The organism is Acidobacteriaceae bacterium (assembly GCA_035944135.1).
Lineage (GTDB): Bacteria > Acidobacteriota > Terriglobia > Terriglobales > Acidobacteriaceae > Granulicella.
Genome location: DASZBM010000004.1, coordinates 57672 through 115342 on the forward strand (window position 1 = coordinate 57672; position 57671 = coordinate 115342).

The 57671-nt window shown below is 60.6% G+C and carries 43 protein-coding genes (2 of these 43 cut by a window edge); 19 read left to right on the forward strand and 24 right to left on the reverse strand.

All coding sequences use genetic code 11. The features are described 5' to 3' along the window. From VGU25_10380 to VGU25_10405, 6 genes are all read right to left on the reverse strand, one after another. Window positions 1-226: the 5' portion of a DUF1003 domain-containing protein gene (locus VGU25_10380; GenBank protein ID HEV2577605.1), read on the reverse strand. The gene continues 611 nt to the left of window position 1, outside the view; the window shows 226 of its 837 coding nt (coding positions 1-226); its start codon is at window positions 224-226; its stop codon lies beyond the left edge, outside the window. A gap of 71 nt (window positions 227-297) precedes the next feature. Further along, window positions 298-2097: a hypothetical protein gene (locus tag VGU25_10385; protein ID HEV2577606.1), complete on the reverse strand. Its 1800-nt coding sequence runs from the start codon at window positions 2095-2097 to the stop codon at window positions 298-300. Window positions 2098-2279: 182 nt separating this feature from the next. Then, complete coding sequence (locus tag VGU25_10390) at window positions 2280-3218, reverse strand: ParB/RepB/Spo0J family partition protein (GenBank protein ID HEV2577607.1); 939 nt, start codon at window positions 3216-3218, stop codon at window positions 2280-2282. A 260-nt stretch (window positions 3219-3478) separates the two neighbouring features. Next, the gene (locus VGU25_10395; GenBank protein HEV2577608.1) at window positions 3479-4393 is read right to left on the reverse strand and encodes a ParA family protein; all 915 of its coding nucleotides are present in this window, start codon (window positions 4391-4393) and stop codon (window positions 3479-3481) included. Window positions 4394-4900: 507 nt separating this feature from the next. After that, complete coding sequence (gene rsmG, locus VGU25_10400) at window positions 4901-5527, reverse strand: 16S rRNA (guanine(527)-N(7))-methyltransferase RsmG (protein ID HEV2577609.1); 627 nt, start codon at window positions 5525-5527, stop codon at window positions 4901-4903. Next, window positions 5527-6291 carry a gamma-glutamyl-gamma-aminobutyrate hydrolase family protein gene (locus VGU25_10405; GenBank protein ID HEV2577610.1) on the reverse strand — a complete coding sequence of 255 codons (765 nt, stop codon included), beginning with the start codon at window positions 6289-6291 and terminating at the stop codon, window positions 5527-5529. The genes rsmG and VGU25_10405 overlap by 1 nt, the downstream gene beginning before the upstream one ends. A 350-nt stretch (window positions 6292-6641) precedes the next feature. Between VGU25_10405 and VGU25_10410 the strand changes: the two genes are divergently transcribed. Next, the gene (locus VGU25_10410) at window positions 6642-6815 is read left to right on the forward strand and encodes a ribbon-helix-helix protein, CopG family (protein ID HEV2577611.1); all 174 of its coding nucleotides are present in this window, start codon (window positions 6642-6644) and stop codon (window positions 6813-6815) included. A gap of 126 nt (window positions 6816-6941) precedes the next feature. Here VGU25_10410 and VGU25_10415 read toward each other — a convergent pair whose 3' ends face one another. The 3 genes from VGU25_10415 to VGU25_10425 form a co-directional block, all read right to left on the reverse strand. Beyond that, window positions 6942-7793 (reverse strand): TIR domain-containing protein, encoded by an 852-nt coding sequence (locus tag VGU25_10415; GenBank protein HEV2577612.1) that lies wholly within the window; start codon window positions 7791-7793, stop codon window positions 6942-6944. 1436 nt (window positions 7794-9229) lie between these two features. After that, window positions 9230-9748 carry a lipocalin-like domain-containing protein gene (locus tag VGU25_10420; protein ID HEV2577613.1) on the reverse strand — a complete coding sequence of 173 codons (519 nt, stop codon included), beginning with the start codon at window positions 9746-9748 and terminating at the stop codon, window positions 9230-9232. A 68-nt stretch (window positions 9749-9816) separates the two neighbouring features. Continuing rightward, the gene (locus tag VGU25_10425) at window positions 9817-10386 is read right to left on the reverse strand and encodes a type 1 glutamine amidotransferase domain-containing protein (protein HEV2577614.1); all 570 of its coding nucleotides are present in this window, start codon (window positions 10384-10386) and stop codon (window positions 9817-9819) included. 54 nt (window positions 10387-10440) lie between these two features. Here VGU25_10425 and VGU25_10430 point away from each other — a divergent pair, with 54 nt between their 5' ends. From VGU25_10430 to VGU25_10440, 3 genes are all read left to right on the forward strand, one after another. Then, window positions 10441-11208, forward strand: a complete 768-nt coding sequence (locus tag VGU25_10430; GenBank protein ID HEV2577615.1) for a DUF72 domain-containing protein — start codon at window positions 10441-10443, stop codon at window positions 11206-11208. 31 nt (window positions 11209-11239) lie between these two features. Then, entirely contained in the window at window positions 11240-11383 is a 144-nt protein-coding gene (locus VGU25_10435) for a hypothetical protein (protein ID HEV2577616.1), read from the forward strand. Between the two features lie 68 nt (window positions 11384-11451). Continuing rightward, the gene (locus tag VGU25_10440; GenBank protein HEV2577617.1) at window positions 11452-11922 is read left to right on the forward strand and encodes a hypothetical protein; all 471 of its coding nucleotides are present in this window, start codon (window positions 11452-11454) and stop codon (window positions 11920-11922) included. 91 nt (window positions 11923-12013) lie between these two features. Here the strand turns inward: VGU25_10440 and VGU25_10445 are convergent, their stop codons facing one another. The 3 genes from VGU25_10445 to VGU25_10455 are packed head-to-tail and all read right to left on the reverse strand — an operon-like array spanning window position 12014 to window position 16241. After that, window positions 12014-12757 carry an isoprenylcysteine carboxylmethyltransferase family protein gene (locus VGU25_10445; protein ID HEV2577618.1) on the reverse strand — a complete coding sequence of 248 codons (744 nt, stop codon included), beginning with the start codon at window positions 12755-12757 and terminating at the stop codon, window positions 12014-12016. Continuing rightward, window positions 12757-14142 carry an amidohydrolase family protein gene (locus VGU25_10450; protein ID HEV2577619.1) on the reverse strand — a complete coding sequence of 462 codons (1386 nt, stop codon included), beginning with the start codon at window positions 14140-14142 and terminating at the stop codon, window positions 12757-12759. The genes VGU25_10445 and VGU25_10450 overlap by 1 nt, the downstream gene beginning before the upstream one ends. A 32-nt stretch (window positions 14143-14174) precedes the next feature. Further along, window positions 14175-16241 (reverse strand): phospholipid carrier-dependent glycosyltransferase, encoded by a 2067-nt coding sequence (locus tag VGU25_10455; GenBank protein ID HEV2577620.1) that lies wholly within the window; start codon window positions 16239-16241, stop codon window positions 14175-14177. A 153-nt stretch (window positions 16242-16394) separates the two neighbouring features. On the opposite strand from VGU25_10455, the gene VGU25_10460 reads away from it, so the two are divergent. The 5 genes from VGU25_10460 (at window position 16395) to rsfS (ending at window position 22698) form a co-directional block, all read left to right on the forward strand. Then, window positions 16395-17537 (forward strand): Rieske 2Fe-2S domain-containing protein, encoded by a 1143-nt coding sequence (locus VGU25_10460; GenBank protein ID HEV2577621.1) that lies wholly within the window; start codon window positions 16395-16397, stop codon window positions 17535-17537. A gap of 122 nt (window positions 17538-17659) precedes the next feature. After that, window positions 17660-20251: a choice-of-anchor D domain-containing protein gene (locus VGU25_10465; GenBank protein ID HEV2577622.1), complete on the forward strand. Its 2592-nt coding sequence runs from the start codon at window positions 17660-17662 to the stop codon at window positions 20249-20251. A 233-nt stretch (window positions 20252-20484) separates the two neighbouring features. After that, window positions 20485-21387, forward strand: coding sequence for a CHAD domain-containing protein (locus tag VGU25_10470; protein HEV2577623.1), 903 nt, complete (start codon window positions 20485-20487; stop codon window positions 21385-21387). A 27-nt stretch (window positions 21388-21414) separates the two neighbouring features. Continuing rightward, entirely contained in the window at window positions 21415-22029 is a 615-nt protein-coding gene (gene nadD, locus VGU25_10475; protein HEV2577624.1) for a nicotinate (nicotinamide) nucleotide adenylyltransferase, read from the forward strand. A 108-nt stretch (window positions 22030-22137) separates the two neighbouring features. Continuing rightward, complete coding sequence (rsfS, locus tag VGU25_10480) at window positions 22138-22698, forward strand: ribosome silencing factor (protein HEV2577625.1); 561 nt, start codon at window positions 22138-22140, stop codon at window positions 22696-22698. Window positions 22699-22725: 27 nt separating this feature from the next. Here the strand turns inward: rsfS and VGU25_10485 are convergent, their stop codons facing one another. Continuing rightward, on the reverse strand, window positions 22726-24465 hold the full coding sequence (locus VGU25_10485; GenBank protein HEV2577626.1) for a GWxTD domain-containing protein: 1740 nt from the start codon (window positions 24463-24465) through the stop codon (window positions 22726-22728). A gap of 77 nt (window positions 24466-24542) precedes the next feature. After that, window positions 24543-27950 carry a carboxypeptidase regulatory-like domain-containing protein gene (locus VGU25_10490; protein HEV2577627.1) on the reverse strand — a complete coding sequence of 1136 codons (3408 nt, stop codon included), beginning with the start codon at window positions 27948-27950 and terminating at the stop codon, window positions 24543-24545. A 202-nt stretch (window positions 27951-28152) separates the two neighbouring features. Here VGU25_10490 and mnmE point away from each other — a divergent pair, with 202 nt between their 5' ends. After that, a complete protein-coding gene (gene mnmE / locus VGU25_10495; GenBank protein ID HEV2577628.1) occupies window positions 28153-29556 on the forward strand; it encodes a tRNA uridine-5-carboxymethylaminomethyl(34) synthesis GTPase MnmE in 1404 nt (467 codons plus the stop codon). 49 nt (window positions 29557-29605) lie between these two features. Here the strand turns inward: mnmE and VGU25_10500 are convergent, their stop codons facing one another. Together VGU25_10500 and VGU25_10505 are read right to left on the reverse strand one after the other, a co-directional pair. Further along, on the reverse strand, window positions 29606-32104 hold the full coding sequence (locus tag VGU25_10500) for a serine/threonine-protein kinase (protein ID HEV2577629.1): 2499 nt from the start codon (window positions 32102-32104) through the stop codon (window positions 29606-29608). Between the two features lie 141 nt (window positions 32105-32245). Continuing rightward, window positions 32246-32821 carry a sigma-70 family RNA polymerase sigma factor gene (locus tag VGU25_10505; protein ID HEV2577630.1) on the reverse strand — a complete coding sequence of 192 codons (576 nt, stop codon included), beginning with the start codon at window positions 32819-32821 and terminating at the stop codon, window positions 32246-32248. Between the two features lie 227 nt (window positions 32822-33048). On the opposite strand from VGU25_10505, the gene VGU25_10510 reads away from it, so the two are divergent. After that, the gene (locus VGU25_10510) at window positions 33049-34023 is read left to right on the forward strand and encodes a hypothetical protein (GenBank protein ID HEV2577631.1); all 975 of its coding nucleotides are present in this window, start codon (window positions 33049-33051) and stop codon (window positions 34021-34023) included. Window positions 34024-34226: 203 nt separating this feature from the next. Beyond that, window positions 34227-36953 carry a TonB-dependent receptor gene (locus VGU25_10515; GenBank protein HEV2577632.1) on the forward strand — a complete coding sequence of 909 codons (2727 nt, stop codon included), beginning with the start codon at window positions 34227-34229 and terminating at the stop codon, window positions 36951-36953. A gap of 76 nt (window positions 36954-37029) precedes the next feature. Here VGU25_10515 and VGU25_10520 read toward each other — a convergent pair whose 3' ends face one another. The 4 genes from VGU25_10520 to VGU25_10535 all read right to left on the reverse strand — a co-directional run bounded on the left by VGU25_10520 (window position 37030) and on the right by VGU25_10535 (window position 43605). Then, a complete protein-coding gene (locus tag VGU25_10520; protein ID HEV2577633.1) occupies window positions 37030-38379 on the reverse strand; it encodes an alpha-L-fucosidase in 1350 nt (449 codons plus the stop codon). 129 nt (window positions 38380-38508) lie between these two features. Further along, window positions 38509-39297 (reverse strand): DeoR/GlpR family DNA-binding transcription regulator, encoded by a 789-nt coding sequence (locus tag VGU25_10525; protein HEV2577634.1) that lies wholly within the window; start codon window positions 39295-39297, stop codon window positions 38509-38511. 55 nt (window positions 39298-39352) lie between these two features. Next, window positions 39353-40117, reverse strand: a complete 765-nt coding sequence (locus VGU25_10530) for a copper homeostasis protein CutC (GenBank protein ID HEV2577635.1) — start codon at window positions 40115-40117, stop codon at window positions 39353-39355. Window positions 40118-40149: 32 nt separating this feature from the next. Beyond that, on the reverse strand, window positions 40150-43605 hold the full coding sequence (locus tag VGU25_10535) for a carboxypeptidase-like regulatory domain-containing protein (GenBank protein ID HEV2577636.1): 3456 nt from the start codon (window positions 43603-43605) through the stop codon (window positions 40150-40152). A gap of 370 nt (window positions 43606-43975) precedes the next feature. Between VGU25_10535 and VGU25_10540 the strand changes: the two genes are divergently transcribed. From VGU25_10540 to VGU25_10570, 7 genes are all read left to right on the forward strand, one after another. Then, a complete protein-coding gene (locus VGU25_10540) occupies window positions 43976-44905 on the forward strand; it encodes a BadF/BadG/BcrA/BcrD ATPase family protein (protein HEV2577637.1) in 930 nt (309 codons plus the stop codon). A 205-nt stretch (window positions 44906-45110) separates the two neighbouring features. After that, window positions 45111-46847, forward strand: a complete 1737-nt coding sequence (locus VGU25_10545; protein HEV2577638.1) for a peptide-N4-asparagine amidase — start codon at window positions 45111-45113, stop codon at window positions 46845-46847. 170 nt (window positions 46848-47017) lie between these two features. After that, window positions 47018-48004, forward strand: coding sequence for an ABC transporter ATP-binding protein (locus tag VGU25_10550; protein ID HEV2577639.1), 987 nt, complete (start codon window positions 47018-47020; stop codon window positions 48002-48004). Between the two features lie 40 nt (window positions 48005-48044). Next, window positions 48045-48860 carry an ABC transporter permease gene (locus VGU25_10555; protein ID HEV2577640.1) on the forward strand — a complete coding sequence of 272 codons (816 nt, stop codon included), beginning with the start codon at window positions 48045-48047 and terminating at the stop codon, window positions 48858-48860. A 56-nt stretch (window positions 48861-48916) separates the two neighbouring features. Next, a complete protein-coding gene (locus VGU25_10560; protein ID HEV2577641.1) occupies window positions 48917-50035 on the forward strand; it encodes a sensor histidine kinase in 1119 nt (372 codons plus the stop codon). After that, on the forward strand, window positions 50032-50670 hold the full coding sequence (locus tag VGU25_10565) for a response regulator transcription factor (protein HEV2577642.1): 639 nt from the start codon (window positions 50032-50034) through the stop codon (window positions 50668-50670). The genes VGU25_10560 and VGU25_10565 overlap by 4 nt, the downstream gene beginning before the upstream one ends. Window positions 50671-50794: 124 nt before the next feature. Further along, window positions 50795-52357, forward strand: coding sequence for a hypothetical protein (locus VGU25_10570; protein ID HEV2577643.1), 1563 nt, complete (start codon window positions 50795-50797; stop codon window positions 52355-52357). Window positions 52358-52360: 3 nt separating this feature from the next. On the opposite strand, the gene VGU25_10575 is transcribed toward VGU25_10570, so the two are convergent. The 4 genes from VGU25_10575 to VGU25_10590 all read right to left on the reverse strand — a co-directional run. Next, complete coding sequence (locus VGU25_10575) at window positions 52361-53209, reverse strand: formylglycine-generating enzyme family protein (protein ID HEV2577644.1); 849 nt, start codon at window positions 53207-53209, stop codon at window positions 52361-52363. Between the two features lie 145 nt (window positions 53210-53354). Beyond that, the gene (locus VGU25_10580) at window positions 53355-54923 is read right to left on the reverse strand and encodes a sulfatase (protein HEV2577645.1); all 1569 of its coding nucleotides are present in this window, start codon (window positions 54921-54923) and stop codon (window positions 53355-53357) included. Next, window positions 54920-56404, reverse strand: a complete 1485-nt coding sequence (locus VGU25_10585) for an endo-1,3-alpha-glucanase family glycosylhydrolase (protein ID HEV2577646.1) — start codon at window positions 56402-56404, stop codon at window positions 54920-54922. The genes VGU25_10580 and VGU25_10585 overlap by 4 nt, the downstream gene beginning before the upstream one ends. Window positions 56405-56434: 30 nt before the next feature. Next, on the reverse strand, window positions 56435-57671 hold the 3' portion of the coding sequence (locus VGU25_10590) for a hypothetical protein (protein HEV2577647.1). Its footprint extends 20 nt past the window's final position; 1237 of the gene's 1257 nt are visible here — the last part of the coding sequence; the start codon falls outside the window, past its right edge; the stop codon is at window positions 56435-56437.

A 57671-nucleotide genomic window follows, 5' to 3' on the forward strand; every position in this document is an offset into this window, starting at 1 on the left:
GCGGCTCTGAAAACACAACCTCCTGCCCGTCTTCGTCGAGCAGCGTCACCCGCACCCATCCGCTCATCACGACAAACGCGTTCGCTCCCGGGTCACCGGCCTTATAGATGCGTTGTTTCGCCGCAAACTCACGCTTCTCCACCTGTTGCGCCAGGACAGCCAGCTCATCATCGTCAAGCAAAGAAAACAGCGGCACGGCACGTAGTTCGTCAGCACTGGAAGGCATAGCTCGGATTCCTCGCACTCAGCTTATCGCGGCGCCGACTCCCAACCCTAGGTCAGTTCGCTGACGCCCCGCTAGAATCCCGTCTTTGCCAGGAAGACCATGTCAAATCCGTTGCCGGATGTGGAGAGGTAATTTGTTGCAGAGGAAAGAAACACTACGTAATGGCCGTCTTTGCTGATCTTGGGGTAGTCATTCACTCCGTTGGACTGAACAGCAAATCCGGTGGCATTGCTAACCGAAACTCGAACCGTGCTTGGTGTGCATCCGTCCGGTGCGCCGAAACAGGTGTCACGAACGAAGATATCCTTCCAGCTATTCGGCGTGAACGTATCTCCCGGAACGAGGTTGCTGGCGAGCGATGCGAAAGCGATGAAGCGGCCACTGCCACTGATGCTCGCATTGTTCTGGCTGGCGTTGGCGATCGATCCGTCATTGCCGAGCGATGCTATCACCGTTGACGGCGTACAAGAGGCAGATGAACCATTGCACGTATCCCTGAGATAGACGTTTCCAAGCCCATTGACATTCTGCGCCACCAGGTTGGTGGCCAGCGTCGAAAACGCAAGAAACCGGCCGTCTGAGCTGATCGACGGATTTGAAGAGGTATCGAGTGCCCCACCATTTGCGGGCGCACCAGCCGTTGAAACATCCTGTTGCGAAGTCGTCGGAGTGCACGCTGTCGAAGCTCCGAGGCAGGTGTCGCGTAGAAACAGATCTGGGTTCCCGGCGTTCGCGGTCGAAGGCACAAGGTTCTTCGCGTAGGAAATAAACGAGACGTAGCGGCCGCCCATACTCACGTTTTGATATTCACTCAAGGCGTCAGCGGGGATGCCGGACGCCGATTGAGAGATCAACAGCGTGGAAGACGCACAGCCACTTGGCGCTCCATTGCACGTATCGGTCAGGTAGACATTATTCGTTCCGCTCGCAGTGCCCGTAGAGTTATAGCCGACATATCTTCCGTCGGGACTGAGCGTTGGAAGCCCTCCGCCGGCGGGCTCTCCGTCCAGCAGGTGCGAGACCAGAATCGTACTTGGAATGCAGGCTGCCGTCGCTCCGATGCACGTATCGCGCAGGTAAACGCAATTGTCACCCGCAGCCGCGTAGCAAAACGACGGCTCCCCGGCGACGATGTTTGACGCCTGCGAGTCAAACGCAACATATCGCCCATCATCGCTTACCGACGAATCGCGGCTGTGATTATCAACGGCGCCGCCGTTATACGTCACCGTGATCGGGATTGTGCTCGGCACGCAGTTCGCCGCTGCCCCAATGCAGGTATCGCGCTCGTAGATTTGTTGGTAGCCACTCGTAACGCCCGCGCCCAGATTCGTCGCGGAGGATTGAAAAGACACATATCGGCCCGTTGCGCTGATGGACGGCGCGACCAGGCTGCTGCCATTCGCCGGTGTGCCGTCAGGCGCCGCAGTGATCAGAGCCACCACGCCGGCCGTAGCCGCAGCCGGTGATGCGATTCCAAACGTCAAAGCCGCGGTTGTATACCCGGAAGAAGTGTCATGAATAGTGATCGACGCTGTGCCAGGATTGGCGATCATCGCCGCTGTCACGGATGCACTCATGTCCGTACTCGAACCCAGTTGAGTCGGAAGAGCCGTTCCGTTCCACTGAATCACGCTGCTGCCGCTAAATCCCGTCCCGCTCACAAGAAGAGTGAAGCCCGGTTCGCCCGCGACAACCCACGTAGTGCCCGCCTGCATTGCATTGAAGGGTGCCACCGTAGAAAGCGTGATCGGGTTCGAGCCGTTTCCACCGCCGCCACCACCGCTACCGGCGGAGCTCGAAGTCGCGCAACCGCACAGTGCAAGCCCACTCGCAAACAGCGGACCCAGCCAATGAATTTTCCTGATCATCAATGAGCCCGCAGGGACACGAATCGCCTCGAATGCCCTGTCGACCGTGAATCATAGGTTCTCATCGCCCTCCACACAAGGAACGACGAGCAATCCACCTGGAAATCCGACTGCCCGCCCCTTACCCCCTACCCCTACCGCTTACACCCTCTACCCTCTATCTTCTATCTTCTATCCCCTGCCTACTCCCCAAGTCCCCTCTCGCCCAACGCCCCCAGAATCGCATCGAAGTCATCCACGCCCGAATACTCGATAATCACCTTGCCCTTGCCCTTCTTGTCCTCGATCATCACCTTCAGGCCCAGCTTCCGCCGCAGCCGGTCCTCCGCCTCGCGCACATTCGGATCCACCAAACGCTGCTCCACCAGCTTCACCGGCTTCGCCACCATCTCCGGATTGATAATCCCCTGCACATACTTCTCCGTCGACCGCACCGACAGATTCAAATGCAGCACCTTCCACGCCGCCGTCGAGATCTTCTCCGGCGGAAGCGCCAGCAGCGCCTTTGCATGCCCGAAGCTCAGCGTGCCCGACTCCACGTGCATCTGCACATCCATCGGCAGCTTCAGAAGCCGCAGAAAGTTCCCAATCGAAGGCCGGTCCTTCCCCGTCCGCAGCGACATCTCTTCCTGCGTCATCTTGAACTCCCGGCTTAGTCGCTCAAACGCATGCGCCTGCTCCATCGGGTTCAGGTCCGCACGCTGCAGGTTCTCCACGATGGTCATCTCCATCGCCTGCACATCCGAAACCTCGCGCACGATCGCGGGAATCGTCGCCTTTCCCGCTCGCTGACTGGCCAGCCACCGCCGCTCACCCGTAATCAGCGTGTATCGCCCATTATCGCCCTTGCGTACGATTATCGGCTGCACCACCCCCGACGCCTTGATCGACGCCGCCAGTTCGTCCAGCTTCTCCTCGTCAAAACCCTTGCGTGTCTGGAAAGGGTTCCGATCGATCAGCTCCACCGGAATCTCCAGCGGCTTGCCCTCCGCCACCGGCGCCGCCGCACTCGCGGCAATCTCCACAACCTCCGACGCGGGCTTCGGCCGCGACGGCAGTAAAGACTCCAACCCCCGCCCCAACGCCTTCCGCTTCACATCTCCCGCCACCGCAGTCGCCATAAACATTTCCTTTCCTTACCGAGCCAACCAAAACATCCGTCATCCTGAGCGAAGCCTTCGCGAAGCGGAGGCGCAGTCGAGGGACCCCGATACTCTTCGCCCCTTCACAACCGCCTGGCCCTTTTTGGCCAGGAACCTCTAACTCGCCGCACAGCCGCCGTGGCGTCCCTTTGCGTTTTCCTTTGCGCCCTTAGCGTCAAAGCTTTTGCCTTTGCTCTTACTAACCACTAACCACTAACCACTCGCCCTACTACTCCCTACTACTCCCGCCCGAACGGCCAAACCCTCTTCGCCTTCGGCGTACTTATGATCGGCCGCTCCGCTACCGGAGGTATCTCGTCCAGAATCAGCTTCTTACCCGGTCTCTTCGCCTCGACCCCATGCCGTTTCAGCAGCTCCACCGCCAGCTCCTGGTACGCCTCCGAGCCCTTGGACTTCGGGTCATAAACCATCACCGGCTTCCCATGACTAGGCGCCTCCGCCAGCCGGATATTCCGCGGAATCGTGGTCGTAAACAGCTTGTCGTTGAAGAAGCTCCGCAGGTTCTCCCGGACCTGCTGCGACAGGTTCGTCCGCTCATCGAACATCGTCAGCAGCACGCCTTCCAACCCCAGGCTGGGATTGAACGCCGCCGACACCTTATCCAGCGTCGAAATCAGCTCCGAAATCCCCTCCAGCGCAAAGTACTCCGCCTGCATCGGAACAAGCAGCCGATCCGAAGCCACCAGCGCATTCAGCGTCAACAGATCCAGCGCCGGCGGACAATCCAGGAAAATGAACCGGTACTTCTCCCTTACCGGCTCCAGAGCCTCACGCAGGCGAAACTCCCGCTTCTCCGCCACGACCAGTTCCACATTTGCGCCGATCATGTTCTTCGTTCCGGGAATCAGCGACAGGTTTTCAATCTCCGTCGCGATCGTCGCCTCTTCTGCCGTCGCCTCGCCAACCATCAGGTCGTAGACCGACGAGCGCTCCTCATCCCGCGCGACGCCCAATCCAGCGGTCGTATTGGCCTGCGGATCGCAGTCAATCAGCAGCGTCTTAAGTCCTTGCATTGCAACAGCAGCAGCCAAATTAATAGCCGTCGTGGTTTTGCCGACGCCACCCTTTTGGTTGACGACCGCAATCACGGAGCTGGTTTCAGTTTTCTCGGGGGTCTTCGCGTCGTCCGGCATCTTGTGAGCCTCAGGCTAACAGATGGCTCCCAAATTGTTCCACGTGGAACAATTGGACCAAATTGTGCGTTTCCGGACGCAAATACCTCTTCAAATCTCCAAATCTTGGTGTTTTCGCGGAATAACCCCCCGATATCGCTCCAATTTCGGCTTGTGCACCTTTCGCTGCAGCGGCTTGTAAGCCATATGCCGTGCCCCGCGCAACGTGACTAAAAGCAGCAGTGCCAACACAAGTCCCGGCCCAAGCCACGGAGTATGCATTGCGCGAAGTATCAGCGTCGGAATGTCCGGAAGCTTTGCCGCTAAAGCAAAGTGCTCCGCGCTCGCGGCTCGTGGTGTCGGCGAGGCAGAGTGGATATTCAGGAGAAGAAAAACAACAAAAGACCCAACGGAGCGCACGTCCTGCTCCCGTATTGCGTGATCCGGCTCTATGGCCGGACCATCGGATTTTCAGTGATATCACAGACGCTGGCTGATGAATTGTTCCACGTGGAACAATTTGCCAGATCAGCCGATTGTTCCACGTGGAACAATTTGCCGGATCACCAGACGTCTGTGTTCAGAGGATGGGATTCTCAATTCCTCGGCATCTGTTGCATCGATCTCGCGCCCGACCAGCGCGGCGATCCAGCCACCATCACGGACCCGCTCTGCGGCGTGGTCCATCGCGGTGGGCATCTTCTCGACGGCACGCATGGTTACAGCGTCGAAGCGGCGAGAATCGGGCAACTCTTCAACCCGGCGCGGCCAGACTTCGGCCGTCAGGTTGAGGGTCCGGATGACCTCACGGAGGAAGGCGACCTTCTTGGCTTGGGATTCGGCGAGGGTTACGCGAATCTTCGGGAGAAGCATTTGGATGGGGAGGCCTGGGAAGCCGGGGCCGCTACCGTAGTCGAGAAGCTCGGCGTCAGGGGCTAAGCGAGTTGCAAGGTGCTGGGCGGTGAAGAAGCTTTCGCCGAAGTGGCGCTGGATAATCTCTTCCGGGTCGCGGATGGCGGTGAGGCTGACGCGGGAGTTCCAGCGGATCAGGAGATCCAGGTAATCGGAGACCTGCTGGATGAGCGGGTCGGAGAGTTCGAGCGATGTGAACGGGGTGAGAAGGGCGCGGATCTGGTCGACCGAGAGAGCAGCCATTACTTGCTCTGGAAGCCGGCCTTTTGTTCGGCCTCGCGGACAAGCCGGGCGAATATCGAACGTGAGGCCTGGCTGATTTCGGTGCTGCGCTCCGGATGCCACTGGACCGCCAGGAAGAACCAGGGATCGTTCGGATCGTAAGGGGCTTCGATGGCTTCGATGACGCCGTCTTCGGGGCAGCGGGCGACGATGCGCATTCCGGGCGCGGGCTCGGCGATGGCCTGGTGGTGGCTGGAATTGACGGGAAGACGCAGGAATCCGTCGTGTGGGGAAGTTTCGTCTTCTGAGAGCAGCGAGCCGAGGAGGCTTTCGCGGGAGATGTCAGCGGTATGGGCGACGGCGACCTTGCTGCCGGCGGAGTGGTTGACGGGCAGCGGAAGCAGGTCCTGGACGAGCGAGCCGCCGCGGAAGACGTTCAGGGATTGGAGGCCGTAGCAGATTCCGAGGACAGGGAGGCGATGGCGCTCGGCCTCTTCGAGAAGAGTCCAGTCGGTCGTCTCACGATATTCATCTGCTTTGTTCGTGGCTGCGTCAGGCTCCGCGCCGTAGCGGGAGGGCAGAACGTCGGCGGGGCTGCCGGGGAGCAGGATGCCGGAGCAGGAGCGCGCGGTTTCGCGGAGGTCGCGTGGGGTGGTGGAGGGGTCGATGCGGACGGGCTCGCCCCCGGCGGCTTCGATGGCGGCGGCGTAGGTGGGCCAGGAGCGATTGTTGTACTCGGGATTACTGCTGGTCGGGATGGGAATCGCGATCCGGGCGCGGGGCATGAGTTTATTTTCTCACTTGGCGGACGGCGGCTGGAGGGAGTGAATAGTGAGTAGTGAATAGTGAATAAGGCAAAGGCAACAGCAGGTCCTTCGCTCCGCTCAGGATGCCAGAAAGAAAGGCAAAGGCAAAAGCTGGATAGCGCTCAGTTTTCAGTTGCCAGTTAGAGGCAAGTACGAAGGGACTCGATTCCGGCAACGTAGGTATAACTGTTATACCTAAGTCAACCCTGGAGGAAGAACAGCCCTATGAAGAAAACGGCTAGCCGGAAGAAGGCCGTAAGTGCCCATGCGATCGCCAAGATGGCCGACGGGGTCGCAGCGTGTCGCGCTTCTTCACGAACAAAGGGAAGATGATGCGACCCGTGCAGAGGGTTAACGTAGACTTCACGGCGGAGATGCTGGATGAGTTGGACGCCGAGGCCACACAACTGAACATCAGCCGCCAGGCGGTGATCAAGTCGCTACTTCGGCAGGCGCTCGATCAGCATTATGTGGCTGTCGCGAGCCGGGCAAAGCGGGCGTAAGGCGAGTGGACTGGTCGTCGGTACGCTGGAGAGCGAGGCGACGTGAAATCCTGCGAACCCACATCTCGATACGAGCGATGTGGAGCACCCGGCGCCCGGCTGCCACCGGGCCTGCGGCTGGGTCGGTCAGGGGAGCGGCGGCTCGTCTGCGTTCTCCCGCCCGAAGAAGTGATCGAGTCGCAATTCAGTCGGTAGCTGTATATCCACGGAAGCGATTCTTCTAATTCTTCGGATGATCGCGATCGCTTGTAGTTTGCGCTTATCCATTTCTCTCTGTTTTTCGGGAGGAAGGCAGCACGCAGTCCGCTCTCGGTTCTGAATTTGGAAGCGCTGAATCTCGTCGATTGCGGCTACTAGCTGCAGTGAATCGATTTGGAGGCCATGGTCACGCAACTGTGGCATAAGGGAGTTGATTGTTCCAATCGCCTCTCCGAGAGAGGAATACATCGCGTCCAAATCCAGCTCTGATCGACTCGCCGCGAAGAGGGCTCGTCGATTACAAGCTCTAATGATTTCGCGGGCGACCTGTCTGTCACTCGCACTAATCTGGTCATTTGGGACTCGTGCTTGCGGCGGGCCGAGTTTCTGCAGAATCATGCGGTAAATGGTGTCGATCGTGCGGCCTTTCAGATCAACGTACGCGATAACGTCAGGCAATCCAGGTAGCTTCGCCTCGTCCGTGCGAAGGCAAAGTAGGTAGCCCTGCTTTTCCCTCATAAAACGCGACAGGGCGTTTTGCCGCTCCAAGTTGGTCCATGACTTACGTATATAGTCGTCGGAAACGATCACCAGACAGAAACGCGCTTGTTCGCTGTACACGTTGGCTAGTTTGATCGTCAGATCGGTCCCCCAAATGTCTGCCCCTTCATACTCGTCATAGAAGATGGAGTACCCAGAGGAGTCAAGCCTGTCCGCGAATTCTTCCGCAAGGGTGCGTTGCTCGCCGGCGAATGAGATGGCTAGATCGTACTTTGGCATCGGGCTTCTGCCTCAGCTGTTGAGTTGGTACGAAGCCTATCACGCAGCGCGTGCCCAACATCTCGGGTATCGAGATGTGAGTTTGTAAGATGGCAGGCTTGGCCGGATGACGGTTGGGCTCGCGGTGCGGGTGCGGGCATTATCACTTCGTGACGTCCTCCTGCTATCGTCGGCAGCCGCACCTGGCAGATGTCACTGCGCTCAGCGTAGGGGGCTTAAGGCAAACGCAAAAAGCAGATCCTTGGCTCCGCCCCAGCGAGCTCGCCGCGGACTCCGGTTTGGGGATGACAAACAAGCAAAGCAAGAGCAAGAGCCGGGCGGATCCGGTGTGGGCGACGAGCATGTTGCTGGGTTCGAGGAAGGCAATTCAGTCGTTTCGCTTCGCTCCACTCCGGCCTTCGGCAGAGCGGAAGCGCTGCGCGCGGCGGTCTATGGCACGACTGAAGTCGTGCCCTTAACGAGGCGGCGGTCTATGGCGCGGAAATCTTGGCTGAAGCCCAAGGCTATCGAGCCGTGCCTCGACGAGGCGAAGACGAAGGTAAAAGCAGATTCCCTGTGGGAATGACAGACAAGAAAAAGCAGGGGCGAGAGCGTTTCTTGCTGGAGCAGGACTCCGCGGTCGCGCCTGTTCAGATGGTTTCGGGGGTCCTTCGACTTCGCGGCTGACGCCGCTTCGCTCAGGATGACGGCGTCAGGGGGTAAACAGGGACCAGGGGCGGGTGGTCTCGTCGAGGGCTGAATAGGGCGAGCATTTTGCTGAGTTCGAGGAAGGCAATTCAGTCGTTTCGCTTCGCTTCCACTCCGGCCTTCGGCAGAGCGGCAGCGCTGCGCGCGGCGGTCTATGGCACGACTGAAGTCGTGCCCTTAAGGACACGGTGGCATAGGGCACGGAGACCCTGGGCTGAAGCCCAGGGCTACCAGTTGCGCGCTTAACGAAGCGGCGGTCTATGGCACGGAGACGCCGGCTAAAGCACAGGGCTGCCAGTTGTGCCCTTAACGACACGGCGGAATATGGCACGGAGACGCTGGGCTGAAGGCCAGGGCTGCCAGTTGTGGCCTTACCGAGACGATTGCTGGTGGCACGGAGATCCGGGGCTAAAGCCCACGGCTATCCAGCCTGCCCGACGAGGCACAAGCAAAGGCGAGAGCAAAGGCGGATCTTCACTCCGCTGAGGATGGCGGAAAGCAAAGGCGAGAACAGAAGTAGATCCCTTTCTCCACCCCAGCGAGCGAACCCGCCTGGACTCTGATCCGGGATGACGACAAGAAAAGCAAAGGCAAACGCCGGATAAGGTTTGTGGCTGGGAAGGGATCAGCGCTTGCAGATGTCCGAAAGAATTCGGGGTCCTTCGGGTGCGCGGCTGACGCCGCTCCGCTCAGGATGACGGCGTTATGGGGGGACGCGGGAAGGATTTGGAAATACATGCAAGCGCGGCCTACTTCACGCGCTCCCAATACAACTTGTAAGTCGCACCCTTGCGCAACACCGCGCCGCCGTTGCCGTCTTCGCACGGAATCAGCACCATGCGATCGTCGCCTTGAAACTCCACCCAGCGCACATGATGCCGGGCGCGCAGGTCCGGGTAAGAGCTGTCTTCAACGTGGTGCGTCACCGTTCCGGCAGCGTCGTCCACGGTATACGTGCCGTAGTAGCTGAAGTAGCCGTCGAAAGCGGCTACCTTTTCCGCGGTGGTGCCGGCCGCCAGCCCTCGTGCAAATGTCTTCCGTCCACCTCGGTTCGCAATCTGCACCGACATGGTTCCCGACGGGTCGTAGATGAGCAGACCCGTCGGGTGATCGTAGAAGCCGGGCAGCCCCGGCGGCTGGCCCTCAACCGACACCAGCTGCCACGCGCCCACAATCTTCCTCGCCAGTTGAGCGTTCGTGCCCTGGGGCACGGCGTCAGGCACAGCAAGGAAAAACATCACCACGCAACAGGCAATAACTCGTCGCATGGGAACCGAGTATAAGGTTCGATTCAGACAAGGCTAACGACTGAATTGACGAGTAATTGCCGGGTTGGTTATGCGGCGCGGGATTGCGTCGCTGATCCGCTGAGCACGTCGATAATCTTCTGCGAGAAGGCGGGGATGTCGTCGGGCTTGCGGCTGGTGATGAACTGGCCGTCCTGGACGACCTGCTGGTCGACCCAGTTGGCGCCGGCGTTTTTGAGGTCGGTGTGGACGGATGGCCATGAGGTCATGGTCTTTCCACGGACTAGGTCTGCTTCGACAAGCATCCACGGGCCGTGGCAGATGGCCGCGATTGTTTTGCCGGTTTGCGCGAATCGCTTCACGAACGAGACTGCATCCTGATCCATGCGCAGCTTGTCTGGGTTGATCTGGCCGCCGGGCAGAACGAGCGCGTCAAACTGCGCGGGATCGGCCTCGGCGACTAGACCGTCGACCTTCACCTTTTTGCCCCAGTCGGTCATGTCCCAGCCCTTGATTTCTTTGGGGGTTTTCTCGACCGAGAGCACGGTGACGGTCGCTCCGGCCTTTTCGAGATTTTTCTTGGGATCGATCAGCTCTGACTGCTCGAATCCGTCGGTTGCCAGGATCGCGATCCTCTTGCCGTCGAGTTGTTTGCTCATGTGTTCCTCCGGGGGCCTCGTCAGGCACAACCGTTAAGATGCGTCCAAGCAGAGATGAAGAAGGCTGGGGGCACGATTCGTGTTGGTACGGCGGGATGGACGCTGCCGAAGCAACATGCGCAGCACTTTCCTGAGAGCGGCACGCATCTCGAACGTTGCGCGCAAGGGCTGAACTGCGTTGAGGTTAACTCGAGCTTTCATCGGCCGCATCAGCAGAAGACGTGGGAGCGGTGGGCGCGATGCACGCCGGAGGATTTTCGTTTCTCGGTGAAGCTGCCGAAGGCGATCACTCATGAGGCGAAGCTCGAGAATTGTGGAGCGCTGCTGCAGCAGTTTTTTGAGGAGGTGCGCGGGCTGGGCGAGAAGCTTGGGCCGGTGCTGGTGCAACTTCCTCCGAAGCTGGAGTTTGACGAGGGATTGGCGCAGGATTTTTTTACGACGATACGCGAGCTGCATCCGCAGGAGGCGCAGAGTGGGTTCATTGCGCTGGAGCCGCGGCATGCGAGCTGGTTCACGGCTGCGGTGGGGCGGGTTCTGCGGGGGTTCGAGATTACGCGTGTGGCGGCGGACCCGCCGAAGGGGTCGGCGGCGGCGGCGACGCCAGGTGGATGGCCGGGGTTGTGTTACTGGCGGCTGCATGGGCAGCCAAGGACGTACTACTCGGCGTATGAAGCTGCGTTTCTGCGGGGGTTTGCGCGGAAGGTGCGGGAGGCGAGCTGTGCGGAGCAGTGGGTGATCTTTGACAACACGGCGCTGGGGCATGCGACGGGGAATGCGCTGGAGTTGGTGAAGGAGGTTAGGGAGTTAGGGGTGAGGAGTTAGGGATGAGGGGTTGAATAGTGAGTAGTGAATAGTGAATAAGGCAAAGGCAAAGGCAAAGGCAAAGGCAAAGGCAAAGGCAGAGGCAAAGGCAGAGGCAAAGGCAAAGGCGAGGGCAAAGGCGAGGGGAAAAGGCGAGGGCGGCGAGGGCGGCGTGGCTCGCAGAACGAGGCGTTGACAAGTGGGGATGGTGTGGCTAGGCTGTTCTGCCTCAGGCCCCAAAACCATTTGATTGAGGAGAGCTCTATGAAGAGAATCCTGTGTGTTGTGCCCGCGCTGGTGATGGCGGTTGTGGTTCCGTGCGCGATGGCGGCGCACACTCATGCTCCTACGCCGAGCACGTGGGAGCTCAACGTTGGCGAGAGCGAGTGGGGCGGCGGCCCCGCGATGAAGTCGGACAGAATGGTCATACTGACCGACACGGACAAGTGGCTGAAGTGGACGGACGTGACGGTGGATGGTGATGGGAAGACGATGAAGACGTCGTGGAGCGGGCCGCAGGATGGGACGATGAAGCCGATTGTGGGAATGGCGGGCGCGAAGGCGGGCTTCAAGACGGCGGATGATTCGTCGCACTGGGAGATGCCGGATGGATCGACGTCGGACTCGACCCTGGTGATGACGCCGGATAAGAAGAAGGTGACGATCACAGCGACGATCAAGAGAAAGGATGGCAAGGAGTATCACCAGGTGTATGTCTACGATCGCGTGAAGTGAACGGATCGCGTGAAGTGAATTTGTGTTGGTGAAACAGAAAGGCCCTGCGCGCATGGTGCGGCGGGGCCTTTTTTCGTGTGGAGTGGTGAGGTTAGGTCGTCTGCTGCGGCGCAGGTTCTTTCGGCCTGGGTAGCAATGCTTTCACGATGAGCCACGCGCCGAGCGAGATCAGCACGCCGCGAATCATCAGCATGGAGTTGAAGTTCCAGCCGAAGGCGGCGAAGGTGATGACGACGCCGACCATGTAGATTTCGCCGAAGAATCCCTGCAGCCAGTGCGGGCTTTTGCCAGCGGCTGCGACCTGCGGGGTGGGCGAAGGTAGAAAGCGCGGCACGGCCTTGCGGTATTGCACGTATGACTCGCCGAATTGCTGGGTGAGGAAAGGTTCTTCGGCGAGCGCGAGGCGCACTTGAAGCAGCCAGATGAGCGCGACGCAGAAGATGGCCCCGCTGGGCGGCATAAGGATGGCGAGGCCGATGATGTGGAGGATTGTGCCTAGATAGAGCGGGTTGCGGGTGCGGCGATACGGGCCGTCGGCGAGCATGGCGTCGCCGTGCATCGCGCGCGACTGCACGATGCTGGCGCCGACGTAGGACGCGCCCCAGATGCGCAGCCAGGCGCCGAGCGTGACGAGCACGATCGCGATGATGAGGATGAGATTGGTGGCGGCGACGAAGGACAGCAGGCCGGTGCGCGACAGCAAGGACGACAGCACAAGCCACGTGCGGATGCGCGTCCAGCCGAGTGGCTCGCACCAGGGCGCCCAGAAGCCGAGGCAGATGATAACGGCGTGGAGAAGGAAGCGGAACTTGTATTCGAACTTTGTTGCAGCCATCAGAAACTATCTACTTTCATGTCATTGTCGTTTGCCGGCGCGGCGCGCTGTGCGACTGCGCTGAGCTTGTCGACGCTGGCGGGCGCGGCTTCGTTTTTGTAGACGACGCCGGATTTCATCACGAAGCTCACATGCTGGAGCGTGCGGATGTCCTTGAGCGGATCGCCGCTGACGGCAATCACGTCGGCCCACTTGCCGGGCTCGAGCGAGCCGACTTTGTCGGTCCAGCCCATCAGGTCGGCGGCATTCAGCGTCGTGGTCTTCAGAGCTTCGAGCGGCGTCATGCCGTACTGGTTCACGTAGACGTCAAGCTCGTGCGCGTTGAGACCATGCGGATAGACCGCGGCGTCTGTGCCCATCGCAACCTTCACACCCATCTGGATCGCATGCTTGTGATTGGCCTTCATCGCCGCGCCGACGTCCTCCATCTTCTGCTGATAGAACGCGGGCAGCTTCATGTTCTCGCGCATCCAGTCGACGAGATACGCGGTCGGCACGAGGTACGTTCCATGCTTCTTCATCATCGCAATATCTTCGTCGTTGATGTAGCTGCCGTGCTCGATGGAGTCAACGCCGGCTTCGCTGGCCCACAGGATCGCCTGCGATCCATGCGCATGGGCGGCGACCTTGCGGCCAAGACGGTGCGCGTCGGCGACGATGGCCTGCATCTCTTCGAGCGTGTACTGCGAGGCCTGCGGATCATCGCCCTTGGAGAGTACGCCGCCGCTGGCGCCGATCTTGATGAGGTCGGCACCGTACTTAATATTGTTGCGGACCATGTGCTGCACGGCGGGGATCCCGTCGGCGACGCCCTCGGCCTGCCAGTGATACTGCTCGGGGAGCAGGTTCTCATCCATGTGCCCCCCGGTGATGCCTAGCGGCGGACCGCTCACCTGCATGTGCGGTCCGGGAATGTGCCCCGCGTTGATCTCATCGCGCAGCGCGACGTCGGTCCACCCGCTTGCGCCGACATTGCGTACGGTGGTGAAGCCTGCTTCGAGCGTGGTCTTCGCGTTCTCCACGCCGATGATCGCTTCCTTGCCGGGCGTCATCGACAGCTCGAAATAAGGGTCGAAGTCGGTGGCCATCGTCAGGTGCGTATGCACGTCGATCATCCCTGGCAGCACGGTGTACTGCGCGAGGTCGACGACGCGATCACCGGGCTTCGCGGGTGTGTCGGAGTTTTTCGCGAGGCCAACGATCTTGTCGCCCTGCACGATGACGGTCTCGTCGGGCAGTTCGTTGCCGGTGTGCACATCGATGACGTGCCCGGCACGAATCAGCGTACGGCCGGCGGTCGGCTGGAAACTCGGCTGCGCCCCGTTCTGCGCACCCGCGCTCGCTGCAAACAGCAGAAGCCCGCACCACAGAACACGTCTGCGCATCGACTCACCTCATTCGTTAAGTTGTCACTAGTCTAGCGATTCGGCTGGTTGCTGACGATCTCTTTTCCGCCGCCCTTCGCAATCACGTATACCGGCCCGTTCACCTGCGGAAGCTGGTTCGGCGGATCGGTCAGCGACTGCCAGAGGAAGATTCGCTGCGAGCCGGACCATTTTTCCGCAAAGGTCTCGGGCGTCTCAAAGATCTTTGGCGCGTCCGGGAAGAAGCTTCCGTACCAGAGGTTCGAGCTGCGGCCTTCGAGGATGTGGATGTCGGCGCGGTGCAGATAGAAGCCCAGCGTCGAGCCCGATTCATATTCGCCGTGAATGGCGACCATATCCTGCGGGCGCACCTGCGGAGCGATTTTCTCCGCGAGCTGCGCGGAACTGATCACCGGCGCGAAGATCACGAGACCCATGTGCGCGGCCAGCAAAAACCCGAAGGCACCCGCGGCCATCGCGCAGTTTGCGTGGACTGGGCGTGCACGCTTGCGCAGCAGCAACGATGCCAGAGGACCGCCGACCAGACTGAGTGCAGCGATGATGAGCGGCAGGCGAAACAAGCCCAGAGCGTCCGCATTCAGGTCGAGGAAGTGGCCCATGCTCATCGCGTAGTCGCCGGGGTGCTCACTGAGCAGCGATGCGAGATCGACATTTCCTCTCGGCGTATGCGCATGCAGCAACACACCGGCCGCGGCAACCGCAAACAGCAAACCGAGGATCAGAAGAACCTCTGTCGCGTGAATCGCCGCCTGCCCTGCCTTGATCATTCCGAGTCCCTCATCAGGGCGCAGGCCCATCGTGAGAATCACGGTCTTGGAGGGGTCCTTCTTTGAGCGGCGCGGCTTGAAGTGATCCACCCACGCGAGCCAGCCTGCGCCGAGCACGGCCATGGCGGGGAACGCGGGCAGGACGTAGTACTCCTGCCGGGTGGACAACAAAAAGAACAGGAGAACAAATGCGGCCCACACGACGAGTAACAGGCGCGCGCGCATCTTCAGCGGAAGATCGTGCCGGCGGAACTGGCCGCGCCATTTCTCGGAACGCACGGGCAGCGCCCAGCCGGCGGCTTTAAATCCGAACGCGGACCACGGCATCATCCACACCAGGCACAGGCCCCAGAAGAGCAGCAACGGGACGGTGTCGTAGTCGTGCGGCACGCGCAGATTCAGATACCGCAGCACGTGCTCGTTCATGAAGTAGAACCAGAACCAGCCGCGCACGTTGCCGTCGGTGGGCAGCGGCACCTGCCAATGCCCGTGTGCGAAATGGAATGGCGTTGGATGACCCTGGGTCGGATTCGCCAGGCCCGCGAGCACATGCCACGGCGCAGCGATCACGAGGAATACGAGGAGCGAACTCCACGGATGCAGCTCTCTGGACCGCGTGCAGGCTCGCTTCCATCCGCGCGTCAACAGCAAATAGATGACGACAGTGGCGACCGGAAACACTACGCCGATCAGGCCCTTGGTCAGCACATTCAGAGCGCAGCTTGCGGCGAAGCCCCAGCAATACCAACGCAGCGCACGCTCACCGGCCGAATGCGCGGGCCACGCGTCCAACTGTTCTGTGCACCAGAAGCACCACAGTGCGAGTGTGATCCAGAGACACACCATCGCATCCGGAATCGTGATGCGCGTGAAGATGAAGATTCCGAAGCTCGAGAGCAGAATCAGCGCGGCGTAAAGCCCCGCGTTTGCAGAGCGAAACATCCATCGGGCGAAGCTCTCGCAGAGCAGCGCGAGCGCGAGCACGGCAAAGGCCAGCGGAAGCCTGACGGCAATCGTCGAAGCAACTGCGCCGGTCAGGCCGAGCGCGCCGAATATTTTCAGACAGGCCGCCATCGACCAGTAGAGCAGCGGCGCCTTCTCGAGATAGCGAATGCCATTCGCATAGAGCGTCACGTAATCGTGGCGCAGCAGCATCTCTCGCGCCACTTCGGAGTGCACGGAGTCGGCGTCGTCCAGCAGCGGCGGCCGCAGCAGCGCGAAGCTCGCATAAAACGCCGCCCATAGCAGCACGATCCACAGCAGCGTCCCGCGCGCGCGCTTCGGTGCGGTCAGTGCCTGCTCGTTTGTCTTTGCTTCAACTGCATCAGCCACAGTTCAAGTCTAGAGGGTAGAGGGTAGAGGGTAGAGGGTAGAGAAAACAGAGTGTAGAGGGTAAGGGGTAGGGGCAGAAGGCAAGAATCGACTCTCTACTCTCTACTCTCTACCCTCTGTTCTCTCATCCCGTACACTCAACCCGTGCCCTCGATGCGTCCCATTGCCGCCGGCCGCGCGCCTGAGCTTGTGCAGCTTGATGCTGCCGCGAAGCCCGGTCCGCCAGCGGAGTTCATCTACGACGACTGGTATCCCGCGCTGCGCACGGACACGCTGCGCGAGCCACGCACGACCACGCTGCTGAACATTCCGCTGCTGGTCGGGCGCAAGCGCGACGGCGCGCTGTTTGCGCTGCGCGATTTGTGCCCGCACCGCGGCATTCCGCTGTCTGCGGGATGGTTCGATGGCGAGACCGTCCAGTGCAAATACCACGGCTGGCGGTTCGAGCCCTGCACGGGCCAGTGCGAAGAGATCCCCTCGCTGACATCGCACGACGGGCTCGAGCCAACAAAGATTTTCGCCAACGCGTTTCCGGTGGTCGAGCGCGACGGCTACGCCTGGGTCTATATTCCTGCACCCGGCGCTGGACGCATAACCGCGGCCGATGCATCGCTGCCGCCGATCCCGGATCTGCCGAAGTTCACGAAGCGCTTCCGCACGTCACACCTGTCGGCGGATCTTCCCTGCAACGTAGACCACGGGATCATTGGCCTGATGGATCCTGCGCACGGGCCGTTTGTGCATCGCGCGTGGTGGTGGCGCTCGGCGGCGAGCATCCACGAGAAGACCAAGCGCTTTGAGCCGATCATTACGGATGGCGATCACGACGGCTTCCGGATGTCGCCGCACGCGCCGAGCTCGAACTCCGCGCCATACAAACTACTCGGGCGGCCGGTAACGACGATCGACTTCACGCTGCCCAACCGCCGCACCGAGACCATCGTCGCCGAGAATCCGCGCGACAAATCCAAGGCTCCGCGCTGGTTTTCGTCGCTGACGACGGTCACGCCGATCACGCCGTCCACCTGCCGGATCGACGTCGTCGCCGCCTGGAACATCGGCTACTATATTCCCTTCGTTACCTCGCTGGTGCGCTTCTTCGGCGCGCGTTTTGTGGAGCAAGACCAACAGACGATGGTGGAGCAGGCGCGCGGCTTGCGGTCGAACCCAGGGCTGATGCTGATCGACGACGCGGACAAGCCGGCCAAGTGGTACTTCGCGCTGAAGCAACGACGGCTGACCGGCGCGGGCGCGCATCCGCTCGATGGACCGATCGAATTGCACTGGCGCAGCTAACGCGCAGAAAAGATTCCTTCGCCCGGCGACTGAACATCGCCTATAAAAATTTCTCTGGCATCGCGACATTCCGGCGGTACCCTTGTGCGCAATCAGCACGAACCCACGCCCCGGGTGCCAAAATGATCCTCCGCCGAGCCCTCCCGCTTCTCCTTTGCGCTCTGGTCGCAATCCTCGTCACCGGCTGCGGCGCGACCCCGAATTTATCGCACCCTACCCCTGTCGGCGGACAGCGGAGCGGCATCGTGCACGGCGGCCAGCAGCCTGTCGCGGGCGCGAGCATCCAGCTCTATGCGGTCGGCACCACCGGCAACGGTTCCGCGGCGACGCCGTTGCTCACCTCGACCGTCACGTCGGACGCGAGCGGCAGCTTCACGATCACGGGTCTTTACTCGTGCACGGGCGCCACGCAGGTGTACATCGTCGCGACGGGCGGCAACCCCGGCGTCTCCACCGCGAACCCCGACATCGCCCTGATGGCTGCTATCGGCTCCTGCTCCAGCCTCGCATCCTCCACCTTCATCAACATCAACGAGCTCACCACCGTCGCCGCGGTCGCCACGCTCGCGCCGTACATGCAATCCGCAACGAACGTCGGCGCCTCTGGCCCCGATAACCAGCTGTTCTACGACTTCATCCTCGCCAACCAGTTCGTTGACATCGCCACCGGTACATCACCCGGCGCCAGCGCCCCCTCCGGCTACATCGTCCCGACCGCAGAGCTCAACACCCTCGCCGACATCCTCTCCGCCTGCATCAACTCCACCGGCGGCACTGCCGGCGATGGCTCGCTCTGCGGTCAGCTCTTCTCCCTCGCCACCGTCAGCCCCAACCCCGCGCCCACCAATACCATCTCCGCGCTCATCAACATCATCGACAATCCCACGCAGAATGTAAGTTCGCTCTACTCCCTCGTTCCACCCACCCCGCCCTTCCAGCCCACGCTCACCTCGGCGCCGTCCACCTTCCAGATGGCCCTCACGCCTCCCGCCGGCGGCACCGTTCTCCAGGTCACGCCAACCTCTGCGACCTTCCCCGCCACCGTCGTCGGCTCCTCCTTCACGTCCCCGGCCGAAAGCTTCACCCTCACCAACAACAGCTCCCAAAGGATCACCGTGAGCTCCGTCTCTGTTACCGGCGCCTCCGGTGCCACCTTCAACCCTTCGCAAGATTGCGGCGGCGCGCTCGACCCCGGCGGAAGCTGCTCCTTTACCGTCACGGCGACACCCACAGAGGTCGGGCCCGACTCCGGCACACTCAACATCAACTCCTCTGTATCCCTCACGGCTCTGACCGTCCCGCTCTCCATCACCGGCCTGGCGCCCGGCAACAGCACCGCAACCCTCTCCCCCAGCTCCACCACCTTCAACATCTGGGGAGCCAACGCGGACTTCATCCTGGCCAACACTGGCAGCACGGTGTTGAACGTCGGCTATCTCGGCGCTAACAACACCGGCACCCAGCAGAATGGGTACAGCTACACGCTTTCCAGCGACAACTGCACTGCTCCCATTCCCGCCGGATCCTCCTGCACCTTCGGCCTTCAGAACCAGCTCACCGCAGCCTGGTCCAGTTACCAGAATCTGCCCTCCGGAGTCACCGGCCAAGCCTATGTTCACGACGACACCTACGCCGATGGCGGATTCCAGACAGCCAGGATAGTCACGAACACCGGCTCGATCCTCCTCCAGAACAACGTGGTGAACGGCACCGTCTCCTTCCCGCCGAACCAGGTCGGCTACAGCCAGACCGCCGCCATCGAGCTCGCGAATGTCAGCACCCAGATCGTCGGCGGCAATCCCGCTACCGTAGTCAGCGGCTCGCCCGCCGCGTCTCTCACCATCGGCGGCGCCAACCCCGGCGACTTCTCCGTCTCCGCCGTCACCACCTCCGTCAGCCCTAATCCATCCACGTCCTGCCCCGGGGGCACCTCCGTCTGCAACATCACCGTCACCTTCGACCCCACCGCCGCCGGCACCCGCACCGCCAAGCTCTCGCTCGACTCCGGCGGCTCCTCCACCGGTCAGTACATCCTCCTCACCGGAACCGCGGTCGGCTCCGGCCCGTCCTTTGCTACCAGCCCCGCGGCGTCCAGCGGCCTTTCCATCACCAGCTTCCTTCCCGTCAACACTGATCCCAAGGTCATCAGTAACGACACCGTCGTGGTCACCAACACCGGAACGACCACTCTCACCCTTACGGCGGTCTTCACCGGGGGCGAGCCCTCCCGCTTCGTCGCTGACGTAAGCCAATGCCGCTCCGTGGCCCCGCAGGCTACCTGCACCGTCACCGTGACCCCCTCGTCCTTGTTGCTGGGCAGCTACGGCGCCACCCTCGTCCTGGCCGACGCCGCCTCTTCGGCCTCCGCCACACTCGGTGTCAGCAGCCGAACCTCGAACTGGATACCCACCGCCTCGCTGCCCTCTGTCTACACATTCCCCTCCCAGGCCGTAAACACCACCAGCGCCCCCGTGTCCTTCACCGTGTCCGATCCGAACGGCTACCCCATCGGCGATCCAATCACCCTTTCCCTTCCCGCCAACAGCAATTTCACCCTGCCCGTCGGCACCTGCCCAGCCGGCCCACAGGTCTGCACGCTCTCGGTCGCCTTTTCGCCCCACACCACCGGCGCCATCCAGGAGAATCTCCTCATCACGGACTCTGTAACCGGAGCCAGCTCCATGGTCACGCTCAAGGGAACCGCCACGCCTTAGAACCTGAATCCTTCTCACGCACACCCGCTTGACAAAATCGGCCTCCGGGACGGGCGCCCAAATTCAGGACCCGCCTTCCTTGTGCCCGGGCCCGCAGAGTAAGGTCCGGACCTAAGCCCAGGTTTATGAGTATTTTGCGCAAAATAAGGGGGAGGGGGGGTACCCTCCCATTCCCAACTCAAACTCCTCGGCGCATCATAAGTACCATGCAGAGCTCACCATCCGCAGCTCCGGTGGAACAACTGCGCGAAAACGCCAAGCGTCTCGAGGCTGCGCTGTCCGTGGGGCTGGCGAACCCGACCATCAAGGCCGTCCACGAACTGCGGTCTTCCACCCGGCGCGTCGAGGCCCAGCTCGCGCTGCTGTCCACGGTGCACGGTCTTCCCCCCTGGAAGCCTGAAGCCGAAAAACTTCAGCGCCGGCTCGACAAGCTGCGCCGCGTGGCCGGCAAGGTCCGGGACTGCGACGTCCAGGAGAAGCTCTTGAAGGATCAGGACAAGGCCATGCGCTCCGCACCCGAGGCGCCAACGGGCGTCGTCGACAAGGCGCAGGACAAGCTGCGCAAGAGAATCACGAAGAACAGGCAGCGCAGAGAGCGCAAGCTGCTCGCTGCAATCGAGCGGCAGCTGCCCAAGCTGGCGCGCGAGACCGAAGCGGTACTCGCGTCGCTCAAGCCTGCCGCCGAGCATCAGGTTCCGGTCAGTCACCTGCTGGGCTCCATCGAGAGCCAGATGGAACACATGCTGCAGTCGCGAGAGCGGGGCGAAGAGCATTTACACGACCTGCGCAAGGCGGCCAAGCGCGCGCGCTACCAATGCGAGAGCCTGCCCGGCCCGCAGGCCGCCGCGATGGCCAAGCGCCTGGAGCAGTTGCAGGACGCGGGTGGAAGCTGGCATGACCTGCTCGATCTGGCGACAGTCTGCCATGAGGAGCTCGGCCCGGAACATCCACTCGCACGCATTCTGGAACATCTTCGCGACGAACATCTCGACGACTTTCTGGCTGACGTGGAAGACTTCCGCAACGGGCATCCACACCGGCAGACCAGCGCAGCGAAGCCCAAGGCGCAGAAGCGAGCTGCCCCTGGTTTGGGGAGAGCGGCAGCGAAGGGCAGACGTCGGCTGCGGGCGAAGTAGATCGAAGCGTCACGGTACGATAACGGCATGCGCGTCGGCCTCTTCGGCGGAACCTTCGATCCACCGCATCTGGGCCATCTCGCAGTTGCCCGCGCGGTGCGGGATCGATTCGCGCTGGATCGCGTTCTGCTGGCACCGGCCGGAGTTCAGCCGCTCAAGCCCGGCGGCGCGCAGGCGTCTTTCGCTGACCGCCTGCGCATGGTTGAGCTGCTCTGCGATGGGTGTAAAGGCATCGAAGCATCGGCGATTGATGCGCCGCGACCGGACGGCTCTCCGAACTACACGATCGATACGCTTCACCGGCTGTGCGCGGAGCTGCCGGCAGCGGAGATCTTCGTCGTCGTGGGCGCGGATGCGTTCCTCGGCATACGACGATGGAAGAGTCCGGAGGAGCTGCTGCGCGAGTGGCGGTGGATTGTGGTGAGCCGGCCTGGGTTCGATATGGCGGCGCTGGATTCGCTGGGGCTCACGCCGGCGCAGCGCGCTCAGGTAGAGACGCTCAGCGACTTCGCCAATCCGGCGAGCGCGACGGAGATTCGCGACCGGCTGCACGAGGGTGAGGGCGACGACGAAACAGCGACGGATCTGGTACCCGCGAAGGTTCTGGAGTACATCAAAACGCACCACCTGTACGGAACATGAGGCGAATGGCGCTCGAGTTCGCCAGGCTAGCATCAGGATCGCTACGCCCGGCATCGAAATTCGCTGCGCTGGCTTCGAAATTCGCTACGCTGGAATGAGAGGAAACTGATGGCGACAAACGAGACCAACCGGATGCTGGCAGCGGCAGCCGCGGCCTGCGAGGACAAGAAGGCTGAAGACATTCGAATTCTGGCACTAGATCCGGCCGAGAGCGGCCTGACTGATTACTTCCTGCTGTGCAACGGAACTAACGAGCGGCAGAACGTGGCGATCGCGGATGAGATTGAGCTGCGCATGAAACGCGACTTCAACACGCTGGCCAACTCGGTCGAGGGCCGGCGGCAGGCGGAGTGGATTCTGCTGGACTATGTGGACTTCATCGTGCACGTGTTCTCGCCGGAAAAGCGCGCGTTTTATGGCCTGGAGCGGCTGCGCAAATCGGCGACGACGCTGAGTGTGGAAGACCTGAACGCGGAGATCAAACAGCACATCGCAAGCGCGCGACAGAAAAAGTCGGCCGCGACGGCCAAGAAGGCAGCGAAGAAAGCGTTGCCGAAAACCGCGGCGGCGAAGAGGCCACCGGCGAAGAAGACTCCTGCAAAGAAGGCTGCCGTCAAAAGCGCTGCGAAGAAGAGTGCGACGAAGAAGAGCAGCAAGCGAACGCGCTAGCGATTCACTCGCTGCTGCCTCCGCAGTTCAGGGCTTTGCTGCGGGGGATGCGGCCTTCGCCTGATCCACCTTGGCCTGGGCTTTTGCGGCGAGTGCGCGCTTCTGTTCATCCTGATCCGGGCGCGGCGGACCGTAGGCTGTCCAGTCGCCGACCGGAATGTCCTGCGGAACAACGCGCAGGCTCATCGTTGAGAACACGGGCGCGCTGCCTTCCTGCGTGGCGCGAATGACGAGGCGGTAGGTGCCGGGCGCCATCTCGGCCGTCTGGAAGACGTGGCCGGTGACGAAGTTGCCTGCAGGATCTGCGTTGGACGGGTCGACCGTTTCGTCAGACTCGTCGATGGGCTTGCCGCCGGTGACAGGGGAGCCGTAAAGGTAGTGGAGCTGGATCGGCGCAGTCTTTGGCTTGCCGGTCGCGTCCTTCGGGACCCAGAGCTGGAAGACGACAGGAATGCGATCACCGGCGTGCAGCGTGAGGGTACCGACGGCGCGCGGACTGAAGCGAACATCGGCGACCGAGAACGGCAATGTGCTGCCGTCATCGCGAACAGGATTGCCGTTATAGACGAATGGCTCGGAGATTCCGAGCGCGGTGGTCGAGGGCTGCGGGACGACCACGGTCTCTAGCGTGCGGTGCGCCGCGAGAGTGAGATTGTTGGTGAGGGTCGACTGAACGATGTAGCGGCCGGGAACGAGAGGAAAGCGGTCCTCGGCGGCGAACGGCTTCTTGCGCCCGACGTCGGCCTGATCCGGCTGCAACCTGCCAGTGAGGACAACGAAGTCGTCATAAACCGGCGTGCCGGACTCGGTGGTGATGTGGTTCTGCAGCGTGAGGTCGTAGCCGAGCGTCTTGTCCTTGCGCTGGCCGATGATGGTGGCGTCGGGCTCGGGGAACTGGACCAGATAGTTGACGCTGCTCAGGCCGCGTCCATCGCGCGAGACCGTGTAACCGACGTGGGGCGTGTTGGCGGTTGTGACGATGCTCGCCGTCACCTTCTCCTGATGGCGGCGGAGCGCGAGCTGCTGCTTCTCGAGCTCGTTGTCAGGGAGGCCGCGAATCGTGGAGAGCAGTTGGTCAGACTGCATGCTGGGCGAGTAGTTGCTGAGGTCGACGGGCTCGGTTGGGATCAGTGAAACGGCGAGGCGTGCTACCTCGTCGCCGAGGGATTTCTGGATGGACTTCAGAGCGCGGTCCTGGTTGTTGAGGTCCTCCAGGCCGGTGGTCAGGCGCGCTGGGCCGTCGAGGTAGGGCGAGTACAGAGTGTAGGGTTCACCGGCGCTGCGGCGGTAAAAGACGATGTAAAAGTACGGCGGAAGCGCGGGTGTCGGCGACTGATAGAACCACACGATCAGCGGACGCACATTGCGCGCGTTCGGATAGGTTGTGATCTGCTGGGGCGCGCCGAGCACGATGTAGATGTGGCCTTGGTCGGTGCGCCATCCGTTCTGCACCTCGGAGTTGCCATAGTGCTCATTGGCGTAGGCGAGGCGGCGATAGTGCTCTTCCTTGAAGGTGTTGATCTCGGAGCCGGGGGTTGGATTGCGCGCGTCCCAGAACGAGCGAATGAACGAATCCCGCTCGGCGTCTGTCTGGAGGGTGAGGAACTGCGCCCGCTCATCGCTCTCGATGATGTAGGGGACCTCTTCGTTGAGCCAGTGTTTGTAGCGTTCTGGCAGCTTCTTTTCCGCCCCCCGCTGAGCCGAGGCCAAACCAGTGAGAGTGACGGCGAAGAGCAGGACGAAGAGGAGGGAGATGCGGAAGCGCAAGAATGGTGCTCCTTACAAAAGCAAGAGGAGGAAGGCCGTGGCCTTCCTCCTCTCAGTGTAGAAGATTCGGTTATTGGTTAGAACTCGAACGCCACGGTTCCGCGGGCATAGAACGGGCCCTGGAAGGAGGTCGGACGGTTGTAATCGAGGTTGAGCGGCGGAGCAGAGCCGATGACACCCGGATTGCTCAGCTGGGTGTACTGGTCGCGGCCGGTCTCGAACTGGCTGTTGGTCACGTTGAACATGTCCATCGCCAACTTCAGGTTGTACTTCTCACCCCAGTGGCTGCCCAGCGGCACCGGGTAGGAGAGGTGCATATCGAGCTGCGCGGCAGAGGGGGTACGACCCGCAGCGCCACGGCCACCGATAGGAACCTCACCGGCATTCTCGTAGATCGGGTGGTCGCCGAGGTAGCTCAGCGGAACACCCGACTGGCCACGGAGACCAGCACCAGCCTGCAGGCCTTTGAGCATGTGAACGAGCGGCGTATCGGAACCGACGCTGTAGCTGAGGAAGAGGCTGCCCACAGCGCGGCGGTCCGTGCTCAGGTCGCCGTTCTGGAACTGGGCGCCGAGCAGGCCGAGCTTGCCGGGAGTGAAGTCAAACAGCGAGCTGATACCGGGGTCCGACTGTCCGTTGTCGTTGCGGTACGCGCCCTCATAGTTGCCGTAGAGGTTGCCCCAGCGGAAGTTTACATCGGCCAGCCAGTGGTTGTTGAAGCGCTTGATGAGTTCCAGCTCGAGGGCGTTGTAACGACGAACCGGCTTCACGAAGCCATCGGGAATGCCATCGCCGGGACCGGCGTCAGCTGTCGCGAGGTTGAGGAAGCAGGCGCCTCCAACCGGATTGTTCCGACCGTCGACGAAGAAGCCACCGATGCCCGAAGGATAGGTGTCATTGGCATAGGTGCAGCCCGCAACCGGAGCCTTGTAGTTCGAGGCTGTAAGGCCCCCGGTGGAGGCAAGCGCCGCGCCATTGGCAGCGTTGAATTGCGCCGGCGTGTAGGTGACCTCCTGCTCGTTCACGGCGATATCCGTGCTCGGGCCTGGGTTGGTGATGCCACCGTTGTAGTTCGGCACGATGGTTGCGCCTTCAGGAGACTGCGAGCCGATGTCCTCGATGATGCGGCCGAGGCGGCGATCGGTGTAGCGGGCCTTCAGTACGACGGAGCTGCTGATGTTCGTCTCGAAGCCGGCAACGTACTCGTCCTCATACTCCTGCTTGGTGCCGGGGATGATGCCCTCGCCCGTTGACGAAGCGAAGCTCGGTTTGCCGAAGTTGTGGACGCCGTTCGAGTCGGTGTAGGCAGGCAGACCATTGAGTGTGTGTGCGGAGTCCGTGAGAACGCTGATCGTTCCATCCGAATTCACGACCGGAACGAAGGCATAGCCGGTGTCATCCTGCTCGTTGCCGAGCTGGCGGATAGCGGCGTCGAGCGGCATCGCCCAGAAGTTGCGGCCGTAGTTGAAGAAGAGCTTGGTCTTCTGCTGCCCGGTCGGGTCGATGTTGATACCGAGGCGAGGCGACCAGCTCGGGCCGAACGAATAGTTCAGCAGCGAGCCACCCACGCGCTGATTCTCCCAGCGAAGGCCGAGGTCAAAGGTGACGAAGCGGTTGAGCTCGTAATTATCCTCACCGAACGCCGAGTGATACCGGCCAATCGCGTTGACGAACAGGCCGACGTACGTGCCGCGGCTGATCGACGCGTAAGAGCGCACACCGTTGATGAGGGGGCATTGGCTGCAGGTAGGATCAGCCGGATTGACAAGATTTCCGTTAGCGTCCTTGGTAGTATTCGCAGCCGCAATCGTGAACTGCGCATTGGTGAGCGAGCCCGGTGCCTTTGGTGGGATGCTCGGGAAGATCGTGGTCAGCGTCGTGCCTGCTGCATTCTGTGTCGGAATCGCGAAGAGCGGCCCGGAGCGCGACGGCTCGTCGAGGAAGTCCGTGTGATCGTAGGCGTAGCCAATCGTGAGAGTGTGCTGACCGAGGAGGTGCACGATCTTCGAAGTGTTCGCCGCGATGCTGTAGGTGTTATTGATCGACGGCTCATAGGCGCCGAAGCCGCTGGTCTGAGTGGACCCGCCGCTATAAGTCGGGATGTAGTTCGTAACGCCGTAGGTGTTCAGCTTGGGTGTTTCGCTGAAGTGGTTGTGGTTGTATGCGTAGGAAAGGTCAACCGTCCAGCTGTTGGTCAGCGCGGAATCGAGACGAAGCACTGAATCGCGCGAGCCGAAGTTATAGGAGCTGGTCGCCTGGACGGGGCTGACTGCGGAAAGGGAGTTAGGAACTGCGTTGTGGCGGGAGGGATCGCCGAAGCTCGAACCTTCGATCGTGGTGCGGCTGCCCAGCTTGTAGGTCAGCTTGCCGGCCCAGCTGGCTGCTGTCGTGTTGTAGTCGACGACGCCAAGGGCGAGCGATGCGGCCGGAGCGCCGGGACCCGCGGCGTTGTAGTTCTGCGAGAGCGAAGGATCGAACGCGCCGAAGAAGAAGAGCTTGTCCTTTAAGCCGGGGATGTAACCGCCCAGGGTCGCGGCGAGGTCATAGGCAGGGGACGAGAGCGTCTGGCTGGGGGTCAGCTGCTTATAGCCAAACTGCCAGAACTGGTAACGCGAAGCGTAGAACGCGTTGGGCGCGAAGTAGGCCGCGATCCCGCCGTGATAGGAGTCGCCGCCCGAGGCCGTGACGATCTGGACGATGCCGCCGGTGGCCTTACCGTACTGAGGCTCGAAGGCGGTGGTCTTGACGTCGACTTCCTTGACGAAGGCGAGGTTAATGCCTGTGCCGAGCGCGCCGTGATAGCGGTTGAAGGTGCCGATGCTGCCGAAGGCCTGGTCGGTGATGGTCACGCCGTCAACGACATACAGGTTCTCGAGCGCGGAGGCGCCGCCGATGGAGGGGTTCGCCTGGCCAGGGCCTGCCTGGTTTGGCGTGCCGGCAACCTGTCCGTACTCAACGCCAGGAGCGGCGTAGAAGATCGCGCTCACATTGCGCTGCATCGGGACGCTGTTATAGAAGGTATCGGTCAGGTTCGAGGTGATCGCGGTGTTCTGGGTGTCGATCTGAACCGCTGCGGCGCTGACCTCAACGGTCGTCGACTCGCTGCCGATGTTCATCTTGAGCGTCAGGGTCGAAGCCACCGAGACTGTAACCTCGTTGTGCTTCGCCTCGACGGCGGCGAAACCGGGCTTGGTGACCTTCACGTCGTAATAGCCAGGACGGAGGGTGGTCGCAGTGAAGCGGCCGAGATTGTCCGTCTGGGTTGTCATGGTCCCCTGCGGCCCGGTAATTGCGACGGCTGCGCCCGGAATTGCTGCGCCGGTTGGATCTGTCACCGTGCCATTTAGGCTTCCGGTAACCGCGGATTGGTCTTGTGCAACTGCCGCGACCGGCAAAAGCATCGTTAGAACCAGGAGAATGCTTCTGATAACTGTTCGCACTGAACACCCCTCAATGAACCCAGATATGCGCTTTAAGGAGCACATTCTCGAGTTCGTCGGGCAGTCGGTGTTGCAAGTCTGATGCCATCCTCGTGATTATTGATAGCATTGGACTTACACCTTTCGAGGGACGGATTATGCTCCTCTGTTTGGTATCGCACATACCAAAATCGGGATATTCCAACTCCGAAGCAGGACTTTGGGCGGTTATCGCGCCGATTTAGCCGGGTTTAATATCCGGAAGGACATGCGAACAGCCGGATCAGCGAACTGGGCACCGGATACGATTGCCGCCGTGGCTACTCCTCCGGGGCGCGGGGGCATTGGCATCGTCCGACTCTCGGGTCCGAAGGCGTGGCAGATCGCCGGGCACCTTGTTCGGCTAAGGCGTGAGCTGGAGGCTGGCCGGACTGGGCTCGCTCAAGTTCGGGATCCGGGCGCGCCCGGAGGCGATGCGACTGGCACTGCGATTGATGAGGCTGTCGTCACTCCTTTTGCGGCACCTCACTCGTACACAGGCGAGGATGTCGTTGAAATTGCGGCACATGGGTCACCAGTGGTACTCGATACGCTGCTTCGCGGAGCGCTGAGCTCCGGAGCGCGACTGGCGAGGCCCGGTGAGTTTACCGAGCGCGCGTTCCTCAATGGGCGGCTCGACCTGACCCAGGCGGAAGCCGTCCACGACCTGATCGCGGCGCAGACGCTGGAGCAGGCCCGGATGGCGGCGCAGCAGCTCGGAGGGGCGCTCTCGCGCCGCGTAGCTCCTATTAAGGAGCGGCTGGTAACGTTGATCGCGCTGCTTGAGGCTGGAATGGATTTTGCCGCGGGCGAGCTGGATGACGTGGATGTGGTTTCGCCGGGGCAGATCCGTTCCACGCTGACTGCTATCCGCGAGCCGCTACAACGACTTGCGCAGAGCTATGCACAGGGACATCGGCTGCGCGAGGGCGCCTCGCTGGCCCTGGTGGGGCGGCCGAACGTGGGCAAGAGCTCGTTGTTCAACCGGCTGCTGGAAAGGGAGCGCGCGATCGTAACGCCGCTGCCGGGGACTACCCGGGATACGGTGGAAGAGGTGACCGCCGTCGGAGGCGTGCCTCTACGCCTGATTGATACGGCAGGGCTGCGGCTGGCCGGCGAATCTCCGGCGGATGAGGCAGAGGCGCTGGGAATTGAGCGCTCACGCGAGGCGCTGGCGGACGCGGACCTCGTGGTGGTGGTCCTCGACGCAACAGCGACGCTCCATGATCAGGAGGCGGAGCTGCTTCAGTCGCTTGATGGGCGGCCGCATCTGGTGGTCAGGAACAAAGCGGATCTGGTCGTGGGTGGGGCGGCTGGTGGTCGCGGGACCCTGACGTCGGCCGTAACCGGGCAAGGTGTGGAAGAGCTTCGGTCGGGGATTCTCTCGCTGCTGCAGGCGGGAGGCGAGGCCGTTGGGGGCGGTGTGCTGAACTCATTGCGCCAGCAGGAAGCCGTGGGTGCCGCGCTGGAATCGTTGGGCGCGGCAGAGAGGGCCAATGAAACTGGCGTGCCGCACGAGTTTCTGCTGGCGGATCTGCACGGGGCGCTGCGGGCGCTCGACAGCCTCACGGGTCAGACGACGTCGGACGACATACTGAACCGGATCTTCTCCACCTTCTGCATTGGCAAGTGATACTGGTCCAATGAGGTCGTGTGATGAGCGCAGATGAAAGCTGGCGGCGTCAGTGAGGTGATGTGACATTTCTGATCTGAGGCGCGCGGCACATTGCGCGGCCGGCCATCGCCTGCTGCTGCAACCGTTGGAAATGCAGATTCTGCGGATTGCGCTGGCGCAGGTTCGACAAGATATCAAGACTCTTCGCATAGAAGAGGTCAGCCGTTCGGCATTGCTGTGCGCGCTCTGCTCCTCGAGAGTTGGCGAGTTGCGCGTGAGCAGAAGCCATCCCGGCGTATGTCTCAGCGATTCCGAACGCGATATCCGGTGTCTGGCCAGATCTCTGCGCGACGGCCTGGTCTTCGGACAACGCAGTCGAGAAGCTGGTAAGTGCAGGCGGGATCGAGTGCATTGCCACCAGCGTTTCGCCAATCTGGGTATCGATTGAGGCGAGGTCTGTCGCGACGAGTGCGTTCAAGGGATCGGAGCGCGCGAGGCGGACGGACCGCTGGCGCGCCTGGCGGAGAAGTCTGAGCGCGTCATTCGAGCGGCCTTTGCGTTGCAACAGCGTTGCGAGCAGCACGTCATCTTCGCTTTGGAACGTCTGCAGAGTGGCATCCTGTGGGTTGTCCTTTACAGCCTGGTTCAAGATGTCCGATGTCCGCTGAGCCGCGGCAATGGCTGAATTGAGGTCGCCCTTTTGCTCGTAGGCCTGGCTCATGCCGTTGTAGTCAGCGCCGAGATGGATGCGCAGCATGGCAGCGTCCTTTGGGGCCGGGTTCTGCGCTTCGTTGCGAATTGACGCGGCCTGTTTGTAGTGCGCGAGTGCCTCATCCACCGCTCCGACATTCATCAGGAAGCCTGCCAATGCATAGTGAGTGCCCGCGAGCCTGTCCAGCGTGCGTGCGCTGTGGTCATGCGCGGCTGCAGCTTCGTTGATGGCGAGTGCCTTGCGGATGCTGTCGAGAGCTGCGGCAAAATCTCCGTTTGCTTCGAGCGCCCAGGCCATCCGGTAATAGAGCGCTCCGAGAAGCTTTTGCGCCGTCTGGTCCTGTGGGTTCGCGTTCGCAACGGAGAGGCGGATGGGCAGAGCCTTGTTGTAGCTGGCAATCGCGCCCGAGAGATCGCCGAGATTGGCGTAGGGCGCGAGTCCCTGAACATCACCCAACTTCTCGTAAGCGGTGGCCAGCTCCTGCTGCAGACTGGGATCACCTTTCGCCTCACGCGAGAGGCTGTCAAGGTATTGCAACGCGTGATCGACGAGCACCTTGCGGACAGGAGTCGCGCCCGGCAAGTCCTTGATCGAATCGTGCACATCGAACATCATCGCGTTCGCCAACTGGCGAACATCGTTGAAACGCCGTTCCGCCTTGGCGCGTTCTTCTCTGGCGATCCGCGCCTGATGCAACGTCGCCATGATCCCGCCGACAAGAGTCAGGATCACAACCACCACGGACACGCAGGCAAACTTGTAGCGCTTTACAAACTTGCCTGCCCGATATCCAAGAGTGTCGCGATGCGCCAGGACCGGAGCGTTCTGCAGATGGAGCTGGATGTCCTGCGAGAACTGCCCGACCGATGCATAGCGACGTTGCGGCTCCTTTCGCAGAGCCATGAGAACGATGTTGTCGAGATCACCGGCGAGGCGGCGGCGAAGTTTTTCCGGCCGCTCATCTCTTGCTGCACTCGCCGATTCAAGCGGAGACGAAACCAGGCCAGCTTCGGCTGTACGAGCTTCTTTTCGGAGAACAGCCATGCTCGGCCGCGTGGGCTCAATGTTGCAGACGATCTCTGAAGCGGCTGTCGCAGAGCGCCCTGACAGCTGGTATGGCCGATGTCCCGTGAGCAGGATGTAGAGCACAATCCCAAGCGAGTAGACATCGCTCGATGTGGTCACGGGATCGCCGCGAATCTGTTCCGGACTGGCGAACTCCGGGGTCATCATTCGCAACAGACTCACTGTGCGGTCGGATTCGCTCGTAGACAGATCAGGGCTCAGGAGCCGCGCAATTCCGAAGTCGAGCAGCTTCGGTGTGCCATCGGAGGTCACGAGAATATTGGCGGGCTTGATGTCGCGATGGATCACCAGATTCTGGTGCGCATACTCCACTGCTGAGCAAACGGTGAGAAATAACCTGAGCCGTCTGTCAATCGACAACCGGTGTACATCGCAGTATTCGTCGATGGGCAGCCCTTCGACGAGCTCCATGACGAAGTAGGGGAAGCCCTCCTTCGTCTGTCCGCCATCGAAGAGGCGGGCTATGTTTGGGTGATCGAGACTCGCGAGAATCTGGCGCTCTGCACGAAAGCGGGCGAGCGCATAGCTGGACTCGAACCCTTCTTTGAGCAGCTTGATAGCGACCTGCTTCTCGTATTGCTGATCAGCGCGGGCGGCGCGGAAGACGACGCCCATTCCACCCGAACCGATCTGCTCGACGATGCGATAGTCGCCGATCCGCTGGCCGATGTATGAGTCCGCGTCGCCGACAATCTCATCGGCATACCTGCGCGCATAGCTGTCGGCGGCCGACCCCTGAAGGAATCGTCCGGCGTCATCAAACGGCATCACCAATGAGTCAATGTATGACCGGAGCTCCGGTTCTCGGCACATTCGATCAAGAAAGCGCTTGCGTTCCTCCGGTGGAAGCTCCAGAGAGGCATCGACAAGTTCGCTCACTCGAATCCACGCTGGAGTAGACATCGCAATTCACGCAATGGGCCGGTTTGTCAGCTCGTGATAAAGCCAAGCCCGTGCACCGGTCCACTGGCGCTGAACGGTGGCCGGGGAGATGCCGAGAATCTGTGCGCTTTCTTCGTTGGAGAGACCGCCGAAATATCGGAGCTCGACGATGCGGCTTCGCTGCGGATCAATGCTGGCGAGATGGTCGAGCGCTTCATCGAGCGCTACGAGGTCGACATCCTGCTGCGGCGAGGCCACGTTATGCTCATCCACCGAGACACGAATCATTCCCGCACCCCGCTTTGAAGTCGAACGAGAACGCGCATGGTCGACGAGGATGCGCCTCATCATCTTGGCTGCAATGGAAAAGAAATGAGTCCGGTCGTTCCACGCCACGTTTTGATTTACCAGCCGGAGAAATGCCTCATGCACAATGGCCGTGCTCTGCAGGGTATGTCCCGGACGTTCCTGCCGCATGTAGCGCCGCGCCAACTGACGCAGCTCCTCATAGACGATCGGCGTGAGCGCCTCGAGCGCTGATTCCTCGCCGTGACTCCACGCCACCAGAAGCCGGGTTATCTCATGTTCCTGATTTGGCTGCATAGCATCGTTCCTTCCTGCTTTCTGAAGGAGACTGCTGCTTGTCCTCACGAACAATTCCGTTCGTGCACCGATTCAGTCGTGACAACACCGATGGGGAAACTGCTGTCTCATTCTCTATCAAAATCGGACAACAGCTGACCAAATTTCGCTTCGTTCCGCGCGTTTCCATACATAGGGTTGCTCCGATCGGCGATCTGGATCTTCGTGATCAGAGGGGAGAGTTCGTCATGCTGCACACATTTTTCAAAACAAGGATTCTTCGCGAGTCGTTTGTTGCCCTGATGCTGGCTTCTTCTGTTTGCGTGTCAGGTCAGAGCGCAACAGCGAAGGCTGGCTCTGTGCTTTCCGACGTTCAAGCCCGGGCACTGATGCAAGCACTGGCGGCGCAACAGAACGGTGGTCCGGCACTTACGGCTCAGCAGAATCAATTTCTGCTGCAATATCTGTTGGCCAAGAACGGGTCATCATCGACGGCGGGTTCGATGGTTAGCGCTGCGCAGACGCAGATGATGGTCCAGTCTCTAAGCACGCAGGCGCACGGTGTCACCGGAAACGGATTGATGAATGGTGCGCAGACACGCGGTCAGGCTTCGCCGCTATCCGTCGCGAACGCTGTTGCACCGGCAACTGCGGCACCGGCAGCGCCTGGCGAAAAGAAAGCTGGAATCGTGCGCATCGGCATCGCGATGCCAAAGGCGCAGTTCGGACAGGCCCAAGGACCATCGGCCGGTGAGCCGCTGCGCGTCATGCTCATGCAATACCTCACAGGGCCGTCGGTTGAGTCCACGCCGATAGCGGCTCTCCTGCCTGATCAGATCGCGGCCGAGGCGAGGGCCAAACAGTGCGACTACATCGTCTACAGCACACTCAGCCAGAAGAAGCCATCCGGAGGCCTGGGCTTTCTTAAGAGCAGCTCGATGCTCAATGTAATTCCGGGGGTGGGACTCGCCAGCAGTATGGGTAAGGTCATGGGCGCGACGTCCGCAGCGACGGCTGCATCGCAGGCTGCCAGTCTCTCCAGCAGCGTAAAGGCCAAGACGGATGTTGTGCTGGAGTACCACATGAATGCGATGGGCAACGACTCGCCGCTTCTAGCCAACACGTTTGATACCAAGGCGACTGCCGATGGAGAGGATGTCATCACACCAATGGTCGAGAAAGCGGCAACGGCGATCATGTCGCAAGTCAGCCAAAACAAATAGGACTATGGGCCATGTCTGCCGGGAGCGAATGATAGGCGCGCAAAGAAGACACAAAAGAGTGATTGGAAAAATCACAGTCAACAGGGCGATACTAGTAGACAGAACCTTTGCCCTACGTCCACCCGGTAACCCGATTATCGATTCTGCTGAGCGCCTGCTGAGCAATTCGAGTGCTGTCCCCGAGGCCAGCAGTTGGAGATGGAATGCCCCGCTCTTTGTCGGCCGCCACGTTGTCAATCGTTGCGGCCATTGCTTTTTTCAGTGCATCAGTTCCCGTCGCGCAAGCTCTATCCGTGCCGGCCAGCAAGCCCGCAGCTCCTGCGTCCCCGATAGCGCCGATCACCGGCGTCGTCGCTGACTCGACCGGCGCAATCGTTCCGGGTGCCGAGGTCGACCTGCTCGACCCAAACGGCGCTGTGGCTGTGTCCTCTCATTCAGACGGCGAGGGCGACTTCCGTGTTTCGGCTCCAAAGGCCGGACCGTACACGCTGGTTATCACGGCGCCGGGCTTTGATGCGGTGCGGAAAATGGTGATGGTGGCGCCGGCGATGCCTACAGCCAGGATCAGCCCGCCTGCGTCTATAACGCCCGGTTTGCACATCATATTGCCGCTTGCGAGCGTAGCGACGAATGTCCAGGTGAACGCGGACACTGGCGCCGATCTCACCGCTGGAGACGCCAACAACGACACCTCGGTGATGACCGCCAACGATATCAAGGCGCTGCCGATCTTTGACAACGACTATGCGACGGCTATGAGCGCGTTCCTTGACTCAGGCTCTGCCGGCACGAGCGGCTCCGGCCTTCTGGTCGACGGCGTCGAAGCCGGTCGCGTGCCGGTCTCAGCCTCCGCCGTGCAGGAGATCCGCATCAACGAGGATCCCTATTCGGCGCAGTACTACTGGCCGGGCCGCGGACAGATGGAGATCATCACGAAGTCCGCCGCTGATCATTACCATGGCCAGCTGAATTTCTACTTCCGCGACTCGGCCATGAACGCCACGGAGGCGCTGGCCGCGACGAAACCCTTCGAACAGCGCCGCATCTACGAAGGCTCTGTGTCGGGGCCAATCCCGCACGCGTCGGCGAGTGGCTTCCTCGCATCGTTCACACGCGCGGAGGAAGACGTCGACTCGATTGTCCATGCGTTCGGCGCAAGCTCTCCCGGCAATCCCACCGGCATCATCAACCAAAATGTAACTTCACCGACACGCGACACCGAGTTCAGCCTGCGAGCCAGCCACCAGTTCGGCGACAAGCATTCCGTGTACGCCCAGTACGCCTATAAGGACTGGACCGGTGCGAACCAGGGCGTGGGCGCGCAGACGCTGGGAGATGCCGGCTATAACGCCGAGTATCGCGAGGACGATGTCATCCTGCATGCCGACTCAATCCTTTCGGCGTCAGTGCTGAATCAGGGGTCGTTCGTTCTCGAGCGCAACTGGTCGCGTAATCAGGATGCGTATGAGCGTCCGCGTGTGAACGTGAACGGCGATTTTACCAATGGATCGGCACAGAGCGACGCCTTCAACAACGAATACAACGGCCGCTTGAGCGATATGGTCACGTGGACGCGCGGTAGGAATCTCCTCAAGTTCGGCATTGGCGTACCGAACTTCAACCGTCGGGTGCTCGAGGACGATACCAACTCCGGTGGAACTTATACCTTTGGTCCCACACTCGATGCGAACGGCAACGTGCTGGCGACCGCGCTCTCCAATTACCAGAACAACCGACCCTCCACCTTCACACAGAACACCGGCGTATCGAGGTTTGTGTATCACCAACAGGAGGCTGGCGCCTTCGTGCAGGACCAGATCAAGTTGACCTCGCGCTTCTCTGTGACGCCAGGCCTTCGCTATGACTGGCAGAACTTTCTTCCTGCCAACCGCACACCGTTTTCGCCGAGGCTGTCATTTGCATACGTAGTTGATCAGAAATCCGAAACGGTTGTGCGTGGCGGCGGTGGCGTTTACTACGATCGCTTCGGCTCAGGACCGCTGGCCGATCTCGCGCGTTACCAGCATGCCCTGCGGCGCTCGATTGTTGTCTCGCTCGATCCGGCGAGCGAACCGCCCACAGGCTGCGTGCCCGTGACCGACTGCGTCGCGCTGACCGATCAACCGCCGAACCTTGTCGAGGTTGCGCGGAACATCACCACGCCATATCAGATCCAGTACGGTCTTTCCGTCGAACGCAAGGTCGGCCAAAGCGGCGAGATCTCCGTGAGCGGCTACTCGACGCGCGACCTGCACGCGTTTCGTTCGGTGGACATCAACGCACCTACGCCGGAGTCCGGCTATACCGAGCGTCCTGATCCTGTATATGCGCGCATCCGCCAAATCCAGTCCGCCGGATTTATGGATGGCGACGGCCTGGACATTCAATATCACGGCAGATACAACCGCTACTTCTCGGGATTTGCTCGCTATAGCTGGTCACACTATGGGTCTGACACCGAGGGCATCGGATGGTATCCGCAGAACCAGTACGATCCCAACGATGAGTGGGCGGACACGAGCTGGGATCGCAGTAACCGGCTGGGCTTGTACGGGATGTTCAACCAGGACAGCATCCTGAATCTCTCAGTAGGGCTCTTCGCGAACTCGGGTGCACCCTGGACGCCTGTTACTGGCACGGATCCCTACGGCGACGGGCTCTATAACGAACGCCCCGAGGGTGTAGCGCGTGATTCCGAGGTCGGCCCTGACTATGTTGATCTCGACCTCCGCTGGGGTCATGACTTCGCGATCACACCTAAGAAGACGGACGAGTCTCCTCACCTGGGCTTTTCGGCCGCTGCATTCAACGTCCTGAATCACGAGAACGGCTCATCGATCGACACCGTGGAGACCTCGTCCACATTCGGTGAGATCACCGCCGCAAATCCACCGCGCCGTGTCCAGTTAGGCATGCGCTTTGAATTCTGACAGAGACTGAGTTGCGACCGCGGCGGAACTAGGGCTACCTGCGGGAAGATGCCGCAACGCAATCAGCCGTGCACAACTAATGGGAATCCTTGCCGGCGACTGTCTGCGTGGCAAACACCTGAAACTCGCGAATGCGGGCGACGCCGGAGCTGGTCAGGATGTTTAAGCGGAAACGGCTCGCCGTTACAGGCGGGAAAATGTCGATCTTCTTGTGCCCTATTGCCTGGGCTTCGGCAAGCGTTTTCCATTGGCTCTTAACCATGGCTTCGATGCGATAGCGTTGCACCTGCTGGCCTTCGACGAGCCACTCCATCGTGAGCGTGCGGTCGACAGTGACGGGCCGGGGTAGCCGCAGTTCCACCGTGGCTGCGTGCGAGCCTTCGGGCGCGCTCCAAAACGTATCACGATCGTTATCGAAGGCCCGCATCGCATTCGCATCCGCGCCAATCGCGTGTGTTGCGAGGTTCGCCTGGGTGCCATATTTCGCCTGGATGGCGGCGCCGAGTTCGTGCAGGCGTCGCACATCGGCGTCGGGCAGGAGGCCGCGGTTGTCAGGCGAGACGCCGAGCATCCACTGGCCTCCACGGCCGACGGAGTTTTCGTAGCTTTCTATGAGTTCTGGAACGGTTTTCAGCGAGGATTCGTCGTGCGGATGCCAGAACCAGTGCAGCCTGCGCAACGGGGTATCCACTTCGATAGGCCGCCAACGTAGATGTCCGTGGCGATCGATGACATTCCAGTTCTCGTAGTCGATTTTCCCGGACTCATCGCCTCCCCAGCGCGCGTCACCGTACTCGAATAGTCCAGTGTCGGCGAAGACGATGGTGTTGGGCTGGTAGGTGCGTAATGTCTCGATGTATTTGTCGAAGTTGTAGAGGTGGCCAGCGCTGCCGGCGCCATCGAGCCACCATTCCACGAGTTCGCCGTAACGTGTGACCAGCTCGGTCATCTCTGCACAGTAATAGTCATCGTAGGCGGCAGCGTTCTTGTAACGAGGCTCGTGCCGATCCCATGGCGAAAGATAAATTCCGAAGCCGAGACCCGCGCGGCGAGCGGCTCTCGCGACGTCACCGACGACATCGCCTTTACCGTCGCGCCACGGGCTTGCCTTCACGCTGTATGTGGTCTGGTCGGTGGGCCAGAGCGCAAAACCGTCATGGTGCTTCGCAACCATGACCACGTAGCTTGCGCCGGCGTCTTTGATGGCTTCCATCCATTGATCCGGGTTGAACTCAGTTGGGTTGAAGACCCTGGGGTCTGCAGTGCCATCGCCCCACTCGCGATCTAGAAAAGTGTTGGTGCCGAAATGGAGAATGACGCCAAACTCGCGATCCTGCCAGGCACTCTGTTGGGGAGCGGGCTTCACGTCCGCGAAATTTTGCTGTCCAGGAGCCGCTTGAGTCGCGACGGTCAGGAGGGTCAGCATGACGCAACTCGCGAAGAGCCGTGCACTTCGACAGCGACGATTTTCGAGCGGACGTTTCTGGTCGAAAGATTCAGTCTTGGGCATCATGGAGTCCGTCACAATCGCTTGCGGAGAACGCGGAAGAGAAGCCTATAAATCCGCGATGAGGACCCGCACCCCATGACGCTCGAATTCTGCTTTGGCGCCTTCCGGGATGCCGCTGTCGGTAACGAGTACGTTGATCTTCTGAATGCCGCAGATGATCGAGCGGCTGGTCATACCGACCTTGCTGGAGTCGGCGACGACGACTACTTCCCGCGCCTTGCGCACCATCGCACGGGAGACGGCAGCTTCTTCAAGCTCGATCATGGTGGCGCCGTGCTCTATGTCGATGCCGGTTACACCGAGAAGTATGCGGTCGAGGACGAATCCTTCAATGGCTTCGAGCGCTGTGGGCCCAGTGAGCGAGAACGCGCCAGGCCACATCATGCAACCGCCGGTCAGCGTGGTCTGGGGACCTTCGGAGGCGCTGAGTTCAAGGCCGATGTTCACAGCGTTGGTAAGAACGCGTACGGCTTCACGGCCGCGCAGGGCGCGAGCGACCTGTGTGGTCGTTGTGCCGGCGGTCACTCCTATGGTTTCGCCGTCGGCTATCAAAGTGGCGGCCCTGGACGCAATGAGTTGTTTCTCTCGCTGAAACCGCTTCTCACGTTCGGTGAAGGTTGCATCGAAACGGAACGGCTCGTATGTTTGACCGGCGAGCATGGCGCCGCCGCGTGTGCGATGCACGAGGCCTTGCTCCTCCAGCCGTGCAAGGTCTCGGCGAACACTCGTCGATGACGTGCGGAAGTGCTCGGCGAGCTGTTCAACGGATGTCTTGCCTTGATGGAGAAGAAGGTGGAGGATCTCCTTCGCGCGCTTCTCGGTCTTCTGAGCCATGGCGGTATTCTACGAATCCTCATTGAATCGTGTGCGGTTGAAGCGCTAGCCCACGTTACCGGCTAGCTTCATTCTTCGTATCCTGCGATCGTGTTGCAGTAAGAAGCTCGCGTACCTCCTCGGCAAGCACCATGTTTCTGCTGAACTCATCGACACCGGGCTCGCCAAGATTCAGTTTCTTCGCCTGATAACGCATGGGGCTTGGCATCATTCGGCGCATGGATGAGTGAAATTCGGTGGCGCCGGTGCTGGCCATCAGGCGCGAAATCTGTGCAGGACGGACGCCGCCGCCCACCACAATCGTCGTCCGAGTCGCCGCCTGCTGAATCATTGCCTGCAGGCGTTTGCGGCCTGCCCACGCCGTCGAGGCGCCTCCTGACGTAAGTACTCGCTGAACGCCACAAGTGATCACGTCTTCAAGAGCGCGCTCGGGATCGGATGTCATGTCGAGGGCGCGATGAAAGGTCACTTCCATCGGGCGAGCGAGTTCAACGAGGGCACGCGTGCGGTCTTTGTCGACGTGGCCGTCCGGCGTGAGAAGACCGAAGACGACACCGTCCACTCCTTCCTGGCCCATGATGCGGATGTCCTCCTGCATGGCGCGGAACTCGTCGGCTGTGTAGAGAAAGTCCCCGCCGCGCGGGCGAATGATTGTGAACAGAGCGATGGTGCAGGCAGATCGAACGGTACGTACGAGCCCGAGACTGGAGGTCACACCGCCTTCGCGCAGGGCGCTGCAGAGCTCGATGCGCTGCGCACCACCCTGCTCGGCGGCAAGAGCCGATTCGGTTGAGTCGACCGCGATTTCAATGACAGCCATGGTCAGTCCATTCAGAACGAATCATGCTGCCCCTAGAAGCGGTAGTCGGCTGAGAACTGTAAATGACGCTCAACAGAACGGATTTGGTTTTCCTGTGCGAGCCACCCGAACTGCGGCGACATACTGAGATCGGGATTGCCGAAGCTGACGATGTTGAACGCGTTGAAGGCATCGACGCGGAAGCCGAGAAACTGTTCGCGAACTATACGGAAGTCCTTGAATCCGGACAGGTCCACATCGCGGAAGCCGGGGCCGCGCACTACGCCATTGACCGAGTTGCCGAAGGTATTTTGTGCAGGGACACCGAAGGCGCAAACGCCGTTGTCGACCCCTGCCGTGGTGCAGGGCTGAGCCGAGGGATCGGTACCGAACCAGGCGTTGCGGGAACGGTTGACTATGTGCAGAGGACGGTACTGTTCAGCCCGGGTCTGCCCGTAGCTGTTCACGTTGCTGTTACCGGCACCAATTGTTTGCGGGAAACCGCTGTAGAACATAAATCCTGCGCTAGCCTTCCAGCCGCCAAGCACCTCGTCGACGATCCGGTTCGCATTGTTCATGTACTTGCGTCCGTGACCCAGAGGAAGAGCATAGGTCGCCGTTCCGTTGAGGTTGTGCTTGACGTCAGATCCGGCTACGCCATAATCCGCATGGCTGTTGTAGTAGTTCTGGAACCCCGGATCTGCATTGAAACCGCCGGTATTCAGCCCGTAATTGCCCACGGCATTCGTCATCGACTTCGAATAGGTATAGTTCACCGTGTACTCAAGGCCAGTGTCTGACAAGCGCTGCCGCAGCACAGTCTGAAGACCGTTGTAATTCATCATCGCGCGGGATTCAGTGATGAGCAGGCCATTCGAACAGACCTGCGTGGCCTGCGGTGAATTGCAGCCGATGTACGGACTGTTGTAGAAGGGCGCCGAGGTAGGATCACCCGGGATCTTCCACTGGTTTACATTGCCGTAGTCTTCAATGTGCTGCCCAGTCTCGCCTACATATCCGACCTGCAGGCTCATCAGATGGGTTAACGCATATTCGAGCGTGAAGTTGTAATTCTGCACGTACGCGGGCTGCATGTTCTGGGGATAGGTGTTGTAGGTTCCGCCGGGCTGCGCTGAGACATCGAACGCACTCTGCGTGGTGTAGGGCGTAGGAACATTGCCGGCAGCTACCGACAGGCTTGGCGTTTGAATCGCCTGGATAAACGGCGTGATCGATGTCAGCCGCTGATTGCTGGAGTTGCCTTCAAAGAAGCTGGAACCGCTGTAGCCGCCGCGGACGACGAAACGCGGATCGACCTGCCATGCAAAGCCAACGCGCGGCATGAACTGGTGGAAACTCCAGTCATAACAGCCGCGGTTCGAGCACAGTCCCGAATTCGGCGGCGCACCAGCGGGGATGCGGCTGGCATAGATGATCTGCCCAGTGGTGAGATTCACGTTGCCGGTCTTGTTGTTTTCCTCGATCCAAGGCTCATCAAGTTCGTACCGGAAGCCATAGTGGACGGTCAGGCTTGGGGTGACTTTAAAGTCGTCGGTTGCATAGAAGCCCGTGCGCCACTGCCGTTGCCCGACGTTTACGCTTGCCAGGGTAGCCGCTGCCGAGGTGATACGGCCAAGCAGAAAGTCTGCCCCTCCGTACCCGCCGCTGCCGATCGCCGCGTCGCTCGTATATTGACCGTTGTAGTTCAGATTGCCAAGATAACCGTTGTTGTTGGCCGTCGGATAGTTGTTCTGATAGCGAAGCGCCGAGATGCCGAAGCTGAAGTAGTGGCGGCCGTGCTGCCAGCTAGCCGAATCCATGTACTGGTAGGTGTTGTCGATCAACCCGCCGCCATACACCGGGTTGCCACCCGCGAAGATGCCTCCGCCTATGCTTTGGTAGGTGTAACCCGGGACGCTCTGGTTAGGGAAGCTGATGCCGACCTTTGCATCGCCGCCCAGGCCGAACTGCCCGGTCGAATCTACGGAGAAGTTTTGCGCCCACACCACACGTGTGAAGCCGACTCGCAGCGAGTTCACAAACGCAGGCGAGAAGGTATGCACCCAGGTCAGGCCGCCCAGTTTCGTGGGATAGAGGTTCGGCCCGGAAAAGCTGATGGCCAGAAGAGGGCTGGTCCCGTCATAGGCCGTGGACATGGAATAGAAACCGGTCAGCTTGTCCTTATCGCTCTTGTCGTATTCGAGCTTGATGTCGCCCTGGTTGTTGGCTTTGTAGCTACGCTGGCTTCCCTGGTAGTTGTCGTTCACAATGCCATCCGTCGGCGTCGCGTTTGGCAGCGGATACAAGGAGGAATTGGCGAAGAGGAACTTCGCCACGGGGTTGGTGATCGGAATACCGACGTTGCCAACAAACGGCTTGTTGTTGTTCAGGGTGTCGTACAGCTGATAGCTGTCGGGCGAGCCGGTCGAGTTGCAGGTAGCCACGCCGGAGATCACCGTATATCCGGCGCTGTCACAACCCTGGGGAAGCAACGCAGAGAAATCGCCGTTTCTCATCGCTGCTGTAAGCACGCTCTCGTAGCCGATACCGCCGACGTGATACCGCGAGCCCAGGTAGTCGACGAAGAAAAAGAGCTTGTTCCGCACAATCGGACCGCCAAGAGTGGCGCCGAACTGATCCTGCGAAAACGGGTTCTTCGGGACCACAGGTGATTGGTTCTTGTTCTGCCAGGAATTCGCATTCAGACGATAATCCTGCAGGTAACCATAAAGGGATCCATGGAGGTGATTGGTGCCACTCCGGAGCACGCTCACCACTCCCGCGCCGTTCACATTGCCCAGGTCGGCCGGTGAGTTCGCTGTAACGACCTGAATTTCATCGAGTGCAGCCGGCGCCGGGCTGTAGGCGATCTCGTTGTTGAAGGTCTCGTTCATGTCGATGCCTTCGAGCGTGTAGTTATTCGCCTGTGCGCGGTTGCCGTTCACGTTTACCGAGTCGCTGTAATAGGTGTCGCGCTCGATGACGTTCGTGGCAGTGTTGCCATAGGTGCTGACCGCACCCGGCGTATAGAGTGTGAGCGCGCTGAAGTCCAAACCATTCAGCGGGAAGTTCGCGATGGTGTTCGCTGTAAACGTGCTGCTGATGGTGTAATCCTGCGTGTCCAAAATCGGTGCGGCGGAGGAGACCTCAACGGAAGTGGTCGATCCTTCAACCGCTAGCTTCGCGTTGAAAGTCACCGTTTGCAGGGCTTCAAGGCTGAACGATGGCAGCGTCTCCCTACTGAACCCGTTCGCATTCACAATGACTTCGTACCTGCCGATCGGCAGATGCTCAATGTGAAAAACACCGTCGGCGTTCGTGGTCGTCGGCGTGGACACGTTAGTGTCCAGATCGTGGGCAGTGACGCCCGCGCCTCGAACAGCTGCGCCGCTCGGATCGGTGACGGTTCCAGTGACGCCGCCGGTCACGGTTTGCGCGTTTGCGCGGAGTGCGCAGAACGTGCAAGCGATAAGCCCAACGAACATTTGCATGCGAAGTCTTTTGATCACCGGATTCTCTCCAAAAAGCGCAACATCAGCCCCATGCACCGATCGGCCGGATGCAGCCCTGTGGCGTGGAAGGGCGTTGCCGCGTGTACATCGCCGCCGGGGCAGCCATGGCCGATTGAGACGAAGCCTATGTTTCGTTGTGAGCAGATGTCAAGGCAAAATGAACAAAAAGAGCATATTTGTGTCGTTCTCAGCCTATATTTTGAGCGAAGCAGCCATTTTTGGCCCGACTCCCGATTTGGCGTTGAGAATGGCGATGGCTGGGCGGCTAAGCTCATTGCGGAGCTCGCGGGGTGGGCTTGGCGGGCGTTGCGCCGCAAAAACGACGGCCAGTTCAACAGCCAGATCCAACAGCTGAGGAGATTTGAGAGTGAGTTTGTTTCTCGCAATCGATGCCGGAGGCACAAAGGCGGATTACATGCTCGCCGACGAGACGCGTGTGCTGGCGACAGTGCGAAGCGGAAGCATCAAGCGAATGCGTGTGTCTGCCGAGGTCGCTAATGAAAACCTGATGAGGGCTCTCGCGGAGCTCGAATCACAGTCGGGCCGATCGCTTTCAGATGTCGAGGTCACATGCATCGGAACCGCGGGGGAGACCGTGCCCCTGGTCACGGATTGGCTGAGGCAGGAGCTGGGGGCTAGTGTTGGCGGCCGGCTGTTGCTTCTCGGCGACGTGGAGATTGCGCTGGATGCAGCCTTTCCAGATTCGTACGGCGTCCTGATTCTTGCGGGGACCGGATCGAACGTGAGAGGCCGTGCACCGAACGGATCCATGACAGGTGCTGGAGGCCACGGGCCGATGCTGGCCGACCAGGGTTCGGGCCATCGCATCGGGCAACGGGCGCTGCGTGAGATCTTTCGCGCGATAGACGAAGAACGCGATACCTCGCTGCTGCCGGGAGTGCTCGCGCACTGGGGGTTGAAGGATGTTGACGATCTGGTAGCTTATGCGAACACTTGCGACCTCACGGAGTTCGCGGCTTTGACGCCGCTCGTTCAGGACAGCGCGCAGGCAGGCGATGCCGTTGCGACCGATTTGCTTGTGCAGGAAGGACAAGAGCTGGCAGACCTGGCGCTGCTCGCCCATCGCAAGCTGGAGCGGATCGAGGGCGAATCGATTCCGCCACGGTTTGCGTTTGCAGGCAGCGTACTTTTGCACGTGACCGTACTTCGCGATGTAGTGATCGCTTCGTTGAGAACGCAGTTTCCTACTGCTGAAATTCAGACGACACCGTCTGCACCGATTGAAGGAGCCTTGTTCCGAGCGCGGCACGCCGGCGGGAGGACTCGCGGTGAATAATTTCTTGAACTCGCGAGCCATACAGTTTGCACTCAACAAACCTCTCCAAATGCTTGACCGCACATTTTGAGCAAAATGGTCACAATTTGTCGCAATCCATCAAATTCGGCTATTCGTTGGGTTTTTTTGATTACTTGAATCAGTTTTCTGGACAAATCGACCATTCCATGGGTATCTTGACCGTCGTCGCCTTAGGAGGTTCTCCATGAATGTTTCCCCCGCCGCTTTGCGCGTTTCGCGCCGGTTGAGTGCAGCCCTGGGAGTCGGGCTGCTCGGCTTCATGATGGTTCCAAACACTCAGGGTCAGGTCGTCATCGTTCCGGCCACTCCCGTAGTCGGCTCTTCGAATCCTGCAACGGCGGAGCCGCCCGTCTCGCGGCCGTCGACACAGCCCTGCGTCGTGACGCTGTTCAGCAATGAGGAGTTCGGCGATTACAGCGCGCACGCGATGAGCTATGCTCCGCCGGCATCGTGCCCGGGCCCGTGGGCGAAGGTCGTCCTCACAATGGACTTCACGGTGACCGCCGGCCGGCAGTACGACCGCACAGCGGCCCTGTACCTGGGCAACGCGAATATCTACTACGGCACCACGGCAGAGCCCCGAGCCACGCTAAGCCCGTCATGGCATATCGAGCGCGACGTAACTGACCTCACGCCGGTTTTCAAGAGCCCAGAGAGCGGCCAGGCCGTTATCTACAACATCGTGAACTCGACGTACACGGGAATCATCTACGCGACGGCGAAGCTGTACTTCTATCCCGCGAACTTCCTCAATCCGCCGGCAGTTGTTCCGCAGGTTGTGGTGCCGGTGAGCGGAGCGAACAATGCCGTTGCGCTGAATACGGCAACCGACAAGGTGACTGCGACGTTCACCGCGCCCCGCAATACGATCAAGGCGTACCTGGACGTCATCTCGCAGAGCCAGGGCGGCGACGAGTTCTGGTATCAGTGCGTGCCGAACAATGTGGCTGGGCCGCTCGAAAGCTGCGGCAACACGGCGTTTCGCGAAACCGAGATAACAATCGACGGCAAGGCGGCAGGTGTCGCGCCAGTCTACCCGTGGATCTTCACCGGCGGCATCGACCCGTACCTGTGGGAACCGATTACCGGGGTGCAGACGCTGAACTTCAAGCCGTATCGGGTGGACCTGACGCCGTTCGCCGGCGTGTTGAGCGATGGAAACCCGCATACGATCGCGATCAGCGTGTACAACGACAACAACTACTTCTGGGAGACCTCCAATCTGCTGCTTTACACGGATCCGTTCCGGGCAGAGACGAGTGGCGCGCTCCTGGAGAACACCTTGAGCCCGGCGCCCACGCCGGTGATCTCGGAGAACCTTTCGACGAATGGATCCGGCGATACCGTCGGCACTGTTGCGGTGGACTCCGTCCGCAACTTCACGCTGCGCGGCTACGTGAACACCTCGCTCGGTCGCGTTGAAACCACCGTCAACGAGAACGTTCACTTCAACAGCACACAGACGTTCGATGTTGCGGCCGCCGGCATCCCGGAATTGCAGGATGGTGTGCAGACCAGCACGGTCAGCCAGAAGACGACGGAGCAGGACGGCATTCTTCGCAAAGAGACAGACCTGAACGTCTCCTTCCCGCTCACGGTCAACTACGATTTGTTCGCCAACTCCGATGGAACTTACTCGCAGGTCGTGAGCGTCGATCAAGCCTACAAGGTGCAGGATCAAACATCGTTGAACGGCTTCCCGACCGGCTCCAGCAGCACCCAGGAGGAGGTGAAGTCTAGCGACACGTCCTTCATCAACTCCAGCTTCACGGCAATCACCGGCCACACCGGAGCGCAGAGTTCGGCGAGCTACATCTTCACCGACTCCAGGGGCGACTGCTACAGCCGGCAGCTCACCTCAGCCAATAACGTGCTGACCAGCGTTACCGACGGAAAGGGCTGTCCGGCAAACATCTGGTAACACCGCAGTGCGTTGATCAGAGTGGCAGGCGTGCTTCGTGCGCCTGCCGTTTTTTTGCGATGCATCGCCGCAGTCGGCCCGATGACAAATGTCACGCCATTTCGCTGACGCGACTCACTTCTATCTTCATCTTCGCGGACGCACACTGCTTCTACAGACAGGAGGCAGACATGATTCCCATGCTTTCGCCAGCAGCATCCCAGACGAGCAATCTCGTAGCTTCGCTCGATGCCGTAACCAAGCGATACCACAACGGTGTGCTCGCACTCGATAACCTGTCGCTCTCATTGCGCGCCGGAGAAATCCTCGCTCTCCTCGGGCCCAATGGAGCCGGCAAATCGACGGCCGTTCGTTTGCTGATGGGTCTGAGTGCGCCGACCAGCGGTCAAGTGACTATTTTCGGCCGTGACCCTCGCCTTGCTGCGAATCGCCTTCGCACCGGGGTCATGTTGCAGGTCGGCCGAGCCCCTGAAAACCTGAAGGTGCGCGAGCACATCGAGATCTTCCGCGGGTACTATTCGCAGCCCATGTCGCGCACCGACCTCATCCGCGCCGCCGGCCTGGAGGGCATTGAGAATCGTCTCTTCGGCCAACTCTCTGGTGGCCAGAAGCAGCGTGTGCTGTTTGCCCTCGCGCTAGCCGGCGACCCAGACCTCATCTTCCTCGACGAGCCCACCGTTGGTCTCGACATTGAAGCGCGTCGATTGATGTGGGCGCAGATTCGTGAACTCGCCCAGCGCGGCAAGACCATCCTGCTCACAACCCACTACCTCGAAGAGGCCGACGCACTTTCAAACCGAATTGCCGTCATCGCCAGGGGTCGGCTCGTCTGCGAAGGCACACCCGCTGAAGTCAAAGCCATGGGCGCGTCCAGGGTGCTCGCCTCCGAACCCGAAACCACCGGCGCTGTGCAGAGGCCCACGCCGGCAGCCACTGTCCGCATCATTCGCTGTGTCACAACGCTCACGCCTGAAAATCTGCTTCGCATCCCCGGCGTCTCGCACGTCGAGACCATTGCAGAAAGCACTGTCATCACCAGTTCGGTGCCTGAAGCCACGCTGCGCGAGATGCTCGCGCTGGACGCACAGCTGCATTCGCTCGATGTGCAGAGTCCCGCACTCGAAGACGCATTCCTGGCGCTCACATCACTGAACTGACGCAAGCACTTCGCTTCTTTACGGATCCAAGGAGACTGCCATGCTCACCGCCTCACTCGCCATTTCGTCTGCCGATGCGACATCAACAAACGGCGTTGGCCGCACTTCGCGCATACTGCTTACTGAAATCCGCTACGAGCTTGTTCGCGCGCTTCGCACTCGCGCGTTCTCTCTTTCGGCGATAGGCTTCCCGCTCATGTTCTATTGCCTCTTCGGGATTCTGCTGAATCGCGGTCAGAGTCTCGATGGGGTTATCGTCGCGAAATACATGCTCGGCGGCTATGCAGTGTTCGGGTCATTGGGCGCGGCGATCTTCGGCGTCGGAGTTGGCGTAGCGCTAGACATCCATGCAGGATGGCTGGAACTCAAGCGGGCCAGCCCCATGCCTCCGCTCGCCTACGTTGTCTCGAAATGCGCAATGGCCACCGTGTTCAGCATCATCATTGTCTGCCTGCTCAGCGCTCTCGGCATTGCCTTCGGGCACGTCCATCTCTCCGCTGCGGAGTTTGCTCGCATGCTCGCGCTCGCAGCCTTTGGGGCTGTGCCCTTCTGCGCGATCGGCCTCGCGATGGCTTTTCTTGTTCCGCCCAACGCCGCGGGCGGCATCGCCAACCTCATCTATCTGCCGATGAGCTTTTTCGGCGGCCTCTGGATTCCGATCAGCACGCTTCCCCATGTTGTTCAACGCGTCGCTCCGTCGCTGCCCACCTTCCACCTCGCGCAACTGATGTATGCCTGCTTCGGCGCCACGCCGGAGGGTTCCATTATGGGCCACGTCTTCAGCCTGGTCGGCTTTACGCTGCTTATGCTTGGAATCGCCTGGATCGCGTTCAGTCGGCAGGAACAAAATTCATGACACTGCGGGCTTCGTCAGATTGTTCCTGGGAATAAACTCAGACTCGAGGTAGGGCGATGCATGCAGTCGGCAGCAAGACGGTTCGCGGTTCAGCTCTTGTCTGGATCGCCTACGTCGGTTTTCTGTTTATTGATCCCATCTTCGACCCTCGCCCGCATCTTTGGCTCGAAACGCTGGCAGTCCTTGCGGTCTTCCTCCCTCTTTATCTCTGGTACTTTGCCAGTTGCGATAAGGGATACCAACTATGGCTGATCATCGCCATCACCGCACTCGGGGCGATCACTATTCCGTGGAACAGCGGTGGCACCACATTCTTCATCTATGCGGCGGCATTTCTTCCCTTCGCACTTTTTTCCGTTCGCCGGGTGCTGATCGGGTTTGCGGTCGAGATTCTGGTCCTGTGCGCCGAGGCACAATGGTTGCACACACCCGGGCTGCATGTTTCATGGATCACCGTCGCGTTCTGCAGCTTTCTTCTGCTGATCATCGGAGGCGGCAACATCTTCTTCGCGCAGCGCCGGCAATCCGACGCCAAACTCCGACTGGCCCACGAGGAGATCGAAGCACTCGCGACGGTCGCTGAACGTGAACGCATCGCACGCGATCTGCATGACGTTCTCGGGCACACCCTCTCGGTCATCGTTCTCAAATCCGAGCTGGCCCGCCGTTTGCTCGAGCAGAACACCGCCGACGCCGCTCTTCGTGCCCGCAACGAGATGGCAGAGGTAGAAAGCACAGCCCGCATCGCACTTGCTGAAGTCCGTGAGGCCATCGGAGGTTACCGTTCGCGAGGTCTCGTCGCCGAGATCGAGTCCGCGCGCCGCACCCTTGCGGCCGCCGGCGTCATGCTTCACGCTGACGGCGGCGAGATCCGCTCCATTCGCCTCAGCGCCCCAGAAGAGACCGTGCTCGCTCTCGCGCTCCGCGAAGCCGTCACGAACATCGTCCGCCACGCTCACGCACGCACCTGCCATCTGCGTTTTGCAACGCACGACGGCGTTCGCCGGCTCATCATCGAAGATGATGGCGAGGCTGCCGCGATCCGCGAAGGCAACGGTCTCCGCGGCATGCGCGAGCGCATCGAAGCCCTCGGCGGCCACTTCGCGTTACAACACGATCGGGGCACGCGCCTCGAACTCCACCTGCCGGCAAAGTCCAGCCCCGCCAACGCATGAATGCGCAGAAGTCTTCACCGGTCGCCAAGTCCATCCGGGTTCTTCTCGCGGAAGATCAGACCATGCTTCGCGGAGCCCTGGCAGCACTGCTTGAGCTCGAAGCCGGGATCACGGTAGTTGCTCAGGCAACAAACGGCCGCGAAGCCCTGCGCCTTACACGGGAGCACTCTCCGGACATTGTCGTGACCGACATAGAAATGCCTGAAATGACTGGCCTCGAGTTTGCAACGGCGCTTCGCGATTCCGATTCCAAAGCCCGGGTCATCATTCTCACGACATTCGCCCGCTCCGGATATCTGCGCCGCGCGCTCGAAGCCGGCGTGCGGGGCTACCTGCTCAAAGATCGCCCCGCCTCTGAGCTCGCTGAAGCAATTCGTCGCGTTCACTCCGGCCTGCAATCCATCGATCCTTCGCTCGCCGCCGAAGCATGGAACGCAGATCCGGACCCACTCTCTGAACGCGAGCGCCAGATTCTGAAGCTTGTAAACACCGGGCACTCGTCCACTGAAATCGCGCACGAACTGCACCTCAGCGAAGGAACCTTGCGAAACTACCTCTCCGAAATTATCTCCAAACTCGGAGCGACAAACCGAACAGACGCCGCCCGCATCGCTCACTCGCGAGGCTGGCTCTAGATCCAGCCCAGGCACTCCTCGACAGTTCCCACGCGTCAACTCCACGATGGCGCATTGCGTGAAAATTCACTTGCGCCGTATCCCGACTCAAACTACGTTGGCATCTGTGAAAAGTGCGTCGGTTATGAAGTGGGTTCTGCGCGCGTCGCTTTGTTTTGCGGCCTGTGCTGCAGTGGGATGCGGCGGCTCGAGCACGCCGGGGTCGACCGGCGGCGGCGGTGGAGGTTCGCTCGCCGTCCCGACGATCACCGTCACGCCGGCGGCAGCGAGTATAACCACCGCGCAGACCTTGACTGTAAATGTGAGCGTTGCCGGAAACATGGGCTCGACTCCCTCTGGAACCGTAGTCGTGTCAAGCGGAAGTTATGCGTCGGCCTCCGCAACGCTCACCGGCGGAAGCGCGTCGACCACGATTCTTGCAGGTTTGCTCGTGACAGGAAACGACACCCTCACCGCCGGTTATACACCCGGCTCACTCAGTGACGGGACCTATACCAGCGCAACAGGAACCGCCAGTGTGTCCGTCTCCGCCGGGACACCACCTTCGCAACCAACCATCGGGTCTTCGCTCGTGCTGCCCACGGCAAGAGTGCCGTTCCAGGCATTGCCGACAAAGAATGGAACGGTATTTGTCGGCGAGGCAAATGGGCTTGAGGTCTTCACTGCCGTCGCAGGCGTCCTCACGTCGCAATGCGTGATGCCTCTCACCTCCACGCTCGAATCTCAAGGCGGGGAGTGGGCCGAATTGGAGCTTCTGCCCAACGGCGTGGACCTCGCCGGCGGCATCGAAACGCCCGGGGCCGTGTTCTACAACGTCACTGCAGCCGCCACCTGTTCGGCCACGCCATTTGTTGTCAGCCAAGGCTCCGTCTCAGCCGACGAGGGATCGCAGGCGGTGGCAGTTACGCCGGATGGAAAGTTCGCATTTGTCTCCAACGAATATGGCGTCGCCTCAGGAGCGACCACGGAAGGTAATGTCGGCGTCGTTTCGCTGACCTATGACGCAAGCGGAAACGTGAACGGCGGCACGCTGCTTGGCCAGATCACAACCGGCGGCAATGCGATCGCAGGAATGCTGCTGAGCCCGGATGGCACGCGCCTCTACGTCACGAGCGAGGTCTCGAAGAACAGCTCGGCGGTCGGGGGCTCAAACTCCGTGCTCGCCCGCACCGGCTGTCTGCAGGGCGTCGGAAGTTTTCCCCAGGTGAACGGACTCCTGACTGTGATCGATGTCTCCAAGGCGGAGAGCTCAACCACGACAGCCGCGATCATCACCACTGTAGACGCCGGATGCAGCCCCGTAAGGATGGCGGAGACATCGGACAATTCGACCCTGTGGGTTGCCGCGCGGGGAGACAACCGCGTCCTGGCATTCAGCACCGGAATGCTGGAGATCAATGCCGCGAATGCGCTGCTCGGATACGCCGACACGCAGGGTGCGGCGCCCGTCGGCGTCACTCTGTTCCATCACGGTCAGTTTCTTGCTGTGGCAAACTCGGATAGGTTCGGAACGGGGGCCGATGCGAATCTCGCGATTCTTTCCGTCGCTTATCCCGCAGGTGCAGCCGTAGTGACAACCGTGCCTGCAGGGCTGTTTCCGCGCGAGGTTAACGTGGGATCGGATGATGCGACGCTGTATCTGACTAACTATTCGTCCCACTCACTGCAGTTGGTGCCAACCCAGTAGTCGCTATGCGGAAAGTGCGCATCGAAAGCCAATGTTCGACGTAGAACTGTCCGGTGTGTTGGAGCTTCGCGCCGCTACCCGGTATCGATTGCAGTAGGACTTGTGACACAGGAAGGAACCGCCCTTCATAACGCGGGCGACGCCAGCGGGCGGCCCTTGCGGATTACTGCGTGGACCTGTGCGATGAAACGTTGGGTCGAACCAGTCCGCACACCACTCCCACGTGTTGCCGGTAACGGAGTACAGGCCGAAGCCGTTGGGTGGAAACGCTTCCACCGGACACGTGCCCTTGTAACCATCGTCGCCGGTGTCGAGCTTTGGAAACTCTCCCTGCCAGATGTTGCAGCGATGCTCGCCGCCAGGGCGCAGCTTGTCTCCCCACGGATAGAGCTTCTGCTCCAAACCTCCGCGCGCTGCGTACTCCCACTCAGCCTCCGTCGGCAGCCGTTGGCCGTACCATCTGCAAAACGCCTGTGCATCATTCCATGAGACATGCACGACTGGATGATCGCCCCGTGTCTTGACGTTCGATTGCGGACCCTCAGGAGATTTCCAACTTGCGCCTCGAACCTTGCACCACCACGGAGCCGCAGCCACCGTGTCCTCCACCAGTTCAGCGAACCTCTTCTTTGGCAGATGCGCCCAGAACACGAATGACCAGCCGAAGCGCTCCGCTTCCGTCTTGTAATCTGTGGCGCGGACGAATTCCTCAAAGAGAGCGTTCGTCACGGGATGGCGGTCAACCAGGAACGCATCGACGAATACCTCCCGGATTGGCCCTTCGCCGTCCTCCGGAAATCCCTCTTCGGTATCCGTGCCCATCAAGAACGAGGCGGCCGGCAGCGAGATCATCCGTGCCAACGCAGTTTCGCTGCACTTGCTCCTCAATGAAGCGATTTGCTGAGTGCTTTCACTTCCGATCTGCGTGCCATGTGATCCGAAAGGCGCGCAACACGCAGGCTTGATGTTCGGGTTAGATCCGCACGCCATACTTCTTCTAGTCTCCCTCAAGCCAAAGCTTTACGGGAGGGCCAGTATGGTCCTTGTACTGTTCGCGCAACTGTGACAGCTGCTTCGCGAGCGTCTGAACGACCGTCTTATACTCCGGCTGCACGCTCAGTCCGTTTTCGATGATGAGGTTATCCATCTCGTCCGGATCCTTCTCCAGATCGAAGAGCTCCCACTCATTCCGCGTGTAGTAATAGATGAGTTTGTAGCGCTCAGTGCGAACGCCATAGTGCGGTGGCACCCAGTGCGGCGCCCCGAACTCGTAGTAATGGTAGTAAAACAGCGACGGCCGCTCCGTCGAACCACTTTCGAGCAGCGGCACAAGACTTTTACCCTGCATCTCCGCCGGAACAGGGAGCCCCGCAAGCTCAAGTGCCGTCGGTGCATTATCAATGTTCGCGGTCCAATGCTCGCGCACGACACCGCGATGTTGTTGCCACGGCGTGCGAATCATCATCGGTACACGGATCGCCTGTTCGTACATGAATCTCTTGTCGAACCATCCATGATCTCCCATGAAGAAGCCGTGGTCTGTTGTGTAAACCACGACCGTATTCTCCGCGAGCCCTTTCCTCTCCAGAAATTCGAACAGCCGCCCAATGTTGTCGTCCTGCGAGCGCAGTGTGCCCAGGAAGTGCTCCATAAATTTCTGATAGTTCCATTGCTTCCGCTGCCGAGGCGTAAGGTCGGACGGTGGATTGAAATCAGGCATGTCTTCGATGCGCATCCGGGCACGCTTCGCAGCTGATGAGCGATGGCTGTAGTCGTCCCAGAATGTGCCAGGTTCTGGGATCCGCGTGTTGTCATACAGATGCTCGTACTTGTGTGGCGGATCGAACGGCCGGTGCGCATTGAAGTACTGCACCATCATCAGAAAAGGCTTGTCGAACTCCTCAATCCCCTTCATCACCAGATCCGTCATCACATCCGTCTCGTAGCCTTCAAACCGCATGTTCCGAATCTCGCGGCTTCCGAGCGACGGATTGCCGAGAAAGCCATTGGGATCGTAGTAGGGTCCGCCCGCGCCTTCCTTGTAGATGAAGTAATCGAATCCTGCATCCGCAGGATTGATCGGCAAGTGCCACTTGCCTACCAGGCCCGTCTGGTATCCGTTCGCCTTCATGATCTTCACGAAGGTCTGTTGAGCAGGGTTGAAGGTCGGGGCTTCGGCCTGGAGTTGGCCCGGAATGTCTGGGTTCGCCACCACCCCGTTGATGTGCGTGTAGGTTCCGGTCAGCAGCGTGGCGCGGCTCGGTGCACACAGCGCATTTGTCGTAAATGCATTCTGGAATCGAACGCCCTCGTTCGCAATGCGGTCGATGTTTGGTGTCTGGATCAGCTTGCTTCCGTAGCAACTTAATACCGACGTCGGAACACCCTCGCCCGTGATCCAGAGAATGTTCGGCTGTTTCGGCCGCACGCCCGTTGGCGGCCTGCTCGGCGCACTGGCCGCGGAGGCCTGTCCCGTCAAAGAAGCAGCCAATGCACCGCTGAGGGTCTTTAGCGCTGTTCTGCGGCTGAATCCCCCCGAGTTCGAGCCCCTACGATCTGCTGTCATCGTGTACCTCTCAGCGAATGCTCCCTTGTATCACCTGAAAACGCCGCCGCCTCACCCGTCGAGTAATAAAAATCGTTGTACTTCGGCGCGGCCTCAATCCTGTCCTTACCCACCGCCTCAATCACTACCTTCCCACGGCGCATTAGCGTGAACCTAGGAGCCGCTCCCACGGCAAACGGCACCGCCGCATCATCGCTCCCCGCCGACAGTTCAACCGTCGTCACTCGCCCGCCCGATTCCACCCTCAGCGTGCCAGCCGCCGTCAGGTTCGCCGTGACATAGATCACATCCTTCACCGGCCCATACCTGTTCTTCACTGAAGGCACACCTGCATCCACCGCCTCAGGCTGCGTCCTGTAGAACCAATAGATCGCGTCCCTCTTGATCGCCGGCTGCACGCCCGTCTTGTACCAGCGGATGTAGTAGCTCATCAGCTCGCCTGCTGCAGAATGACTGTGGAAGTACCCGCGCAGTCCCGCCGGCACACCACTCTGCACAAGCTCATTTGCACCCGCATACTTGTTCGGATCATCAATCGGGCTCACATAAGTTCCCTCAATAAAGTCATTCCACGTGATGATCTCCACCCAATCCGCCCGCGACTCAATCGCGCCCATCCACATCGCCCGCATTCCCCGGCCGCCCGAGTACTCGTAGTAGCGATTTGCATTTGCTCCCCAGAACTGTACCGCCGCGGGAGCCATATAGAGCTTGTGCGCGGCGTGCAGCACACGCGCATACACATCGCTACTGCGCACCACATCCAACGTGCCTCCCGATCCTGGTACACCCGCAATTCCCCAATAAAACGAGCCGTCGATTGCATCTCCCCACTCGCTCTCTCCGCGCTGCACGGCCGCCGGTTCCGGCGTCTCGCCTCCCCAGAAGAACGCGGGCACAAGAAAGATCGTCATCGGCGCATTGCTCGGGGCTCCGCTCACGCTCTTCAGAGCATTCGCAAACCTCGCCGTCGAAGGATGTGCACCGCTCGCCAGGTCCTCGCGGATCTGCTGCCATCCGGCCATGCCCAGCTTGTCTCCCGCAAACGTCGTCAGCACAAACCGGCCGTCGTGTCTGAAATACACGCGCGCATATCGCGGGTTATTCGCAAACCGCCGCATCATATCCTCTGCGTCCGCTGCCGTATTTCCGCAGCAGAAATCCGCCGAGAACATCAGCTTGAACCCATCATTCAGCCGTGCCGCCGCTTCAAACATCTGCGCCGCGTAGCGCACGTAGTACGGTTGCTTGAGCCACCCTCCCGCATTCAGCGCGAAGCCATCGATCCCAAGGGCGCGCGCCTGCGCAATCTCGCGCTCATAGGCTGCAATCTTTTTCTCCTGTGTCGGATCATCGTCCGCCTGGTAGTCCTGATTGGTCAGCATGTAATGCGCAAACACCATCCGCTGTGCCGCGGCGCGCGCGCACCACAGCAGCATCAACAGCGCGCACGCGCACCAACGATGTCCCTCAAGTCTCATTGCAGCTCAACGCCGCATTCTACCTGCGCGCTACCAGGCGTATGACGCCTCAACACGCGGCGGTCCCGGCTCGCCTCCAATAATCGGAGTGCTCAGCACCAGCTCAATGTTCCGTTTGTCGCCCGCAGCTTTCAACACAGGAGCCAATTGCGCCGGATCCGTCAGCAGTTCTCCTGCCGCAATCGTTCCGCCGCGCCCAATGCCCGCCGCCACCACCGCCAGCTTGCCGGTCGTGGTGTCCGTAAAGCGCGCCACAATCGCATAGTCCCGATAGTTGTTCGTTGCAATCTGCTGCGTGCGGTCCACCATCCACGTCGTCGGCGTCTTCGAGCTCGCGTCTACGATCCCGAAGTGCATCATTGACGCATCGTTCACAAAGTGGAAGCGCAGCGGCTTCAGCAGTCGCAGTGTCCACTGATTGTCATACGCCCCGATAAACACCGTCGGGCCACCACGCAGGTCCATCAGTGTCGTCGACCCCTCGCCACGCACGCTGTACTTCTTGTGGTTAGACTGCAGAAATCCCGCGATCTTTACGGTCGGGCTCAAATCGTCGATCACCACAGCGGTCAAATTGTCCTTCAACACCAGCTGCTTCGTCGGGTCCTGCGCATCCCGGAGCGCAATCGCCGTGTACTGAGTCTGATCCGCAATGCAAAACAAAACCGGTTCACTCGAGTTCAGCACCGGATTCCAGAACGTCGTCACCGCCGACGGCCGCGACTCCCACCACCACGCAAACGCACCTGCCGCGACGAGAAAGACAACCAGCGCCGTCAGCAGCCGCACCGCGCGCTTATGTCGCGCGATCGCTGCCGAATGATCGATGTTCCGATCCCTCTCACTTGCCGGGCTTGCACCCTCAATCTCTCCAGCGCCACTCAACAGAGAAGACTGTGGCTCCTCCGCCAGCCTGGGTGGAGGGTCGAACTTCGGCACATACGACCCCGGCGGCAATGACAGTCGTAGCTCATGCTCATGCGCAGGGTCCTGGTAATACTGCGCAATCCTCTTCCGGATCTCCGCCGCGGTCACCCGGACAATCGGATCGTTCGCCGTGTCATAGTTCACGTGCTTGCCGAAGACCTCTACCCCTAGTGTCCGTTCCTTGAGGAGGTCCGTCCGGCCCAAGAGTGTCTGGTCCACGATGAACCGCAGGAAGGAAGGGAAGCGGCGGCTGTGGCTGAAATACGGATTTGCCAGCAGACGCTCCAGCTGCTCATTGGCAGCGAGCTTCTCCTGATCTGTGAAGGGACTCGCGTCCTTC

What these genes read in the sequence shown, in the direction of transcription:
- VGU25_10430 (HEV2577615.1), top strand. Translation starts at nt 10,441, where the DNA reads ATGAAGAAGGCTGGGGGCACGATTCGTGTTGGTACGGCGGGATGGACG.
- VGU25_10570 (HEV2577643.1), top strand. Translation starts at nt 50,795, where the DNA reads ATGAAGTGGGTTCTGCGCGCGTCGCTTTGTTTTGCGGCCTGTGCTGCA.
- VGU25_10520 (HEV2577633.1), bottom strand. Translation starts at nt 38,379, where the DNA reads ATGCTGACCCTCCTGACCGTCGCGACTCAAGCGGCTCCTGGACAGCAA.
- VGU25_10415 (HEV2577612.1), bottom strand. Translation starts at nt 7,793, where the DNA reads ATGCCAAAGTACGATCTAGCCATCTCATTCGCCGGCGAGCAACGCACC.
- VGU25_10440 (HEV2577617.1), top strand. Translation starts at nt 11,452, where the DNA reads ATGAAGAGAATCCTGTGTGTTGTGCCCGCGCTGGTGATGGCGGTTGTG.
- VGU25_10450 (HEV2577619.1), bottom strand. Translation starts at nt 14,142, where the DNA reads ATGCGCAGACGTGTTCTGTGGTGCGGGCTTCTGCTGTTTGCAGCGAGC.
- VGU25_10525 (HEV2577634.1), bottom strand. Translation starts at nt 39,297, where the DNA reads ATGGCTCAGAAGACCGAGAAGCGCGCGAAGGAGATCCTCCACCTTCTT.
- VGU25_10425 (HEV2577614.1), bottom strand. Translation starts at nt 10,386, where the DNA reads ATGAGCAAACAACTCGACGGCAAGAGGATCGCGATCCTGGCAACCGAC.
- VGU25_10530 (HEV2577635.1), bottom strand. Translation starts at nt 40,117, where the DNA reads ATGGCTGTCATTGAAATCGCGGTCGACTCAACCGAATCGGCTCTTGCC.
- VGU25_10555 (HEV2577640.1), top strand. Translation starts at nt 48,045, where the DNA reads ATGCTCACCGCCTCACTCGCCATTTCGTCTGCCGATGCGACATCAACA.
- VGU25_10510 (HEV2577631.1), top strand. Translation starts at nt 33,049, where the DNA reads ATGCTGCACACATTTTTCAAAACAAGGATTCTTCGCGAGTCGTTTGTT.
- rsmG (HEV2577609.1), bottom strand. Translation starts at nt 5,527, where the DNA reads ATGGCTGCTCTCTCGGTCGACCAGATCCGCGCCCTTCTCACCCCGTTC.
- VGU25_10395 (HEV2577608.1), bottom strand. Translation starts at nt 4,393, where the DNA reads ATGCCGGACGACGCGAAGACCCCCGAGAAAACTGAAACCAGCTCCGTG.
- VGU25_10420 (HEV2577613.1), bottom strand. Translation starts at nt 9,748, where the DNA reads ATGCGACGAGTTATTGCCTGTTGCGTGGTGATGTTTTTCCTTGCTGTG.
- rsfS (HEV2577625.1), top strand. Translation starts at nt 22,138, where the DNA reads ATGGCGACAAACGAGACCAACCGGATGCTGGCAGCGGCAGCCGCGGCC.
- nadD (HEV2577624.1), top strand. Translation starts at nt 21,415, where the DNA reads ATGCGCGTCGGCCTCTTCGGCGGAACCTTCGATCCACCGCATCTGGGC.
- VGU25_10410 (HEV2577611.1), top strand. Translation starts at nt 6,642, where the DNA reads ATGATGCGACCCGTGCAGAGGGTTAACGTAGACTTCACGGCGGAGATG.
- VGU25_10390 (HEV2577607.1), bottom strand. Translation starts at nt 3,218, where the DNA reads ATGGCGACTGCGGTGGCGGGAGATGTGAAGCGGAAGGCGTTGGGGCGG.
- VGU25_10490 (HEV2577627.1), bottom strand. Translation starts at nt 27,950, where the DNA reads ATGTGCTCCTTAAAGCGCATATCTGGGTTCATTGAGGGGTGTTCAGTG.
- VGU25_10580 (HEV2577645.1), bottom strand. Translation starts at nt 54,923, where the DNA reads ATGACAGCAGATCGTAGGGGCTCGAACTCGGGGGGATTCAGCCGCAGA.
- VGU25_10575 (HEV2577644.1), bottom strand. Translation starts at nt 53,209, where the DNA reads ATGATCTCGCTGCCGGCCGCCTCGTTCTTGATGGGCACGGATACCGAA.
- VGU25_10515 (HEV2577632.1), top strand. Translation starts at nt 34,227, where the DNA reads ATGCCCCGCTCTTTGTCGGCCGCCACGTTGTCAATCGTTGCGGCCATT.
- VGU25_10565 (HEV2577642.1), top strand. Translation starts at nt 50,032, where the DNA reads ATGAATGCGCAGAAGTCTTCACCGGTCGCCAAGTCCATCCGGGTTCTT.
- VGU25_10545 (HEV2577638.1), top strand. Translation starts at nt 45,111, where the DNA reads ATGAATGTTTCCCCCGCCGCTTTGCGCGTTTCGCGCCGGTTGAGTGCA.
- VGU25_10550 (HEV2577639.1), top strand. Translation starts at nt 47,018, where the DNA reads ATGATTCCCATGCTTTCGCCAGCAGCATCCCAGACGAGCAATCTCGTA.
- VGU25_10405 (HEV2577610.1), bottom strand. Translation starts at nt 6,291, where the DNA reads ATGCCCCGCGCCCGGATCGCGATTCCCATCCCGACCAGCAGTAATCCC.
- mnmE (HEV2577628.1), top strand. Translation starts at nt 28,153, where the DNA reads ATGCGAACAGCCGGATCAGCGAACTGGGCACCGGATACGATTGCCGCC.
- VGU25_10585 (HEV2577646.1), bottom strand. Translation starts at nt 56,404, where the DNA reads ATGAGACTTGAGGGACATCGTTGGTGCGCGTGCGCGCTGTTGATGCTG.
- VGU25_10465 (HEV2577622.1), top strand. Translation starts at nt 17,660, where the DNA reads ATGATCCTCCGCCGAGCCCTCCCGCTTCTCCTTTGCGCTCTGGTCGCA.
- VGU25_10505 (HEV2577630.1), bottom strand. Translation starts at nt 32,821, where the DNA reads ATGCAGCCAAATCAGGAACATGAGATAACCCGGCTTCTGGTGGCGTGG.
- VGU25_10460 (HEV2577621.1), top strand. Translation starts at nt 16,395, where the DNA reads ATGCGTCCCATTGCCGCCGGCCGCGCGCCTGAGCTTGTGCAGCTTGAT.
- VGU25_10560 (HEV2577641.1), top strand. Translation starts at nt 48,917, where the DNA reads ATGCATGCAGTCGGCAGCAAGACGGTTCGCGGTTCAGCTCTTGTCTGG.
- VGU25_10445 (HEV2577618.1), bottom strand. Translation starts at nt 12,757, where the DNA reads ATGGCTGCAACAAAGTTCGAATACAAGTTCCGCTTCCTTCTCCACGCC.
- VGU25_10500 (HEV2577629.1), bottom strand. Translation starts at nt 32,104, where the DNA reads ATGCCGTTTGATGACGCCGGACGATTCCTTCAGGGGTCGGCCGCCGAC.
- VGU25_10385 (HEV2577606.1), bottom strand. Translation starts at nt 2,097, where the DNA reads ATGATCAGGAAAATTCATTGGCTGGGTCCGCTGTTTGCGAGTGGGCTT.